Raw genomic sequence first — 56828 nt, forward strand, 5'->3', positions numbered from 1 at the left:
TCGTCGAAGGGGTTCATCGACATCTTCACGTTGGCGAGCTCGACGCCCGAACCGTCTGCCTTCACGCGGATCTTGACGTTGTAGTCAACGACCCGTTTTACCGTCACAAGTATTTTCATGGCAACCTTCCTCCTGCGATCGGTTGTAGCCGAACGCTTTCACTTCAGTGTCTCGGTCGATCAGGCAACAAAGCCCAGAAGGCGAACAGCGGTGTTTCGCCGGAACGCATGGCGTGCCGGACGCCAGGCGGATTGTAGAACGAACCTCCGATCCCGGGTGAGAACCATTCCGAGGTGCCGTGCTGAAACTCCCCCTCCGACAGGACCAAGTAGGTTTCTTCGGGGGCATGGTCGTGATCGGGATAACGCACGTTCGGCGCCATCAGCGTCACGCCAAGCCACAGGTCCCGCCGGTCCTCCAGACCGCCCGGTCCGACGATCATCGTATTGGCGTGGCTCATCAGAAAATTCTCGCTTGCCGTTTGATCGTAGACGGAGCGCCACTTCCATTCGAGCATCGGCTCAAGCCCCGCGAAGCGCTCAATCAGTGCGTCCAGGGACGGTCGCCCGGTTTTCGTTACCAGAAGGCTCTCGATATGACGGTTGCAGACCGGAAGGCGCTTTCCGATGTTCAAGCGTTGGGGTTGCGGCGCTTCGAGTTGGGCAAATATCTCCATGAGGGAGCGACGCGCTCTGAGATCCTGAACGCACTGGTCGAACGCGACGAAAGCCGTGTCCAGAAAAGCCTGCAGAGCGTCGTTCCTCGCCATCGCTAGAGATCCTTGGCAAGTCGCAGCGCGTCGTAGATGGCCGCATGCGTGTTGCGCGCCGCGACCGCGTCGCCGATCCGGAAGAGTTGGTAGGCACCCTCCGGGTTGCGTTCAACCGACTGCGGCGCTCCGGAAATCAGGTCGTCGTAGGAGACCTCGCCGAGGTTCCTCGAACCAGGTTTCAGTTCGAAATAGAGGTCATCGAGCGGAATGGTGCCGTGATTGACGACGATCTGATCGAAGGTCTGCTGCTTGGCCACGCCGCCATAGTCGCTGCCGACATGCGCGATGATCTGATTGCCGCTCTTCTCTGCCGCCTCCAGCCTGTAGGTGACAGTGAAGGTGACATCGAGTTTCTGCAGCGAGCGCATGTAGGGAACGAGGTTCATCGCCATGACTTCCGGCGCGAAGGAACGGTCCGGCGTCATGATCTCGACCTTGGCGCCTGCCTTGGCGAGGAATTCCGCGGCCTGGAGACCAGCATGGTCGCCGGCATCGTCGAAGATGAGAACGTTGGTTCCAGGCTTCACATCACCCGAGATGATGTCCCAGGAGGAAACAACGAGCTCGTTGCCCTTCGAAAGAACCTGTGTGTGCGGCAATCCGCCCGTGGCGATGATGACCACGTCGGGTGCGTCGGCAAGCACGGTGTCAGCCTCGGCCCACGTGTTGAACCGGAAGGTGACGCCGAGCTTTTCGCACTGGCTCATGCGCCAGTCGATAATACTGATCATCTCCCGCCGGCGTTCGCTCTGGGCCGTCAGCCGGATCTGTCCACCCGGATGGTTCGCGGCCTCGAATACGACGACCTCATGCCCCCGCTCCGCAGACACGCGAGCGGCTTCAAGGCCAGCAGGACCCGCCCCCACGATTACGACTTTCTTCCGAACCGCGGCCTTCGGGATCCGATGCGGCATCGTTTCTTCGCGGCCGGTCGCGGCGTTATGAATGCAGAAGGCCATGCCACCTTGATAGATGCGATCAAGACAGTAGTTGGCCCCGACACAGGGGCGGATATCATCCTCGCGCTTTTCCATGATCTTGCGCACGATATGAGGGTCAGTCATGTGAGCGCGGGTCATGCCGATCATATCGACCTTGCCGGCAGCAATCGCGTGACGAGCCGTCGCCACGTCCTGGATCTTCGCGGCATGGAAGGTCGGGAACTTGGTTGCTGCGCGTACATCGCCGGCAAAATCCAGATGCGGCGCGCTCGCCATGCCCTGGATCGGGATGACGTCCGTCAGGCCCGGATCCGTATCGATGTGACCGCGGATGACATTCAGGTAATCGATGAGACCACTTTCCTTCAGACGACGGGAGATCTCCAGGCCCTCAGCCTTTCCGGTCCCGCCGGGAAGACACTCGTCCGCCGTGTAGCGCACGCCGAGGATAAATTCGTTGCCGACCCTTTCGCGCATCGCCTTGAAGACGTCGAGACAGAAACGCAAACGGTTATCGAGCGAGCCGCCATAGGGACCGTCGAGTTCGTTGGTAAGCGGCGAGGTAAACTGGTCGATCAGATGCCCGTAGGCTTCCAGCTCGACACCATCCATGCCGCCCGCCTTCATGCGTTCGGCGGCGTCCGCAAAATCCTTGATGATGCGCTCGATGTCCCAGTCTTCGATCTTCTTGGGAAACGCGCGGTGCGCCGCCTCGCGATGGTGAGAGGGGGCAACGACCGGGAGCCAGTCGCCCTTGTCCCAGCGGGTGCGGCGGCCGAGGTGCGTGAGCTGGATCATGATCGCGGCGCCCTGCTCATGCACGGCGTCGGTCATTTCCCTGATCCACGGCACGATTTCGTCCTTGTAGGCCAGCAGATTGTTGAAGACCGGGGGGCTGTCTTTCGAGACTGCCGCAGAGCCGGCGGTCATCGTCAGCGCGACACCGCCCTTGGCCCGCTCGACCGTATAGGCGCGGTAGCGGCCCTTCGGCATACCGTCCTCCGGATAGGCAGGCTCGTGAGACGTGACGATGATGCGGTTGCGCAGGGTCAAATGCTTCAACTGAAACGGCTGAAGCAGGGGGTCGTTCGACATGCGACGGGCTCCGGTTTATGGGACTTTAATCGCAACGGTATGAGGAAATGTACACACCTGTCAATAATCAAAAACACAATAGTTTGTTTATTTGACACACGTGTACATTTTCCTTGAAGCGGCCCTTTGGATTTGTTAGGAGGCAATCATGGAACAGTCGATGAGTGACACTGGCTGGCGCGGTTCTCAGGAGGGGTGGCTCGAAGCCGCCTACGATTCCCTGCTCGAGTCAGGCGTGGACTCGGTGAAGATCCTGCCGTTGGCCAAACGGCTCAATCTTTCCCGGACCAGCTTCTATTGGTTCTTCAAGGACCGGGAGGAACTGTTGAACGCTCTCATCGCGCGCTGGAGGGAGAAGAATACGGGTAACCTCGTCAAGCAGTCCGAAGCCTATGCGGAGTCTCTCGCCGAGGCGATGCTGAACGTTTTCGACTGCTGGGTGAACAAGGATCTGTTCGACTCCCAGTTCGAGTTCGCCGTTCGCAGCTGGGCGCTGCAATCGCCCGAGATACAGGCCGAAGTACATGAGGCCGATCAGGCGAGAATGGAGGCGCTGGGCCGCATGTTCATGCGTTTCGGCTACGAGGCGGGACCGGCGGACGTTCGCGCGCGAACAACCTACCTGGTGCAGATCGGATACATCTCCATGCAGTCCAAGGAAGACCTCGCGCTGCGCATGAAGCGCATCCCGGAATACATCGCGATCTACACCGGACAAACGCCGCAGCAGAGGGAGCTCGACCGCTTCTTCGCCCGGCATGGCTACAAACCAGAATGAGAGAAGAATGGAAACGGGCGGACCTTTGAGGGTTGGCGTAATTGGTGGTGCCGGATGGATGGGCGGAGCAATCGCCGCAGCCATTCTCGATGCCGGCATCGTCGAGCCTCAAGACCTGTCGCTCTCTTTTCGAAGCGAGCGCCCCGACCGTTTCAACGGCTCCTTCTGGACATCAGACAACCAGGCACTTGCCGACCGTTCGGACGTTATCGTTCTCTCCGTCCGCCCGGCCGACTGGCCCAGCCTGACCGTCGTCGCCGAAGGCAAGCTACTTATCTCCGTCATGGCGGGCATTCGCCTCAGCGCGCTGAGTGCGCACCACCGGACGGACCGCGCGGTCCGAACCTTGCCCAATGCGGCGGCCGAAGTTCGCAAGTCCTATACGCCGTGGATCGCCGCCGCCGGGCTGCAGGACGACGATAGGAATATCATAAGGGCGATCTTCGATGCCTGCGGTTCTCAGGATGAAGTGCGTTCAGAAGCGGAAATCGACTATCTGACCGGCCTCACCGGATCGGGACCTGCCTTTCCGGCGCTGCTCGCCGAAGCGATGATGGCAGACGCCGTCTCGCATGGACTGGCACCCGAGATCGCCACGCGTGCCGTCAACACCCTTATCGTGGGTGCCGGCCGACTGCTTGAGCAGCGTGACGACTGTCCGACCGACATTGTCCAGACCTTCCTCGATTATCGCGGCACCACAGCCGCCGCGATAGAGGAGATGCGCGCGGCCGGCTTTGATGCCGCCGTTTCACGCGGGTTGACGGCTGCGTTCAGGAAATCGGTTCGCATGGGAGAAGCCTCCTAGCGTCGTAGGACGGGGTCCGCGGCGCCCCGTTCCAAAGAAAAAGCCGCCAAAAGAGGGAACGATAATGAAAAGCTTGCTTGCATCGACATGCCTGTTCCTTGGAACCGTCGCCGGTTCGTCGCTCGCCAACGCGGCGGATTGCGGCAGCCTCACCATCGCCAGCATGAACTGGCAAAGTGCCGAGGTAATTTCCAACCTCGACAAGATCATTCTCAATGAAGGTTACGGCTGCAGCGCCGAAATCACCATCGGCGACACCGTGCCGACCATCACATCGATGGCGGAAAAAGGCGAACCCGATATTGCGCCCGAGGCCTGGATCGATCTGCTTCCCGACGTGGTCAAGAAAGGGACGGAGGAAGGCCGCATCGTGAAGGTCGGCTCTCCGCTTCCCGACGGCGGCGTCCAGGGCTGGTGGATCCCGAAGTATTTTGCTGATGCCCATCCTGACATCAAGACAATTCCCGACCTCCTGAAGCATCCCGATCTCATCAAGGATCCTGAAGACCCGAGCAAGGGCGCGATCTTCAACGGCCCGCAGGGCTGGGGCGGCACGGTCGTGACCGCGCAGCTCTACAAGGCCTTCGAAGCTGAAAAAGCCGGCTGGACGCTTGTCGACACCGGATCCGCCGCAGGTCTCGATGGTTCGATCGCCAAGGCCTACGAACGGAAAGAAGGCTGGGTCGGCTACTACTGGGCGCCGACGGCCCTCCTCGGCAAATACGAGATGGTGCAACTCGAAGCCGGCGTCCCCTATGACGCAGCCGAGTGGAAGCGTTGCATTACGGTTGCCGAATGCACCGACCCGAAACCGAGCGCATGGCCGGTCGACACGATCGTGACGCTCGTCGCCAAGCCCTTCTCCGAGAAGGCCGGGCCCGAGGTCATGGACTACCTCAACAAACGCTCCTGGAGCAACGAGACGATCGCCAAGCTCATGGCCTGGATGACCGACAACCAGGCGAGCGGCGAAGAAGGTGCCAAGCACTTCCTCGAAGAAAACCCGGATATCTGGAAAAAGTGGGTTTCCCCCGAGGCCGCCACGAAGATCGAGGCTGCGCTGTAACTAGCACTGCCACACCCCGGTGCGGTGTGCTTCCCGCACATCGCACCGATCATGCCGACATAACAACAAGAACGCATCGGCTCTTTCGAGAAGGGGAACCGAATGGACTGGTTTTATCAATTTCCGCACATGGACGACAACGCGCTTCGAGATCTGAAGAAGGTCATCGACGAGACATTTCGCGGCTTTACGCGCAATTACGGCGAACTGATCGAGGGATTTTTTACGCCGCTGCAGCATTTTCTGATCGCCGCCGAACGCTTCATGACCAAGACGCCCTGGCCGATCATCACGCTCCTGATCCTCGCCATCGCCTGGGCAGCCACGAGGAGCGTGCGGATCGTCGGCAGCTGTCTCGTGACGCTGTTGTTGATCGGCTACTTCGACATGTGGGACGACACGATGCGGACGATCTCGATGATCTTCGTCTGCACCGTGCTGTCGATCGCGATCGGGCTGCCGATCGGCATTCTGATGTCGCGCTCCGACAGGGTCCAGCGGGTCGTCAATCCCGTGCTCGATGTCATGCAGACCATGCCGAGCTTCGTCTACCTGATCCCCGTGGTCATGCTGCTCGGCATCGGCAAGGTCCCCGGCCTGATCGCCGTCGTCATCTACGCCATCCCGCCGATGATCCGCCTCACCAATCTCGGCATTCGCCTTGTCGACAAGGACGTTCTGGAAGCCGCCGATGCCTTCGGCGCCGACAATAGGCAGAAGCTCTTCAAGGTGCAGCTGCCGCTGGCGCTCCCGACCATCATGGCCGGCATAAACCAAACCATCATGATGGCGCTTGCCATGGTCGTCATCGCCTCGATGATTGGCGTTCAGGGTCTTGGCCAGCCGGTGCTGAAGGCGATTGCCAACCAGTACTTCACGCTTGGCATCTTCAACGGACTTGCGATCGTCGGCATCGCCATCATGTTCGACCGTGTGAGCCAGGCCTACGGCGAACGGCTGCAGAAGCATCGGGAGGTCGTCCATGGCTGATCATGCTTTCGGCGGCATCCAGATCCGCCATCTCTATAAGATCTTCGGGCCGAATGCGCAGTCCCATGTCGAGGCAGTCAAGAACGGCCTGACCAAGACGGAACTCAACGAGCGCTACGGGCATGTGCTCGGCCTTCGCGACATCAACATCGAGATGCCGTCGGGCTCGATCCAGGTGATCATGGGGCTTTCCGGATCGGGCAAGTCGACGCTCATCCGCCATATCAACCGGCTGATCGACCCGACGGCAGGCGAAGTGCTCGTTGACGGAGTCGACGTGGTGAAGATGCCGGAAACGGAACTGCGCGAATTCCGCCGTCATCAGACAGCCATGGTGTTCCAGAAGTTCGCGCTGCTTCCGCATCGAAGCGTGCTCGACAACACGATCTTCGGCCTTGAAATCCAGGGCGTGTCGCGCGCGCAAAGCATCGACACCGCCATGCGCTGGCTGGAACGGGTCGGTCTTAAAGGCTTCGAGCAGAAGTATCCCAATCAGCTCTCCGGCGGTATGCAGCAGCGCGTCGGCCTTGCCCGCGCGCTTGCCAATGACGCACCGGTGCTTTTGATGGATGAGGCCTATTCGGCCCTCGACCCCCTCATCCGCACCGACATGCAGACGGTGCTTCTGGACCTGCAGAAGGAGATCAAGAAGACGATCGTCTTCATCACCCATGATCTCGACGAGGCACTGAGGCTGGGTGACCAGATCGCCATCCTTCGTGACGGCGAGGTCATCCAGCAGGGTTCGAGCCAGGATATCGTGCTGAGACCGGCCGACGACTATGTCGCGAACTTCGTGAAGGAGGTGAACCGGGGTCGCGTGGTGCATGTAGAGGCGATCATGACGCCATTCGGCGCGACCGCCGTCGATAGCGGGCAACGGATTGCCGCCGATCTCACAATCGAAGAGGCGGTGCGTACGCTCGCCTCTGCACCCGAAGGCGACATCATCGTCGTCGATCCCTCGGGAAAGCCGCTCGGCACGGTCACCTTCCGCCAGCTGGCGGGCGCGATGGTCAATGCGCACGATACGAACGATCGCGATATGGCGATTGCGGCCACCGCCGCGTGAGGCACCGGCGCGACCGTCCAATTGCCTCCGGGCGGTGTTTTTGCCGCCCGGAAGAGCCGACGACGCTGTTCCCCTTCCCAACCTGATCCTCTCCCCGCCCGGAGTTGCGCCATGTCCAAGAAGTTTCCCCGGTTATTCTCCCCTCTCAAACTGCGCTCGCACACGCTGAAGAACCGGATCGTGTTCGGCGCCCACACGGCGAACATGGCGGTCGAGGGCCTGCCGACCGAACGCCATGCCGCCTATTACCGGAAGCGCGCGATCGGCGGGGCCGCAATGATTGTCGTCGAACCCATGCCCGTGCATGCCGCAGCCGTTCTCACCCGCGGCAATTTCCGGCATTCGGACGATCGCGTCATCCCCCACTTCAAGAAGGTGGTTGAGGCAATCAAGGAACATGGAGCCGTCGCAATCCAGCAGCTCTATCATGTCGGGGCGCATGGGGATTCCGACAACTCCTTTCATCCGCACTGGTCGCCTTCGGGCGGGCCTAGCTATCACGACAGCGACGGCTCGCATCCGATGACCGAGGACGAAATCCTTGAGACGATCAACGGTTTCGTCGAGGCGGCACGGCGATGTCGGGACGCCGGCTTCGACGGCGTCGAAGTGTGGGCGGCCTATCTTGGCATGGTGGATCAATTCTGGACCCCCTGGTGCAATCGGCGTGATGATCAATGGGGCGGTTCGCTTGAAAATCGCACGCGGATGTCGCGCGAAATCCTGACACGGATCAGGGAAGTCTGCGGCCCCGACTTCATCGTTGGCCTTGCCGTCAGCGACGAACCGGATGTGAAGGTTGCGCTTCAACGCGACGAGCTTGCCGAGATCATCCGCCTGCACGACGAACTGGGCCTCATCGACTATGTCACATGCGGCTCGGGAGGCTACCTCGATTTCTACAAGCTGATGCCGACGTTCCTCTATCCCGAGAAACTTGGAGCCGACCTCGCATCGGCCCTGAAAGGCGTCGTCAAGAATGCCCTGGTGATCGCTGAAAGCCACATCCGCACCCCGGAAAACGCCGAAACGGTGCTCGGCGAAGGAGCTGCCGATCTCGTATCGATCGTGCGCGGTCAAATCGCAGATCCGCATCTGGCAACCAAGGCGGACGAGGATCGCCCGGAGGATATCCGCGGCTGCATCTCGTGCAACCAGATGTGCTGGGGACGACGATCGCGCGACTACTGGATCAGCTGTCTGATCAACCCATCCGTCGGCCGTGAGGCCGAATGGAACGGCGACCGTTTTCTAAGGACCAGCGATCCCCAGCGCGTGCTGGTCATCGGCGGCGGCCCTGCCGGACTGGAGGCCGCCCGGGTGGCCGCCGAACGAGGACACAAGGTCGTGCTCACCGAAGCGTCGAGCCGTCTCGGCGGTAATTTCCTGCTGGCGGGCATGCAGCCCAGAAGAGCCCAGATCCTCGATCTCATCGCTTGGTATGAGCGCCAGCTTGAGAAACTCGGTGTAGAAGTTCGCCTCAACTCCTATATCGAGGCCGAGGACATCGACCCTTCCGAGTTCGAGCGCGTCATCGTCGCCACCGGCTCCTATTCACCGGAGACGGGGTTCCAGAAAGCGCTGCCGACGGTCGAGACGATGCCTGGTCTGGAAAAGGGTAACGTCTTCACGGTCGAAGCGGTCATGGCGCGCCAGGCAAGGCTGGGCGAACGTGTGCTGCTCTTGGACGAAGGCGGCGGATGGCGCGGCTGCGGCACCGCCTGGAAGCTCGCCGAGGACGGCCACGAAGTGGCGATCCTGACGCCCGACCCCTTCGTCGGCAAGGAGTTGCAGAGAACCGCAGCCGACGTCCCGATGCGGCAGGCGCTCAGGAAACTCGGCGTGACATGGATCGTCGAAGCCAGCATCACCGAATGGCATGGCAACGGCGCGACGATCATCGACCACACCACGGGAGAGTGTCGCTTCATCGACGCGGATGCGTTGGTCACGGCCACCACGAATGCCCCGGCCGACTGGCTGATGCCGGGCCTCGAAGAACGCGGTATCGCTACGCGCCAGATCGGCGACTGCGCGGCCCCGCGGCAGGCGCCCTATGCGTTTTATGAGGGTCGGAAAGCGGGATTGGAGATCTGACATGGCGGATGACGTGGAACTCGGCGCAGCGGAAGCGGAGGATCTGGCGCTGAGAGCTTGCCTTGGTGCCGGCGCCAATCCGGCGAGCGCCCGCTCGCTCGTGGACGCGACAGTGTCGGCCGCCCGCTTCGGCTCCGCCGCTGTCGGGTTTCCGCACCTGGTCGATTACCTGAACAGTTTTCGCGAGGGACGTATCAACTGCGATCCCGCACCAGTCGTTGCGCGCCCGTTTCCCGCCTATCTGTCATCCGATGCCGACCGTGGCATCGCGCAACTCGGCTTCGATCTTGCCTTCCAAGACTTCGTTGCCGCCGCCCGCACCTTCGGGGTCGCGCTGTTCACCCAGAAGAACAGCTACACGACGGGCGAGCTCGGCTATTACGTGCGCCGGCTTGCGTTGCAAGGCTTGAGCGGCCTTGCGGCTACCAATGCGAATGCCATGGTCGTTGCAAAGGCAGGAGGACCCGCCGTTTACAGCACGAACCCAATCGCCTTCGGCTTTCCGCTCGGCGATGGCACCCCGCCGCTGATCATCGATCAATCTTCCAGCGCCACTGCCTTTGTCAACATCGTCGCCGCTGCCGCCGAGGGAAGATCTATTCCCAAAGGTTGGGCGGTCGACGCGCAAGGCGCCGATACCCAGGACGCCGAAAAGGCGCTTTTAGGCGCGCTGCTACCCTTCGGCGGTCGCAAGGGTGCGAATGTCGCGCTCCTCGTTGAAATGCTGTCGGCCGGCATCTCGGGCGGATCCTGGTCGCTGGGCACGCCAAGCTTCAGAACAGGCGATGCATCTCCCGCTGTCGGGTTGACGGTGATTGCAATGATGCCAGGTTCGGAAGGGAGCGACCACATCGCCCGTGCCCACGACCAGATCCGGCGGCTGGAGGAACTCGGCGTTCACGTCCCGGGCGTCAGCGGCAGGCCGCTTCGCTCGACGGAGCGACCGTTGCGGATGCCCCGCGCTGTCTTCGATGACATCAGTCGTTTTGCGTCCGATTGGTCTGGTGGAATACGTAACCCACCGACAAAGATCCCGTCACACACCGAGAGAAATCGCCATTCCCTCCGGGGCGGCATACATCGCCATGTTCTTGCGCGATAAATCGAGGTGTGCACGAACCAACGCCTCCGCTCGATCAGGATCGTGGTTCGCTATTGCATCGATCATTTCGTCGTGTTGGCGCGACGCCTCGTGCAACTCCTCCAACATGCGCGCGTTGCTCGGTCTGTAAAAAATCTTGCCGATACGCGCATGATCAATCAAAAGCCGGCGAAGGCTTGGAAGAATGAAGGCATTGTTCGCAATCTCGCCGACCCGAAGGTGAAATTTGTCATTGTAGAAGACGCGGGCGTCGACGTCGTTGCTGTGGACCGCGTCGCGAAAGCTGTCCTGTATCTCGCGCAGGCCCGCGATGTCGGCCTTCGACGCGTGTTCGGCGGCCAGCCGCGTGGCCGCAACATAGATCATCGGCGCGATCAAAAAGAAGAAGAAGGGCGCCATATTCAATGGCCCGCAGGGCTGGGGCGGCACGCTCGCGATCGAGAGCAATGATCCCCGTTTAAACGCGGCTCTCATCATCATGGAGCAGCACACCGAAAACACGATCTCGATTTCCGAACTGGCGGCCTCCGTCGGATTGTCGCGGCGCCAGCTTGAGCGCCTGTTCATGGAAAAGGCCAAGATGTCGCCTGCGCTCGTCTACAGAAAGCTTCGGCTGGAACGTGCCAAACATCTTCTCACACAGACGGATGCGTCGCTGATTGAGATCGCCCTCGAAGTCGGCTTCGAGAGCGCCGGGCACTTCTCGAGAATATTCGCAAAAACCTACGGACAGACGCCGAGCAGGCTCAGAGCGCAACGGTCGACGTGATCTGTCCAACAGCCGTCTCAACGATAATCGCGCCGAAGAAGATGCCGTCGAGCGGCGCGATCCGAGGGAGACCTGATCTTGGTAGGCATCGGCACTGCTCGATCGAAGGGTGACAATCACCCCAACCAACCCACTGCGGCCCCTGAAGCAATCAAACACGCCTACGAAGTCCGGAGGGGCTACCTTCCTCGAAAGCGGCTCTGGACCGGATGGCGGTCAGGGAGTGCGATTGGCAAACCGCTGAGACTGCGGTCGCTCAGACACGGCGGCCGAAACGAAGAGGTGCATTCCCGACGATACATTACGCGATCATTTTAGCCCAGAACGTGAACATCTTGCCGTGCAAGGGGCTCATGAAGTACGGATCCCTTCTGCCCTAGGAGGAGACGTCCCGATACGCGCGTCCACTCCCCTTGCTCTGTGAGTTAAGGCATCAGGTTTAAGTCGGCGATCGAGAAGTTCCCCGAGGTCGATCAGCGACATGTACAAAAGCAGCCTGGCCATGCAGGCACCGAAATGATCCGGCGCGACCGATTTAGGGTCAATCTGACAAAGGCCTCAGGGGACTGTAGGGACTTTGTTCCGCCAGCATTCGTGCGATTTCTGATCTGGTCCTGCAGGCCCCAATCCACCTGTGTCAGACTCAAACCGAGTACCTCATCTGCCGGGCCGCACCATCAACCGGGCAACGTCGATGATATCGTCCTGGGCAGTTGTTCGATCGTCCTCTGGCCGTTCTCAAGCCCACGGATGACGTCGTTAGTCGAACCATTTACATTGACGCCCCTTCCAGGTGGGCACCCTTAAAACGCTCGTTCATCGCAAGGATCGATTCTACATCCGGCATCAGGCATGCGGCTGTTGCCAGTGCGTCGGCTATGGCGGCGGATGGTGCCGAGACCGACACAGAGCGCCAGTTTGCTGGCGCGGGCATTCCGGTCACGGGGTCGAGAATATGTCCGTCTCTGGCAGCCTGATCGAAGGTTGTGCCCAGAGGGGCGGAGGTAGCCAGCGCGCGCTGGCGCAGCGGCAGGCGCTCACCCGATTCCAATCGGACCGGCCATCCGCCGCCGCCCGGCTGTCCACCGAGCGCACGGAACTCGCCGGTGTCGATCAAAATGTCCGTCAGGCCCTCAGCATCAAGCAATACTGCTACCCGATCCGCGACATATCCTTGGCCGATGCCGTTCAACGTCAGCGCCATGCCCGGATGCAGGGTGATCGATGCTGCTTCAAGCTTTATCTTAGCCCAGCCTACGTTGGTGCGCACTCGATCAACTTCTGCCGAGCCGGGTCGCGTGCCGTTTGCAGCCGATTCGGCCCAGAGCGTCCAGAGCGGCTGCACCGTCGGATCGAAGCGCCCGCCGCTCGCTCGATGGACTGCGTCGGCCAGTGACAAACACTCCAAGAGCTCAAACGGCGGGGCTTGAAGATGACCATCGCGGTTCAGCCGCGAAAGCGCGCTGTCCGGACGATAGAGACTGAGGATATTTTCCAGGCGATCGATCTCGGCCATGACGCGCGTGACGATGGCGTCAGCATTAGGGTGATCAATCCGGATAGAGGCGCGGGCGCCAAGAGCCTGGCCCGTCCATAAACGGGCTGCCGTTTTGGCGTGAGTGGCACCGGGCACAGTTGCCAAGATTGCAGATATTGCGATCAGGCGGCGTCGGGTCAGCAGCATGGGATCAACCTCCGGCTGGATGGGGCAGTGCGTGCAGACGGCCGAGATAATCGTCGTCGTCCGCTCCCTGTTCCGAACCGGTCTCCACCGGGGTCAGAACCATGGCATCGGTAATATCGGCGAGCGCGAGCACTTGGCCGCCCTCGGCAAGGACGAAGGCCGCAGCCCCATCGCGGCTTGAAAACGGCACGGCTTCGGGCGCACCCATACCACCCCGCCGGGCAGAGCCGACGACGTAGAACGCCTTGTCGGCGGCAATCCAGTTGCCGTCACCGGGCTGGTCCCATGTTGCTCCTGCAGCCCCCATGTCATTGACGTAGATGACGAGGATCGGCGCAATCTGCTCTGGCCCGCGAGCATAGGCGATAGCGTCGCGCACCTGACTGAAGAAGAGCGGCGCCGGGCTTCCTTCAAGAAAGACCTGGGCCTTCGGGCCAGGGTGCTCCAGAAGGTTCATCTGGCAATAATGACCGAGGGTCTCGGGCGTCATGTCCTGCGGCACTATGCTTTGGGGTACGTCCTCCTTGCAGGCGGAAAGCAGCGCCAAAGCGGCAGCGAGCAGCACGACGCGAAATCGGTTCCTCATGGGGTCACCTTTCGGAAGGCTGCGCCGGCAAGTGCGATGGCAACGAGTGGCCAGAGGAGAAGGGAGGCCGCTGATTGCCAGAGCGGGATCGTGCCCGCGGCGCCACCTAGTCCGCCGGCGGCAGAAACGGCTTGTGCGGCCGAGAGGTTGAAGACGCGAAAGGCGTCGGCCGGGTTGGCGAGCAGCGCGACGGGCAATGCCTGTGTGGTGAAGCGACCGCCTCCATCCGTCACGATAAGCGCCAACAGGGCGAGGTCGTAGAGCACCACCGCCACCAGCCAGAGGGCGATAGCCAACCCCGCCGCCCCAGACGGCCGTCGCGCCAATGCCGAAAGCGCATAGCCTGTGCCAAGAAAAGTCGCACCCAGCAGCACCGAGGACCAGATCAGCCGCCATAACGCGCCGAGCCCCTCGGTCGCTGCAGGATCGAACCAGACGGCTGTGAGCGCCGCCGCGCCATAGCCAAGCGTCACTGCAAGACCGAGAATTGCGAGATGCGCCAGAAGTTTGCCGAGCAGAATCTGCAGGCGCGAGACGGGATAGGTGAGAAGCAGTGGCAGCGTGCCGCGCTCCACCTCGCCCGCCACCGCGTCGAAACTCATCAGCAGTGCCAAAAGTGGCACCAGATAGACCGCAAGCGAGGTGAGCGAGGCGACCGTCACGGAGAGCCGGTCGATGCCGACATCGCCCGTCGGGGCGGAGCCGGCTGCGGCCAGCACTAGAGCGAACAGCACCATCATGCCTGTGGCGATAGAGACCCAACGATTGCGGAAAGCGATGCGGAATTCGCCCACGGCGGTAACAAGGATGCGGTTCATTGCCCGTCCCTTCGGCTGAAATGGCTGTAGATGTCCTCGAGGCTGGGCGGGATGACATCGAGATCGGCAACGGCGCTCCCAAGCACCGCGATCCGGGCAAGGAGCGGCAGCTTTTCCGGCTGCGAACAGCTAAGGCGCAAGAGACCATCCTCCCCATGCACGCCCTCGGGAAAAGTTGCTGCCAGCGCCGGCGCATGGCCCGGTGCGGCGCGGACGGAAAAGGCGACCGGAAGGGCCGCACGGGTCCGAAGATCGGCAAGCGTACCCTCGGCCACCAGTTCCCCACCGGAAAGGATGAGGATGCGGTCAGTGCGGGCCTCCACCTCGGTCAACACGTGGGAGGAGAGCAGGATGGCGGTTCCGTCTGCAGCCAACCCGTCGAGCAGGTCATAGAAATCCCGTCGCGACACCGGGTCGAGGCCTGAAGTCGGCTCGTCCAGCACCAGGAGACGGGGGCGGCCGATCAGCGTCTGGGCCAACCCCACCCGCTGGCGCATGCCCTTGGAATAGGTGCCGATCCGCCGCCGACCGGCATGGCCAAGACCGACCCGCGCAAGAAGCTCTATGGCCAGCCTCGGGCTTTCGCCGCGCAGTGCAAGATAGTGGCGAAGCTGCTCCTCTCCTGTCAAAGCTGGGTGAAAGGCGACATTCTCCGGCAGATACGCCACCTGCGTCCTCGCGGCGGGCGAACCGGGAGCCATGCCGCAGACCGAGACCTCGCCGCTGTCGAAGGGGATGAGACCAAGCACGATCTTCATCATCGTCGATTTGCCCGCACCGTTGTGGCCGAGCAGCGCCGTGCGCCGTCCCGGCTCCAACGCCAGGGAAACGGACTTCAGCGCTTCCACCGATTGGAAGCGCTTAGTGAGCCTGGAGATTGTCAGCGTCGGTGTCATCGTAATTTCCTTCAGTCCAGCGCCCGCGGGCTTCGGCCTCGTAGGCAAGGACGTCGAGGGGGACAGGGATGGTCAGGGGGCGCATCAACGGCGCGCTGTCGCGCACGCCACCAGGCAGCGTGGCGGGAAAGTCCCGCTGGCTCCAGCGAACGATCTGCACGGCGGGCGAGCCGGTGAGTAGGCTTGCCGCCGGCTGCGACCAGAGGATCTGGTCCATCAGATCGTTGGGGCGGTAGAAACTGTCGGCAATGCCGTCGCCGTTGAGGTCGAAGGCCGGATGGTCGGACCAGAAGTTGCCCCGGCCTTCATGGCTCCATTCCATGTTGTGAGTGCCGACATACTTAACCTGCTCGCGGTTGGCGATGAAGGCGTTGCCGGTCAGCACATTTTTCTCGGAGCCGGCGGTAAAATGGATGCCGATGCCGCAGCTCTCGAAGCGGTTTCCCCAGACCAGGTTCTTGTGGGCATTGTAGACGAAGAGGCATTTCTTCGTGCCCCCGCGCACCAGATTGCCTGACACGTCGGCATTGTTGGCATAGTTCAGCATCAGCCCGTGCTCACGGTCGCCGAGACTGAGATTGTTCAGGATCTTCGCGCGGTTGGAGAACATGATCGCGAAGCCGAGATGGTTCCCGATCGAGATGTTGTCGGAAACCTCGGTGTTGCGGGTGTACATGAAGTGTACGGCAAAGCGCAGGTCGCGCATGATGTTGCGGCGATAGATGCTGTCGGCGCTGGCGTTCGAAAAGATGCCGTCGCGACCATATCGGATTATGTTGTCTTCGAGCAGCGTGCCGGGGCTGTTCCAGACATAGATGCCGTTGCCGCGCTCGTTCATGCGGGGGCTGCGCGTACCGACGATCTCGTTCGCCGCGACAACAGCGCCACGGCCGCCATGGACGTCAATGCCGTGCATATTGTCTGTGACGAGTAGCTTTTCGACGCGGGCGCGATCGGCGCCTTGAACGATTTTGACCCCGGCGTCGAGATCCTGGTTGATGCGGCCCGAACCGGTGACGGTGAAACCGGTCAAGGTGACATCCGGCGCGGTAATCGTCACCACGCTGCCCTGCCCGAGCCCATCCACCACCGCTCCGCGCGGACCGGTGACTGTCAGTGGCTGGTCGATGGTGACGGGGCCGCCATAGGCCCCGTCGGTCAATATCAGCACATCGCCGGGTTGAGCCCCGGCGACGGCCTCGGCAAGACTGCCCGCACCCGGCACGACTGCGCGCTCCGCCGCGCAGAGCGGCGAGGCAAGAAGAAAGCCGATCAGGAGAACGGACAGCCGCATCGATCAGGCGCCCTTCGGTTCCACGAACATGCGGCCGCGCATTTCCATATGCAGGGCATGGCAGAACCATTGGCAATAGTACCAGTAGACGCCAGGGTTGGCCGCGACGAAGGTGACGGAGCTCGTCTGTTGCGGCCCGACCTCCATCGCCACGCCGTGATTGCCCATGGTGAAGCCATGGGTAAGGTCATCGATCTCATCGAGATTGGTGACGATCACCGTGACCTCGTCGCCCTCCTTCACCGTAAAACTCGGCTGGCTGAAGCTGGGCGCGACCGAGGTCATGTAGACGCGAACCTTGTTGCCGTCGCGGATCACGGCCTCGGTCCATTCGTCGATGTTGACCTCATCGGCCTCGGCCTGCTTGCGCGTCTCGGCCCACAGCGGGTCCTTCCGATCCCAGACCGAGCGGATGTTCGGCAGGATCGAGGGGGCGACGGCGATTGCGTCATGCGGTTCGGCGAAGGTCGGGCCGTCATGCACCAGCACCATCTTGTCACCGGAAATGTCGATCAACTGATCGTTTTCCGGCTTCAGCGGACCGACATTCAGGAACCGGTCCTTGGAGAACTTGCACAGGCACACGAGCCAGTCGTTGGCGGCATCCAGCGTCTCGCCCATCACCGTCTTCAAGTGGCCCGGCTGATACTGAACGTCGAGCTTGTCCTTGATCGGATTGATCTTTTCACCGGCGTAGGCGCGGATGGCCTCGTCGATGTTCCACTTCACCACCTGGCTGTCGAGGAAGAGCGAGGTATAGGCGTTGCCACGTCCGTCGAAGGCCGTGTGCAACGGGCCGAGGCCCAGTTCAGGCTCCGCCACAACGGCGCTGCGCGGCTCGGCATTGTCGTAGAACAGGGCATCGAACTTCGTCACGTCCAGCACGGTGACGGTGGGCGAGAGCTTGCCGGCAACGCAAAGATGCTTCCTGTCCGGTGCCATGTTGCAGCCGTGCGGATTGTTGGCGATCGGGATGTAGCGCGTGAAAAGCGACTTGGCCTCTTTGCGCCCGTCCACCACCTTGACGCCGTTGATCTCCTCGTACTGCCCGGCTGCGATTGCCTTCTCGATCTCGGCGAGATTGAAGACTACGACATGGTCCATCTCGGACTTTGTCATCTCCTCCAGAGTCATGCCCTTTTCGGAATTGTAGCTGGTGGAGAACGCCCACTTGCCCTCGTAGTCGGCATCGCAATTGTCGAGGTTGCCCGATACCTTCACCTGCCAGGCCACATCCCACTTGTCGGCATCGACAGCGGTGAAGATGTTCACGTAGGTCGCCACGTCCGTCATCGTTGAGCCATCATTGACGAGCGGCGCTTCGTCCTCGCCGTTGCAGAACACATAGTTCGAACGCGGCCATTTCTGCGGACGCATGCCGTGGATACCCTTGGCGTTGGGAATCTCAAGGATGGCATCGGTTTTCATCACGTCGCAGCGCACGCGCGCCACGCGCGTATTGGCCTTGTCGTTCATGAACAGGTAGCGGCCGTCATATTTGCCGTCGGTGAAGGACATATGGACGTGGTGCAGGTCGCCGTTGTCGTGAATCTTCTTGCCGTTGGCGGCAAGCTGCTTCTTCGTCTTCTCCGACATCGTGCGCTGATGGATCTGGATCGATTCATTGGTCTGCCCCCAACCTGTGGCCGAGCAACGGTTGAATACCGGCACGCGCATCAGTTCGCGCATCGAGGGAATGCCGAGAATGCGCATCTCGCCGGTCTGACCGGAGGACCAGAAGCCGTAATAGTCGTCCAGCTTGCCCGGTGCGACCGAGCCGTCGGCGCCTGTCGCGGCACGGGCCGGTGTCGCCAACCCTGCAGCGCCCAGGCTGAGTGCGGCCGGCCCTACAGTGCCCGCCAGGATGGCGCTGCCTGCAGTCGCGCTAAAAAGCGCTCGGCGGCTTAGTCCCTTGTGTTCCTTTGATTCCATGATCTGGTTCCTTTTTGTTTGAACCTTGGCTCGATTAAACTTTGGTTGCGGGTTGATGGATCGGCGCGCCGCCCGGGCTTGCCGCAAGCTTCGCCCGCGACTTCATCTTCTTGATCACGACGGGGCAGACGGTTTCGGACTGATAGAGCACCTGGCAGTGCAGACAGTTGATGCACTCGTTCGGATTGATCTCGCCGGTCCGGTGGATCGCCTGCACCGGACATTGGTGGGCGCAGGTTTGGCAGGGGTTCCCGCATTCATGGTAGCGCTTGAGCCAGTCGAACATGCGCATTCGGGCGGGGATCGCCAGCGCTGCACCCAGTGGGCAGAGGTAGCGGCAATAGAATCGCTCGACGAAGAGCCCGGCGACGATAAGTGCTGCGGCGTACGCCACGAACGGCCAGGCGCGAATGAATTTCAGGATGATCGCTGTCTTGAACGGCTCTATTTCCGCCAGGTGCTCGGCCTGCTCGACGCTGATCAGCGAGACCCCGAAAAGACCAAGGAAGATCATGTATTTGATCGGCCAGAGTCGCTCGTGCAGGCCCCAGGGCAACGTCCATTGCGGGATACGCAGCTTACGCGCGATCTGGTTGGTCAGTTCCTGCAGGGCGCCGAAAGGGCAGAGCCAGCCGCAATAAGCTCCCCGTCCCCAGAACAGGAGCGCTGCGGCAACGGCGAACCACAGGATGAAGGTAAGCGGGTCGAGCAGGAAAGCCTGCCAGCTGAAGCCGTTGACGAAACTCCCGAAGAGCGCCATCAGATTGACGACAGAAAGCTGCGCGTTGGCATACCAGCCAAGGAAGACCAGCGTCACCGTTAGGAAGATTATGCGAAAGATGTAGAACGCCCTGGCGTTCCTGACCGCATAGGTCTGGAAGAAGAACACCGCCGTCAGCACAACGAGCATGGCGCCCAGCACGACAATCTTCAGCTTCGAGTCGTTCCAGATGCGTTTCCACAGGTCGGCCTGTGCGCCCCCCTCGTCGCGACCAGCAACAGCGGCAACTTCCTTTGCCGGCGGGGCGACAGCGCGCAGGTACTTCTGCGGAAGCTGATATCCCAGATCGAAGGTATGGAAGACCTTTTCGATCGGTCCGACCTCACGCTGCGCCAGGAGCTGAATGCGGAAGGGCTTTGTCGGATCGAAGCCGAGGCCTGCTGGAATGCGGAACAGGTCCATCTCGTTGAATTCCGGCGCACCGGCAAGCGCGATTGCCCCCAGGCGACGATGGTCACGATCACGAAAGCGAACGGAAACGTCGTCCTGGATCAGCACGATGCGATCGAAGATGCCGCCGCGCACATAGCCTGAGCCCTTGAAGGAATAGAGCCCGCGCCCCATCAAGGCGACCGCGTGCTCGCCTTCGCCCAGCCAGCCCTGGAGGTTGGCCTCCTCGGCCGACCCGAGAACGGCCTTGCCGATGGAAGGGACCGAGACCAGCGCCGCCTGCATCTCGATGAAGGTGGTTTCCGGCGCTTGCGCGATAGCGCGGGCGCGGGCGCGCTCATCAGGATGCCCGGCGAAAGCAGCATTGACCTGCGCCACATCAAGCGCCAGCCGGCGCAGCGTGCCGTCACCCTCTGCCTCGGCCCAGTCGGCCGGTGAAGCGGCTGCGGGATCGATCATAAAACGCGGCCCGGCATCGTCCGTTTCCGGGGCCAGTCCGCCAAGGCCGAGCGCACGCGCGACCTTGAGCCCCGAGCGGACAATCGAATCGTCGATCACCATGACCGTGACGGTTGCGCCCGAGATGATATCGACCTCATGGGTCGTGCCGCCGGATTTCGCCTCTGCGACGAGATCGAGGCCGGCGTAGCCGGCAACAAGCGCCTTTACCTTGGCATCCGGAATACCGATGAGGACGATGGGTTCCGAATGTTTCACCAGCCGGACGCCAACGATCTTCGCATCCTTGTCCACCGCCACCAGGGTATGGATCGGCTTGCCGGAATAGCCGGTCGTTCCCACGAAATCCGAGGTAACAAAGACCCACGCCACCGTCTGACCGCCCTTCAGCACCGGGGCCGCCGCCACATCATCACGCACGGCGCCGAAACCGTCCGCACCCGGCACAAGCTCCGAGGCTGTGGTGGCCGGCAAAAACTCCTGCAGCACCGATGCCGCGCTGGCGGATACGCCGCCGCACAGGCTGAGGCAGAGCAGAAGGACAAGACGGAAGAGTTTCATTCCAGGGCGTTTTCCCGCAAATCGTTGCCGGAGCATTGGAACGTTGGCGCGGGACATTCGTTGATCTAGCTCAAACAAACACAGCTTCGTTGATCGCAATCTTTGGTCGGCACAACTCGTGCGCGTAGTGATTTTTCAGGTGGATCTGGGGAGGGTTGGTGTCATGCCCTCAACCGACCGGCGCGAGAGCAAAGCCTTCGAAGTCGGATGGGTCGGCTTATGGCCTGCCCTCCCCGCGATATTACTGCTCTTTCCGATAATGCGTCTTCTTTCGCGAGCGGACGAGGCCGCTTCAGACGGTCACACGATGCCTCGAGGCGAACGGTAGGAGATCGAACAAAGAACCGTCATCGATGAAAGCGGCCGGCATGCTGGCTAACATTTCGGCGATCTCGACCGTGCAATCGCATAATGTTGACCTCCTCGCTTTCATCTCGATCATCACGCTGAGCCCTCAGCTGTGCTCGATCGTCCTGCAGATGGACCTGTCTGATCCTTGTTAGGCGCGCAGCGGCAGGACCTCATTGCGCTGACGCAAGCTTTCGACGTTCGCCTCGACATCGCCCGGCACGACACCATGCCGCATGGCCACCAATTTCCAGCGTCATTCCGTGACCTAAGGACTGCCGGATCAGAAGACATTGATGGAAACATCATGGGGGCGACGCCGCTTCCAACCAGCATTTCCGAAGACCTGATCAGAGCAATTGTTCACGATTGCTACGTCCGTATACGCCGCGACCCTCTGCTCGGGCCTATCTTCAACGCCCGCATCGGCGAGCATTGGGATCGTTACCTTTCGACGCTCGTCGACTTCTGGTCGTCCATTGCCCCGAAGACAGGCCGGTACGGCGGCAAGCCGCGCGTCGCCCACCAGGGCCTCGACCTTGCTCGATCCCTTCTCTCGCGCGACGGACGTTCGCGCTAATTTTGCTGACACTCGCAGGCAGCGTGTAGATGTGGATCGCTATAGAATTATGCTGAAACTGGTTGCGGGTCGGCATCCTGGACATCGTGCGCCAATAGGCCGATGCTATCGTTGGTCTGGAGGCGCCCACAGATTGCGTGGGCACGGGTATATCGTGCGTGCGGCAACGAAACGGTTTCTTGAACTCGCCGAGGCTCCATATGGCGTTCACTATCGCATCGCCCGCCTTTAACAATGGCGGAACCATTCCCAGGCTTTACACCTGCGAAGGGCAAGGTATTTCCCCGCCTCTCGAATGGACAGACATTCCGACCGGAGCCAGAAGCCTTGTATTGATCGTCGACGACCCGGACGCACCGGATCCGGCCCATCCGAAAATGACCTGGATACACTGGATTGTTTTCAATCTGCCCCCCAATCTGCAGGGGCTTGTGGAAGGGATTTCGCAACTGCCATCAGGCGCCCAGACAGCGAGGAATGGGTGGAACAGCAATGCGTATGGCGGCCCTTGTCCTCCGATCGGTGTGCACCGCTACTTCTTCAAGCTCTATGCACTCGATGACCGGCTCAACCTATCGGGGGCGGCTAGCAAGGACCAGATCGAAGCGCAAATGCGCGATCACGTCATTGCCAGAACCGAGCTCGTCGGCACCTATGGCAAAACAGGGAAGTGACCGATATGCGTCGACCGATGTACTCGATCAAACCTTGTCGCCTATTGATCAAGATGGAGAACGCCGCCGCGCCTTCTGCCCGTCGGAGGATCCTTCCACGGCGCCCCTCGCCGCGTTTCTTGGACGCCGTTCGACTGCTTGGGACGCCCTCCATCTGTTTGCATCGACTTACGTCGCATGCCACGATTGACATGCTTTCACAGTTTTCGCGCGGGTTAGATCCGGTGCTGGACGTCGCCTCCAACGAGTTTTTGCGTCCCTATAGGCCCGCAAAGGCCTGAGCCGTGAGTAACCGAGCTACCAAGCGGTACTGCTCGACGAGGAAATTATCATTGGTGAACCACTCGGCGTAGGGTGCCATGCGAACTCCCTTCGTTTCAGAATCCTTGATTTGGCTCTCGCCGGCGAACATTAACCGTTTGCCGTCCGATGAACGAACCAGCTCAGCGCTGACGGTCATTGCAATCCCTCGCCCATCGCCAACTGGAACGCTCAATGCGTGGTTACGTTGATCTTCAGCTTGGCGGAGGCGCTTGATGCAGCGTCTGTTACGCGATATCCCTTGGTAATGAGGTCTTGCTTCGCCTGACTCTCGATGAGCTCACGGAGGTTTGTGCGCGTATCCACGACCTCTTGAAGACGAGAGGTAGCCTCTGCCACCGTGGCGGGCACTTTCCCAGAACTTGCATTTGCCTCACTTAAATTTGGCCCAAAGACAGAGGCTTTTGATAACTGCACAGGCTCCACATAGACGGAGCCTATGGAGGCCTTCCTCTGCGGATCAATGGTGGATGCCGCGCAAGCGGTAAGAGCGACCGCGACGATGGCAACAAGACTGCGGCGAAGCAATGGAATCTCTAAATTTTCAGTGTTGATTCGCAATACTACGAGCAGGTTATTCGGGGAGCACCTCAAAATCACACACGTTAAGATGAACTGGTCGAATGGTGGGGTATCGCGGACTACGATCTGACCGACGTCAGAACTGCGAACCTCAGCGATAACGTTGATGCTTTGATGCTGAGCCCTCCGCGAATGCTTACATTGCTGTCGTTCAAGATCGCAGAGCCAATGACAAAGCATTGGTTGTCTTCTGGCCTTCGCAATGAGGACCCGCGTGAGCACGATGCTCACACTCAGTCATTTCGGCCCGCTCCGCGTCGATTTCCGACACGCACGACGGATGGGCCTACGGCTTCCGCGACACGCACAACAGCGCGCGAATAGGCGTCTATGGGATGGTCAGCGGATGACCGTCAATTGGAAGTGTATCGAGTATAATAAAAGCGCCTTCACAGATGAATCACGCCGCGCCGCGCGGCGTGGGCGACCGCATCGGTGCGGCCGGTGGCATCAAGCTTGTCGATGACGTGGCCGACATGAAATTTCGCTGTATCGACAGAGATGCCGAGTTTGCGAGCAATCTCTTTATTCGAAAGGCCTTCTGCGAGAAGCGCCACGACTTCGCGTTCGCGGGAAGTCAGGCCCGCCTCCTCAGTGGCGGCCCGCGCCGTGGAGAGGACCAGCTCGGACATCTCGCCTTCCGGCGCCAGACGCACCCAATCGACTGACGTCAGCAACTCGCTCAACCGCTCCGCAAGCGCCGGATCGTCGATGCGCACCGCGATCGTAACAGGGCCCGTGTCACTCATCGGCGGGGTCGGGTCGCGATAGTGACCGCCGCCTCGACATCAGCGCCCGCACGCCTGATCCCCAAGGAGACCGATCTGCCAATCGATTGATGATCAAGGGTCCGCACGAGCGCATTGACCGAAGGAACGGCCTCACCGTTCCAGTGGACGATGATGTCGCCTTGCAGGACCCCACCAATAGCGCCGGGTCCATCGGGGTCAACACTCATGACCATCGCCCCCTGGCCGCCACCGGTAACGGCGACCTGTTGGAGCCCGAGGCCGAGATAGCCACGCGGGACTTCGCCATGCGCCAGGAGAAGAGCGGCCGCGCCTTCAACGGTCGCAGAGGGGATGACGAGGGTTCGGCCCCGGGGCCCGCGCACGGCCATTCCAAAGACATTGCCCTCCGCACTGATCGCCAAGCCCCCCTCCGCGCGACGTCGCAATCTCACGTCGAGCTCGATGCGTGCATCGATTTTCCCGCCGCGCATCGATCGCCACGCAGGACCAACCGCGATCGCGCTGCCGAATGAAACAAGTGGCGCGCTCTCGGCCGCCGCAGCGACCACGACGAGTGCGCCAGGTCGAGGCACCTCTTGGTCGAGCACAGCCGACGGCGCGTCAGCTCCCTCGACGCGAAGCAGCGCGATGTCAGTCGACGGATCGCGCCCCACCAGGCTGGCGGGGTGTTGCGTGCCATCCGAGAATTCGATGAGGATCTGACCTTCGTCGGAAAGAGCTTCATCTGCGGTGATGATGAGCCCTTCGCGCCAGACGAATCCGGTGGCGAGCGAACGGGTTGAGGCAATTTCAACAATGCTCGGCGCCACCGCAGCGGCGGCCTCGACGATCGTGGAAGATAATTGAGCGAGGAAACTAGGTTCAGTCATGGGTGATCTCCTGTAGAGCCTAATGTGTGTCTCTACGGCGGTGATAGCCACTGCCCGGTCAGGTAGGCCGATCACGCTCGGCTTGCCCGCATCCCAACGCCTCGGCGCTCATCACTTGTCGACGTACGCGGCTGGCCAATTCATAGATGTGTAAGATCAGATCGGGGTAGATGAACGGCACCCCGGCCGATCAGGTATCCGAGCTTGGTGCCTTCAAAGCCGCGCCCCGACCAATCGATTTCGGAGACGGAACACCAAGCTCGCGTAGCTGTCTTCCAGTGATCGTAGCAACTTCCGATGCCATCGACAGTGTTTCCCCAAAGGCAACGACAGGGCCGGACGGCACGAGCGGAAACGCGTGAACGCGAGGTACGCCCGGCGTTCGCCCGTAACCTTTCCCGGGCTGTGTTTACGCGTCCGGCCTGGAGGGTTCCTTCGACAGATCTCAAAGGCCGGAATGCATTGCCTTCCTCGTGAAAGCAGGCACCACTGCATTGAACCCCAACGGCTATCCCGCCACGTAGCCTTTGCTGGGTGCTACATGGGCGTTGGGACTGACCGGCGCCAATGCTTCGCCATCCAGTATGCGGCGCGCCCGTTCCTTGTCGATATCGCCGACCCAAGACGCTACGGCCACAGTCGCCACACAATTGCCGAGGTAGTTGCCGAGCGCACGGGCGATGCCCATGAACCAATCAACCGAAAGCACAAGGACCAGACCTATCGCCGGAATTGTGGGGATCGCCGCCAGCGTTGCCGCGAGGATCACGATCGCCGACCCCGGCACCCCGTGCGCGCCCTTGGACGTGATCAGCGCCACCCCGAGAATTGCCAGAAGGTCGGTGAAAGCGAGCGGCGTGTTTGTCGCCTGCGCGATAAAGACTGCCGCAAGTGTCAGATAGATCGAAAACGCGTCCAGGTTGAACGAGTATCCAGTAGGGATCACCAAGCCCACGGTCGAGTCCTTGATGCCGAGATGTTCAAGCTTGCGCATGGTCTGCGGCAGAACGGCATCGCTCGAAGCGGTGCCAGCGACGATACCGACTTCGGTCCGCAGATAGCGCAGCAGCTTGACGATGCTGAAGCCAGCTACGTGCATGATAGATCCCAGAACGACGAACACGAAGAGCGCGATGGTGACGTAGAACAAAGCCACGAGATAACCGAGCTGCGCCAGCGAACCCACACCGTATTTACCGACGGTGAAGGCGATCGCACCAAACACGCCAATGGGTGCAAGGCGGACGATGAAGGACATGATCTTGAAGGTCACGTCGCCGGCCAACTCAAGTAATTGAAGGAGCGGCTTGCCACGCTCTCCTACGCGCGACAGGGCGCAACCGAAGAGGATGGCAACCAGCAACACCTGTAGGACGTCGCCCTGGGCGAAGCCACTGATCATTGTGGTTGGGATCAGCTTCATCAGGAACTCGACCGTTCCGCCGCTGCTAACTTCGTGCGCCTTTTCCACGTAGCTGGACAACGCCGAGGCATCGAGAGTGCTGATGTCGATGTTCATACCGTGCCCTGGACCAAAAATGTAGGCGATGGCAATGCCGAGAGCGAGGGCGACGGTCGTAACTATCTCGAAGTAGACGAGGGCCCGGATACCAACGCGGCCCACCTTCTTCAGGTCCCCCGCCCCTGCGATTCCGTGCACGACGACACAGAAGACGATAACAGGGACGAGCATCTTGATAAGCTTGATGAACGCGTCCCCCAGAGGCTTCAGCTTCGAGGCTAACTCTGGCGCAAGAAGCCCAACGACGACCCCAAGTACCAGCGCCGCGCAAACTTGCGCAAATAACGATTTCGACCATGTTGGCATGTTGACGTTCCCCTTTTTTTCGGAAGGTCCGACCGCGACGGTACGATCCAACGGAAACACAGCCTCCATTTTTCCACTGCATCTATCTGATCGCGGGCTCCCTCTCTTCCATACTTGGCTAGTTCAGCATCATTGTCTAATATCGTATTGCCATCGATCTATACGGCGAGCCTATGAGAGTCCGTCAGCTTCAATGTTTTGTCGTCCTTGCGGAAGAGTTGAACTTTACCCGAGCAGCTCGTCGACTGAACATGTCTCAGCCTCCGCTCAGCACCCAAATTCAAACGCTCGAACGAGAATTGGGTGCAGAGTTACTTGACCGAAGCAGCCGAAAGGTCTCGCTGACACGTGCAGGGCAAGCGTTTTGGCGACGTGCCAAGAACATGCTCGACCAATATGAGCGAAGCATCGAAGAGATCCGCGAGATTGAGCGCGGACAAGACGGCACTGTCGAAATCGGTACGACCGGATCAATCCTTCGCGGCGGACTGTCAGAACTATTGGCCGGGTTCGCCGCCACGCATCCGAAGATCACTCTTCGAATTCATGAACAATCCCCCGCGGCACAGATCACGGAAGTGCTTAGCAGGCGCACAGATGTCAGTTTCAACAGATCGGTCCCCCGCGACCACGAACTTGCCTATGAGTATGCCTGGCAAGAGGAGTTGGTGGCGCTCTTGCGCACAGATCATCGATTTGCGGAGCGTTCTGAGATCTCGATCGACGACCTGCGTGAGGACCACCACGTTGTCCTAAGGCCGGATAGTTCAGATTTCGCCGCATATGTGATGTCGCACATCATTTCTGCTGGATTTCGCCCGCGAATTTCTCAGCAGGTGACCGATGCCCAATCGATTCCAAGCCTCGTCGCGGCAGGTTTTGGAGTCGGCATCGTTCCCGCTGGCATCGCCAAACTGACCTCAGGACCGCTTGTGTTCCTGCCAATTCGCCCTGATCCGCCAATCTCCGCAGTATACATCGTCTACCACCACCAGGATCAGGCGCCATCCCTACAACTCTTTCTGTCCGAACTCCGCAATAGGCTTGGCCGCGGGCCGGATGGAATGTCCCATATGAGTTAAGCCCCCGCTACGCCTTGTTCCGACGATCAGCGCATGAGGTAGCGGGCCTCTCCTTCGAAACCTGCCAACAGGGGAGCCGCGAAGCGCGAACCCAGCAGCAGAGGCAACGCTCGGCGTCGCATAAAGATGCTTCGACTACTTGGTCAGGCCGTTGCCTTCGCCTCGGGCAATGTCGATGAAGTCGTCCCGCGACGCGGTCGGATCCTCTTATTCCAGGCGACCCCGAGCCCGATCTCGAGATCGACGCTGCGCCCGGCTTGAGTTCGACCGAGGATCTCGAACATCTCGGAGAAATAGCGCTCGCTACAGGAGAGGCTCTGACGGGAAATGGCAGTGATCTTCTCGGAGCGAAGGCTTCGATGTCGATCTCGTTGGAGCCCGTCTTTTCGACCGCCAGGAGATCGCGCTCGTGCGCAATCGAAGAGAAGCGAGGACGCGTCATTTCTGGTTGGATGGCATGCCGCCTCCAATTGCTGCAACCCTCAAGTTCACCTACATTGACCAAGTGGTAAAAAGACGCGTTCCAAAACGCGCAATCAATCAGAGGGGAAGTTCATGCATAGCAATTCCTTCAATTTCGCCATTTCCAGAAGAAATCTGATCAAAATTGCCGGCGCCTCCGCCGCGGTGGCTGCGGCGGGTCTGCCAAGCCGCCTGCTCGCTGCCGACCCGACAAAGGTGGCGGCCATCTATACCGTCCCGGTCGAGCAGCAGTGGGTCAGTCGTATCCACAAGGCGGCCAATGCCGCCAAGGAGCGCGGCGACATCGAATATGTCTATTCGGAAAACACCGCCAACAACGATTACGAGCGCGTCATGCGCGAATATTGCGAGGCGGGCCACAGGCTGATCCTGGGCGAGGTCTTCGGCGTCGAGGATGCAGCCCGCGCCGTCGCCAAAGACTATCCGGACGTCGCCTTCCTAATGGGCTCGAGCTTCAAGCCCGATGCCGCCGTGCCGAACTTCTCGGTGTTCGACAACTATATCCAGGACGCATCCTATCTGTCCGGCCTCATCGCCGGCGCGATGACCAAGTCCAAGAACATTGGCATGGTGGGAGGCTACCCGATCCCGGAGGTCAACCGGCTGATGAACGCCTTCATGGCCGGCGTGAAGGAAGTTGCCCCGGACACCAAGTTCCAGGTCTCCTTCATCGGCTCGTGGTTCGATCCGCCCAAGGCCAAGGAGACGGCGTTCGCCCAGATCGATGGCGGTGCGGATCTGCTGTATGCCGAGCGTTTCGGCGTGTCCGATGCCGCCAAGGAAAAGAAGATCCTGGCGATCGGTAATGTCATCGATACACAGGCGGACTATCCGGACACCGTTGTCGCCTCCGCGCTGTGGCATTTCGAGCCGACGCTCGACAAGGCGATCGCCGAAGTGAAGGCCGGCACTTTCAAGGCCGACGACTACGGCGTCTATTCCTTCATGAAGAACGGCGGCTGTTCGCTAGCACCTCTCGGCACCTTCGACAGCAAGGTTCCGAACGACATCAAGGCCAAGGTTGCTGAGAAAGAAAAGATGATCAAGGACGGGTCGTTCACAGTCGAGATCAACGACACCGAGCCGAAGTCGAGCTAGCCTCTTCTTCCGTCCGGGGAGAGGCGCTGGAGCGCCGGACGAGGGATCGCTCTTCGCCGGCAGCGCCCTCTCTCTTCCCGGACGGGAAAGGAACCTTTCCCGCAACGCCACTTCCGGTCACCGCCGTGTCAAGCAATCCTGCCCTTCGTCTTTCCGGCATCAGCAAGCGCTTCGGTCCGCTCAGGGCCAACGATGCCATTTCCTTCGAGCTGAAGCGGGGTGAAGTCATAGCACTTCTCGGAGAGAACGGTGCCGGCAAGACGACGCTGATGAACATTCTTTTCGGCCACTACGTCGCCGACGAAGGAACCGTCGAGGCCTTTGGCAAGCTGCTACCGCCGGGCGATCCCCGCGCGGCCCTTGATGCCGGCATCGGCATGGTGCACCAGCATTTCACCCTTGCTGACAACATGACGGTGCAGGAAAACATCACGCTTGGCACGCAGAGCCTCTGGCGCATGCGGCTCGACAGGGCCGCAGCGCGGCGGCGCATCGAGCAACTATCGGCCGATTTCGGCCTCGCCGTCGATCCCGCTGCCACCGTCTCCATGCTCTCGGTCGGTGAACGCCAGCGCGTCGAGATCCTGAAGGCTCTTTATCGCGAAGCCCGTATCCTGATCCTGGACGAGCCGACGGCCGTTCTGACCCCCGCCGAGACCGATGCGCTGTTCCGGACGCTGAAGCTGCTCGTCGCCCATGGCCTGTCGATCATCTTCATCTCTCACAAATTACACGAAGTGATGGCTGTCAGCGATCGTGTGCTGGTTCTGCGCTCCGGCCAGCTCGTCGGCGAGCGTGAAACGGGTTCAACCGATCGCAAAGAGCTGGCCGCCCTCATGGTTGGCCAGGAGGTCCCGCCGGCGGAGGTCAACCCGGTGAAGCTGGGTGTACCGCTGCTGGCGCTCGAAAGTGTCTCCACGACGCCGTATAACGGGGCCGGCCTCGATCAAGTGTCGCTCACGCTCACGGCGGGTGAGATCACCGGCCTTGCCGGCGTTGCCGGCAATGGCCAGGCTGTCCTTGCGGCCCTCATCGCCGGCATCCAGCGTCCAACCTGCGGGAACATCTCCATCGCCGGGCGGGAAGTCGCCGACTGGTCGCCGCGCGCAGCACTCGCCCACGGCGTGGCCCGGATCCCGGAAGACCGCCACGCTATCGGCAGCATCGGCGACATGAGCGTGATGGAGAATGCCATCGCCGAGCGCTACCGGAGCCCGCGGTTCAGCCGCATGGGCTTCCTGGACTGGAAGGCGTCCCGCCAGTTCGCCGAGAAACTCATCGCCGACTACGAGGTCAAATGCCCCTCACCCGAGGCACGGATACGCCTGCTTTCGGGCGGCAACATGCAGAAACTCATCCTAGGTCGGGCCCTCGATCCCGACCCGACAGTCATCCTGGCTAGCCAGCCGACCCGCGGCCTTGATGTCGGCGCCGTCGGCTATGTCCACCGCATGCTGCTTGAAGCACGAGACAGGGGCGCGGCGATCTTGCTGATTTCGGAGGACCTCGAGGAGGTCCTGGCATTGTCCGACCGCATCATCGTCATGTCCAAGGGACGCCTTTCGACGCCGTCTTCGCGCGGCGAGCGCAGCATCCGGGAACTGGGGGAGTTGATGGCGGGCCACGGGGAGCACAGCGACCATGCGGCTTGAGCCGAAGCCCGCACCGTCCTTGGCGGTCACCTTGCTGTTGCCGCTGGCAGCCATCGCAACAACGCTGGCGCTGACATCGATGCTCGTTCTCGCCGCTGGCGCTTCGCCACTGTCCGTCTTCTATCTCGTGGCCAAGGGAGCGGCCGGCTCACAGTTCGCGCTACTGGAAACCCTGACCCGCGCGACGCCGCTGATCTTCACGGGCCTGGCGATCGCCGTCGCCTTTCGGGCCAAGCTGTGGAACATCGGCGCGGAAGCCCAACTCTACATCGGTGGCGTCGTCACCGTGGTGCTAGGAACCGGCGCACTGCCGCTACCTTCGGTCGTTCTGATCCCGGTGATCATGGTCGCCGTCATGGCCGCAGGCGCGCTGCTTCTACTCGGCCCGGCCGTGCTGAAGACCCGCTTCGGCGTCGATGAGGTGGTCACCACGCTGTTGCTCAACTTTATCGTCCTGCTGTTCGTGTCGATGCTGCTTGAAGGTGTACTCAAGGACCCGATGGGGCTCGGCTGGCCGCAATCGCAGAAGGTCATCGCCGAAGCGCAACTGCCGCGCCTCATCCAGGGCAAGCGCCTGCACTACGGCTTCGTCATAGCCGTGGTTTCGGCCGTTCTCATCTGGGTCGTCATGAAAAAGACGGTTCTCGGCTACGAAATGCGCGCCGTCGGCCACAATCCCGAGGGCGCACGGTTTGTCGGCATTCTGGTCAACCGCACACTGATGAAGACGGCGTTGCTTTCGGGCGGTTTGGCCGCACTTGCCGGCTTTTCCGAAGTATCGGGGCTCAAGGGAAACCTGACGCTCGACCTGTCGCCGGGCTACGGCTACACCGGTATCGTCGTCGCGATGCTCGCCATGCTCAATCCGCTCGGCGTTATCGCATCGGCCATCTTCGTCGCCGGCATCTTCGTCGGCGCCGACGCCATGAGCCGTGCGGCCAAGGTGCCGAGTTACATTGCCGACGTCATGGTCGCCACCTCGTTGCTGACGATGGTTGTCGCGATCCTTCTGACGCGATTCCGGATTAGGTGGAGGTGACATGGACGTGCTCGAAATCCTCTTCACCGCCTCCTTCTGGGTTGCCGCCATCCGCATAGCATCCCCGCTGATCTTCGCGACCATGGGCGAGTTGATCTGCGAGCGCGCGGGCGTTCTCAACCTCGGCATCGAAGGGATCATGACAGCGGGCGCTTTCGCCGGCTGGTTCACCGTCTATTCTGGCGGCGATCTTTGGGCCGGCGTGCTGGTCGCCGCCCTTGTGGGCGCCATGTTCGGCTTGCTGCACGCCACGCTCACCGTACCGCTCGGCCTGTCGCAACACGTCGTCGGCATCGGCGTTACGCTGCTTGCCACGAGTCTTACCTATTTCACCTATCGTCTTGCACTGCCCGAGGTGACGTCGCCGCCCAAGATCGAGCCGTTCCAGCCGTTGCCGATCCCGGGCCTGTCCAGCATTCCCGTCATTGGAGAGGCGCTGTTTACCCAGACGCCGCTGACCTATCTCGCATTCGTATCGGTCGTAGCCGTCGCCTGGATCCTCTATCGCACGCCCGTCGGCCTCGCCGTTCGCGCTGCCGGCGAAAATCCGTCGGCGGTCGAGGCCCAGGGCATTTCGGTCACCGGCATCCGCATGGGCGCCGTTGCCGTAGGCAGCGCGCTGATGGCGGTCGGCGGCGCCTTTCTCACCACCTCGGCCTTCAATTCGTTCTTCTTCCAGATGATAAATGGGCGCGGCTGGATTTGCATCGCGTTGGTCGTCTTCGGTTCCTGGCGGCCTGGAAAGGCGCTGATCGGCGCCATACTGTTCGCCGCCTTCGATGCCTATCAGGTTCGCTTGCAGCAGATATCGGGCGGCATCGTGCCTTATCAGGTTTTCCTGATGATGCCCTATGCGCTGTCAATCCTGGCGCTGATCCTGGTCGCGCGCCGCGCCACCTATCCCAAAGCTTTGATGATCCCCTACCAGAAAGGCGAAAGATGAGTTTCGACCTTATCGTAGAGGGCGGCACGCTGCCCGACGGCAATGCAGTAACCTCGTCACCACCGATCAGATAGAGTATTCTATACATCTTCGCAGCCATACCGGCCGTGGCGTACCCCGTGGTGGGGACGGTAGCACTCGACGCAAGCTGATTGCATGGGGGACACTGCAGTGGAGGGGCGCGAGGCGGATGACTCAAGCGTCAGTCTCAGACACCAGGTCGAACTACTGAAGCGGGAGCTTGACGAGGCCGTTCAGCAACAGACGGCGACGAGCGAAATACTGCGAGTCATCCCGATCTCGACCAGTTCAGCGCAGCCCGTCTTCGATGCGATAGCGAAAAGCGTGGCAAGGCTATGCGAGGCGGAATTTTGTTTCGTATTTCAGTTCGACGGAGAGTTCCTACACCCAGTTGCCTATCACGGCATATCGCGCGAAGGCATTGAAGCGGTACGGGCCCGGTTTCCGCAGCGACCAAGTAAAGGCAACGTCACGGGCAGAGCTTTTATCAGCGGTGTCATCGAGCAGATCCCCGACGTCTTTTCCGACCCAGATTATCAGATGCTGCAGCTGGCGAAGATCGTGTCGTACCGTAGCGCCATGGGCGTACCGCTATTAAGAAAGGGACGTCCGATTGGATCGATCGCCGTCACTCGGCGCGCGATCGGCGTCTTTCCAGAGCGACAGGTTGAGCTGCTGCGAACGTTCGCTGATCAGGCGGTGATCGCCATCGAGAACGTTCGTCTTTTCGAGGAGGCGCAAGCGCACAACCGAGAGATTGGCGAGGCGCTCCAACAGCAGACGGCGACCAGTGAAATACTTCGCGTCATCTCGACCTCACCGACCGACGCGCAGCCCGTGTTCGACACGATCGCGCAGCGCGCAGCCAGGCTTTGTGGCGCGCAGTTCTGCCACGTGTTTCGCTATGATGGCGAGCTGTTGCATTTCGTGGCACATCATCAGCTGCAACCCGAAGGCGCGGTGCTTCCAGCCCCACCCGGTCGAGGCAGTGCGGCCGGTCGCTCGATCCTCAGCCGCTCGGTGGAACAGATAGCGGACCGGCTCGTCGATTTGGAATATCAGGCCCACCCCACCCTCATTGCTCAATCCTCGAAATACCGAAGCCTGGTGGCCGTGCCCATCATGCGCGGCGACGTTCCGATCGGAACCATCGTCGTGGCACGGGGCGACCCGGGATTGTTCCCCGATCGCCAGGTCGAAGTCCTCAAGACTTTCGCCGACCAGGCCGGGATAGCAATCGAGAATGTCCGACTGTTTTCCAATTTGGAGGAACGGAATCTCGACCTCAAGGAGGCACTGCAGCAGCAAACTGCGACAGCCGATGTTCTCAAGGTCATCAGTCGGTCGGCCTTCGATCTCCAGACGGTGCTGGATACGCTTGTCGAATCGGCCGTGCGGCTTTGCGAGGCCTATGATGCGGCCATTTTCCTAAAGGATGGAGACACTCTCTACTTGAGGGCGCATCACGGGCCAATACCGATCGATTTCGTCGGCTGGCCAGTGTCACGGGGCTGGGTGACCGGACGGGCCGTCGTTGACAGAAAACCGGTTCATGTGCCTGACCTGACGGCTGACGCCGACGAATACCCGGACGGCCAGAGCATGGCGGTGCGGATGGGGCATCGCACGATTTTAGCCGCGCCCTTACTGCGACAGCAGGAAGCTATTGGTGGACTCGTCATACGCCGAACTGAAGTCAAGCCATTTGCCGAAAAGCAGATCGACCTTCTCCAGACCTTTGCCGACCAAGCCGTCATTGCGATTGAGAACGTGCGGCTTTTCGACGAGGTGAAGGCGCGGACGGCCGAGCTGGCCGAAGCGCTAGAACAGCAAACCGCGACGGCTGACGTACTGAAGGTCATCAGCCGCTCCGCGTTCGACCTGCAATCGGTTTTGGATACTCTGGTGGCGTCCGCTGCCCGTCTTTGCGAGGCGGACATGGCGACGATGACCCGGCCGATCGGTGACGCGCATTATCCAGTCTCCAGCTACGGCTTCTCGCAGGAATTCGACCAATATTTCCGAGCGCTCCCGCTGGAGCCGGGGCGCGGGAGCATAGTCGGGCGAACCCTGCTTGAGATCCGGCCGGTTCAGGTGGCCGACGTGCTCGACGATACCGAGTACGCCATGCCGGAAGCGCAAAGACTTGGCGGGTTTCGTACCGTACTTGGCGTGCCGCTCCTGCGCGAGGGAAGCCCGATCGGCGTGCTCGCATTGACCCGTTCCACCGTGCGGCCATTCACGGACAAGCAAATCGAGTTGGCATCTACCTTTGCCGACCAGGCCGTGATTGCCATCGAGAATGTGCGTCTTTTTCAGGAAGTGCGGGCAAGAACCGAGGAACTGTCGCACTCCCTCGAAGAACTCAAGACTACGCAGGACCGATTGATCCAGACGGAAAAGCTTGCCTCGCTCGGACAACTGACTGCCGGAATTGCGCACGAGATCAAGAACCCGTTGAACTTCGTGAATAATTTCTCGGCGCTGTCAGTCGAGTTGCTCGAAGAGCTACAGGAGGCGCTCGACGGCGCGGTAGCCGACAGTACACTGCGCTGCGAAATCGACACGCTCGCTGAGACGATAAAGGGTAATCTTGAAAAGATCATTCAGCATGGCAAACGCGCAGATTCAATCGTCAAGAATATGCTTATGCATTCGCGTCAGGGGGCGGGCGAGCGCAGGCCGACCAATATCAACGTCATCGTCGAGGAGAGCCTGAATCTCGCCTATCATGGCGCTCGAGCCGAGAAGCAAGGGTTCACGATCACCCTGGAGAAATCGTTCGACCCGCTGGCTGGAGAGGTCGACCTGTACCCTCAGGAGATCACACGCGCGCTTCTCAACCTTATCTCGAACGGCTTCTATGCGACGAGTAAACGCACGGCATCAGAGCCCGGCGACAGTTATGAGCCAACGCTCGCGGCGGTGACCAGGAACCTAGGAGACAGCGTTGAGATCACTATCCGCGATAACGGCGTCGGAATCCCGCCAGAGGTGAGGGAGAAGATGTTCAATCCTTTCTTCACAACCAAGCCTGCTGGCGAGGGGACTGGCCTCGGCCTGTCGCTCAGCCATGACATCATCGTCAAGCAGCATGCAGGTTCCATCGAGGTGGATACAGAACCTGGTCGTTACACCGAGTTTCGCATCCGACTGCCGCGGAACACCCCAGCGATGTCAGCGCCGGAGGGCAGATCATGAGCCTCCTCATTCTGGTGGTCGATGACGAGCCCGACGTCGAGTTGCTTTTCAAACAACAGTTCCGCCATGACCTGCGCGCTGGCCGCTTCGGCATGGAGTTCGCGCGATCAGCATCAGCTGCACTCAAGCGGATCGCCGATTCAGGCGACGTTACGCTCATTCTCATCCTGTCCGACGTCAACATGCCGGGGATGAGCGGGCTTGAACTGGTGCCAAAGGCGAGGAGTATAAGGCCCGACGTGCCGGTGATAGTGATCACTGCCTATGGCGATCCGGACACGAGACGAAGAGCCATGGAATGTGGCGCAGAAGCGTTGCTGACCAAGCCGATCGACTTCATCGCGTTGCGAGAAGAAATCAACAGTCGAGTTGGGCGCGCCACATGAATACAAGCATACTCGTTGTGGACGACGAGCCGGACCTGGAGATGCTTCTTCTCCAGAAATTCCGGAAGCAGATCCGTGACGGGTCACTGCGTTTCCTGTTCGCCCACGACGGAGTTGAAGCCTTGGCCGTACTTGCTGCCAACCACGACGTGGATATTGTGCTGAGCGACATCAACATGCCGCGTATGGATGGCCTGTCGCTGCTGGCGAAGCTTCAGCAGAGGGACGAGGATCTATCCACGATAATCGTTTCCGCCTACAGCGACATGGCCAATATCCGCACCGCGATGAACCGCGGCGCCTACGACTTTGTAACGAAACCGATCGATTTTGCCGATCTGGAGGCGACGATTGGCAAGACCATCCACCATGTGGAAACGCTGCGCGAAGCACAGCGTCGGCAGAGCGCGGCCGAACGGGCGCATGCGTCGCTTTCCCGCTACTTCTCGCCCAACCTCGCCGAGCGACTCGCAAACTGCTCTGAGACACTTGACCTCGGCGGCGCACGTCGAGAGGTCGCTTCGCTCTTTACCGACCTAACCGGGTTCACAACGCTGGTGGAAACAATCGAACCGGACGTGCTAGGACAACTGCTCAACGACTACATCGTCGGTATGACCGACATCGTGTTCGCCCATGACGGCACGGTAGCCAAGATCATCGGCGATGCGTTGCACGTGCTTTTCGGAGCGCCGGCCGATCAGCCGGACCACGCCGGCCGCGCCGTCGCCTGTTGTCTCGAACTCGATGTGTTCGCGTCGTCCTTCCGCGAGCAATGGCGCAGAAAGGGAATAGCGCTTGGTTATACTCGGATCGGTGCACACGCGGGCACCGCTGTCGTCGGCAACTTCGGCGGAGGGCGGTTTTTCGACTACAGTGCTTATGGCGACACCATCAATGTCGCCGCGCGATTGGAGGCGGCCAACAAAACGATCGGCACACGTATTTGCGTCAGCAGCAGCCTGGCTGCACGGGTGCAGGCGTTCTGTGGTCGCCCGGTTGGCAACTTGTTGCTTCGAGGCAGGGTCGAGCCGATCCACGCTTTCGAGCCGCTTGAGCCGGCGCGATACGCCAGTCCAGACACACAGGCGTATTTGCAAGCTTTCGAAGAGTTGGAGGCGGGTAATCCCCATGCGGTCGCGTCATTTGCAGCCCTCGTTGGTCGAAACTCCGATGATCGGCTTGCTAGCTTCCACCTGAGGCGACTGCTAAACGGCGAGACCAGCGCGACAATAGCCATTTAGCCTCGCTTCGTTGAAAAGTCTGTCCGGTCCGGGGAAAATCGCGCAGTTGCCAATCTGGAAGGTTGGGAAATCACCGATGCCAGGCTGTGAGTTTCCAACGATACAACGGCGCGCCCGTTAGTCCCTCCGCCGTTGCGGGGCCAACGCCATCGTCTGCGCATAGGCGAGCGGCGATCGGCTGCCTTGGCAGGTTTTCGTCCAGAACCAGCGTCTTGAGATCGTCAGAACGGACGTCGAGTGCTACGACGCGTTCAATCTTATCGAACTGCCACACTGCATAGCCGAGGTCCGGAACAACCCCACAATCGCACCCGCAATCTCCGCCTTGAATGAGACGCGGCTCTTCTGGCCGGGGGACGGCTTTCGTCGGTCTTGAAGGTGAGTTATATTACGTATCGCTTATATACGAGGGAGTGCGGTGAGATGTGCCAACCTTTCAGCGCTCTATTGCCAGCATACTTACCTGGAGGGGATAGAGATGGAAGACGATCGGACCACAATAACCGCGGAGTTTCAGGGTTTCGAAATCAGTATCGTCTCACGGGAGCCACTTCTTGGGACACTTGAACTGACCTCATTCACGGGCACGAACATCGAAGTCCCTTTGGACTACTACAGCGCAGAAGCCCTTGTTGCGGCGCTCGTACAATTTCTGGCGCAAGGCAGCAATGACTGACAGACCTTTCGCCGACCGCATCAGGCGCTCTTTCTCTCTGACGAGTACCGGCGAATGGGTAAGCTCATCAAGCCCAAAGGTTCGCATCTAACTATTTGGTCCCAAGCCGAAGTTGGGTGCCCTGCCCGAGTACCGGATCGACAATATCTAGACCTCGGTGGTGTGCGCGCGCTGTTGAAGCCGTAAAGCAGCGGCGCGGGCCGCCTCTCGAACGTTCCGCTTTTTTAAACCAGAACGGAAGCATCCTGCGGGATGGAGGACTGCGCCCCAGGCGTCCGGCGCACCTTCTGGATCCCGGTCGCCCTGCTTCTAGCCGGCGTCTGCGCCACCGCCGCAAGCTCGCTCTTAGCGATCATCGCCGCCATCGGGGTCGTCACTATCGGCTTCTTCGGCGCGCACGCCATTGCCTCCAGATCAGCGCCGACGAGTTTGTCGCTAAACTTCGGAATTCTGCGAACGCATGGCCATCCACTCGACCATCATAGGGCTGCTATCGGCGGCATACCGCTCTTCGAGCACTTCTGATTGCACGATACGGTCTGCCCGGAAATGGCGATAGTCCCCGCGAAGCTCGCACCAGGCGGCGATCAATGTGACATCGACATAGTAAACCGTGGCGATAGGCCAGATCGTGCGCCGTGATCGGCGCTGTTGCTCGTCGATGTAGGTGATGGCGATTTTGCGACATGTCCGGATGGCATTGCGCACGTCGAGCAGTTCGATCCCTTCAGGTCGCACCGTATCCCCTTCCGATACATAGAACCGGGGAGATACAAGATAAGAGCGCAGGTCCTTCGGGACGGCATGCTGAAGCTTGTTCAGAACGCTTTCGGCCGCTTCCTGCAATTTCGGATCGCGAATGCGATGAACGAGGTTTGCTCCGACCGTGATGGCTTCGATTTCCTCCATCGTGAACATCAGGGGTGGGAGATCAAACCCCTTTCGTAGCAGATAGCCAAGCCCAGGCTCACCCTCGATCGGAATCCTCCGAGCCTGCAAGGTCGCAATGTCGCGATAGATGGTGCGGGTAGTCACTTCCAGTTTTTGCGCCAGCGCAGCGGCTGTCGTGGGCTGCGTCTTTCCGCGTAGCGCCTGAATGATATCGAAAAGACGATCGGCACGGCGCACGCCCAGCCTCCAAACACCACTGACAAAACGGTGTCAGTAGCATCGGAGTACAAAGCTCCGGATGCAAGGGGGCTGCAATGGAAGATGATCAAAACAAATGGCTCGGCACACTGCTGATTATAGGCTCTGCGATCGCCTATAGCCTTTCCGGGTATTTCACCCGGCTCATCACGCTCGATGTCTGGACGGTCCTGTTCTGGCGCGGGATCTTCGGCGGGCTGTTCATCGGCGCTTATGTGGTCTGGCGTTACCGGAAAGACCTGTGGGTGGCGATCCGGGCCATGGGGATGGCTGGCTTCTGGGTCATGATTCTATCCACTGTGGCGACCATCTGCTTTATCAATGCCCTTCGCCTGGCCCCGGTGGCAGACGTGATGACAATCCACGCCGCAATTCCGTTCATGACCGCCACGCTCGCCCTTGTCTTCGCGGGCGAGCGGGAAGAATGGGCGACATGGGCGGCAAGTTTCACAGCCCTGGTTGGGGTGATGATCATCGTCAATCCGCAAGCTTCGAGCGACTATCTGGCAGGCTACGCCTTCGCGACAACGATGGCACTATCTTATGCCGCAATGATAGTCATCATCCGCAAGAACCGGCATGCTTCCATGCTCCCGGCCGCCTCCTTGTCGGCCTTTCTCTGCGCGTTTGTGGCTCTGCCATTCGCTCAGCCCATGCAGCTGGCAGCCCCGGTCATGTTAGACCTTGTGCTATTCGGAACCGTCCAGTTCGGTCTCGGCCTGCTGTTGATGACGATCGGAACGCGGCTGATCTCGGCCACGCGTTCGGCCCTGATAGGCAGCATGGAAAACCCGCTCGCGCCGCTTTGGGTGTGGCTGGCCTTCGGGGAGTTTCCCGCCTGGGCCACCTGGGCTGGTGGCGGCCTGGTCATGGGAGCGGTGATCTTTGATGTTCTGACGAAATCGAAGCGGCGACAAAAGAGCGTTGAGGCCTTGGCTCAAGGCTAGACAATGTCGCGAAACTCCCGAGTTTTGTTTCGCTTTTGCGCCTAACTTTGCGACGTCGCAGAACAGGGAGTTTTGCGGCAGCCGCAGTGTCCGCTTTCGATGGCGCGACCCGGTCGAGGTGATCCCGTCTCGGCACTGTCGTGGTCATCCGTGGGCGTCCGCAAAGAAGCGTCCGACAAGGCGAAGCGATACTGATCATGCTGCCATCTCCTTGCTCTGGGGCTGCTGCGCATGCATCCAGTCGGCTGCCCGCGGAACGAGGTGAACGGCGGCATGAACACGGTATCGGTCGATGGGCGATAATAGGCTTCGGACCCGGCGAACACGGTCTTAACGCCCAGGTTCGCGATGAATGCTTCCGGGGCCGCAGCACTTTCTTACCTTGCCGGGTTCCGGGCGCCGTGGTGGAGATTCTACAGAAGGCTGTAGCGTCCAAGGATTTCAGCGATCTGATCGTCCTGTTTCTTATTCGGCAGCAGGGCCGGTTGGCGACTCGCGCCGACGGAAGCGTCCTGCAAGTAGAGCGCTCGCTTGACCATGGCAGGGGCGAAGCCCAGCGCGTAGAGGTCGGTGCGAAAAGCGGTAAAGATCGCCTGCTGCTTTTCGGCTTCGCCGATCTCCCCCGCATTGAACGCCTTCAGGATGCCTGCAAGTACATGCGGCATGGCGTTGCCGAGGCCCGAAATGCAGCCGGCCGCGCCGTTCTGCAGCGCCCAGAGCACGAGGTGGTCGGGGCCGGAATAGACCTCGAAACCGTCGACCTCCTTGGCAACCTGCAGATAGGCCTCCAGCGTCTCCTTTGCACCGCCGGAATCCTTGATACCGGCAATGTTGCCGTGGCCGGCGAGCGTGCGCGCGGTGTCGGGCTCGATGTGGTTCTGTGTGCGGGCCGGAATGTCATAGAGGTAGACGGGCGTCTTGACGGCGTCGGCGACGGTCGAGAAATGGCGGACAAGGCCATCCTGTGTGCAGGCAATGAAGAAGGGGGTGATGACTGCGATCCCATCGACGCCGATACGGTCGAATTCGCGGGCGAGCTTCACCGTCTCGAAGGTTGCCGGCATGCCGGCATTGACAATCACCTTGACGCGGCCGCCGACCTCGTCGGCCACCTCCTCCGTCAGGCGCACTTTTTCCTCTGATGTCAGCGCGGTAAAGTCACCATTGGTTCCGGCGCACATGATGTTGTTGCCGGCCGCGACTTGGCGGCGGACCTGGGCGCGTGTCGCCTGATAGTTGATGGTCTCGTCCTCGTTGAAGCAGGTCACGAGGGCAACGAAAGCTTGCTTGGTCATGCGGGTGTTCCTTTGAATGTGCGCGCCTCAAGACGCGCGCTGAAGACGGGCGGCGCGATGGGCGGCCTGGACATCGGGATCGGGGTCGAGGCCGGCGGCGAGCAGCGCGCGCGTATAGTCTTGCTGCGGCGTCTCGAACACCTCGCGCACCGTGCCGAGCTCGACGATGTTGCCTTTCTGCATGACCATGACGTGGTCGGCAAAGTCGCGTACCACCGGCAAATCATGGGCAATGAAGATGAAGGCGATGCCCATTTCCTTGCGCAGCCTGTCGAGCAGTGCGATCACCTGCGCCTGCACCGAGACGTCAAGCGCCGAAACAGCCTCGTCGCAAATGATGAGCTGCGGCTCGAGCGCAAGTGCGCGGGCGATTGCGATGCGCTGGCGCTGGCCACCGGAGAATTGATGCGGGTAGCGGCCCATGTGCTCCGGACCGAGGCCGACCTGCACCAGAAGCTCAGCCACGCGCTCGCGCCATTTCGCCTTGGGCAGGATATCCGGATGGATGACCCAGGCCTCGGAAATCAGCTGATAGACCGTCATGCGCGGATTGAGCGATTGCGTCGGATCCTGGAACACCATCTGCAGGTCGCGGCGCAGCTTGTAGAGCTCGGCTGGCGACATGGTGAAGAGGTCGCGGCCCTTCCACAGCGCGCTGCCGCTGTCGGGTTCGTCGAGGCGCAGCAGGATACGCGCCAGCGTCGACTTGCCCGAGCCGCTCTCGCCGACTACGGCCATGGTCTCGCCGGGCATGAGATCGAAGGACAAGCCTTTCAGGGCCTCGAAGGAGCCATAACACTTGCGCACGTCACGGACCGAGAGAACAGGCTCGGCGCGAACGGCGGGTGCATGCATCTCGCCCTTGCCGGGGGCGGCGGCAATGAGCTTTTTGGTATAGGGATGCTGCGGGTTCTTGTAGACCTCGCTCACCGTGCCGGCCTCGACCAGAACGCCTTTCTCCATCACGACGACGTGGTCGGCGATCTCGGCGACGACACCGAGATCATGGGTGATGATGAGGACCGCCATTCCGGTCTCCTGCTGCAATTCCTCGAGCAGGGCGAGCACCTCGGCCTGCACGGTGACGTCGAGTGCCGTCGTCGGCTCATCGGCGATCAGAAGGTCCGGACGGAGCGCCAGCGCCATGGCGATCATGACGCGCTGACGCTGACCGCCGGAGAATTCGTGCGGATATTTGTCCAGGGAGCGCTCGGGGTCGGGGATGCCGACCCGCGTCAAAAGTCGCAATGCCTCCGACGCAGCCTTGGCGGCATGGGTCCCGTGAGTGGTGAGCGCCTCCCGGATCTGCCAGCCGACGGTATAGACCGGGTTGAGGTGGCTCAACGGGTCCTGGAAGATCATGGCGATGCGGCGCCCGTTGACCTTGCGCCTTTCCTGCGTCGGCATCGTCAGCAGGTCGACGCCGTCGAGCAATATCTCTCCGGAGCTGATGCGCCCCGGCGGCATGTCGATCAGGTTCATGATCGCCGAGGAAGAGACCGACTTGCCGGACCCGCTTTCACCGAGGATCGCCAGGGTCTCGCCGCGGTCGAGGTGGTAGGAGATGTTGCGGACCGCCTTCACGACGCCGACTGCGGTGTGGAATTCGACCGAAAGGTCGCGGACTTCCAGGAGATGGTCAGCCATTCTTACGACCTTTCAGTTCGAGGCGCCAGCGCTGCACCGGATCGAGCGCGATGCGCAGCCAGTTCGACAGGAGGTTCAGCGACATGGTGGTGAGGATGATCGCAAGCCCGGGCCAGAAGGAAAGCCACCATGCGTTGGTGAGGTATTGGCGGCCCTGAGAGATCATCAGGCCCCAGGTGATTTCCGGCGGCTGGATGCCGATACCGAGGAATGAGAGCGCACTTTCCGCCAGCATCACATAGGCGAAATCCAGCGTGGCAAGTGTCGTCAGTGTCGGCAGCACGACCGGCAGGATGTGGCGGAAGAGGATACGCTTGCTGGACGCGCCCATCACGCGCGCGGCCTGCACGAACATGCGCTCGCGGATTTCCAGCACTTCGGCGCGCGTCGTCCTCAAGTAGACCGGGATGCGTGTGATCGCCAGCACCAGCATCAGGTTGAGGATCGACGAGCCGAGAATGTAGAGCACGATGACGGCGATCAGCAGCGACGGGAAGGACATGATGACGTCCGCGAGCCGCATGATGACCTGATTGACACGCGGCGAGGAAAAGCCGGCGACAAGGCCGAGGAAGGTGCCGATGGTCGCCGAAAGCGCGACGGCACCTGCGGCCACCATCAGCGTGTTCTGGGTGGCCACGATGATGCGGGCAAGCAGCGGCCGACCGAGCGCGTCGGCCCCCATCCACCAGACCCATCCGCGCTCCCAATCGAATGGCACGGCGTTGCGCCCTCTAAGGTTCTGTTTGGTCGCGAGATCGCCGAGCCAGCTCGGCCCCACGATCGCGACGATCAGCACGAAAATCAGGAAGATCGCAGCGCAAAGCGCGAACTTGTCGGCAAGCAGCATGCGGAACATGCGCGTCGCGAAGCGCGGCTCTTCGGCGATGACGGTATCGGCGGTCTGCAGGGTCATGGTCGCCTCCTCAGTGTCGAATTCGCGGATCGAGCAGCGCATAGGCGAGGTCGATCAGCAGGTTCATAAGGAAGATCGCCAGAGCCGTGACGAGGATGGCGGCAAGCACGACATTAAAATCCCGCTGCAAAATGGAATCGATCATCAACTTGCCGACCCCCGGAAATCCGAAGATGGTTTCGACGATCACCGCGCCGTTCAGAAGACTCGCCGCCTGGTCGCCAATGACGGTGATGACCGGCAGCATGGCATTGCGTAGCGCATGCACGAAGATGATCGGCCCTGATTTGACGCCCTTGGCGCGCGCCGTCTTCACATAGGCCGAGGAGAGTGCCCCAATCATAGAGCCGCGCACCACCTGCACGATGATGCCGAAGGGTCGGATGAACAGAACCGAGATCGGCAGGATCCAATGAAGCAGAGAGCCCGTGCCCGACGTCGGTAGCCAGGCGAGGTTTACCGAAAACACGACGATCGCGACGATGGCGATCCAGAAATCGGGAACGGAAGCGCCGACCAGCGAGATCAGCGAGGATAGCCGATCGAAGAAGCCGCCGGCGCGGAAGGCGGCAAGCGAGCCGACGACAATCGCAGCACCTGCGACAAGCGTCATGGTGATGACGGCAAGCCAGAGCGTCCAAGTGAACGCCTCGAGCACGACATCCAGAGCAGGGCGGGCCTTGCGCAGGGATTCGCCAAAGTCGCCGGTCACGACATCGCCAACATAACGCGCGAACTGCACCAGCATGGGGTCGTTCAGGCCATGCAGTTCGCGGAATTGCGCCTTCATCTCCGCGGAGGCTTCGACCGGCAGGAACAAGGCGGCCGGATCACCCGTCAACCGCGACAGGAAGAAGACCATGACGAGCAGTCCGACGAGCGAGATCAGACTGGCCACGGCGCGTTTTCGAACGAATTTCAGCATGGCGTCCTCGAAGAGATCCGGCGGCAGGATCATCCCACCGCCTTGATTGCTGTTGTGTCTGGCGAACGTCGTTCGCCAGGACAGTTTACTTGATCTTGATCTCCGAGAGCTGCAGCGTCCCGTTGGTCGCCATCGTCGGCTTGAAATCAAGCCGCTCGGAAACGCGCGAGAAACCGACCATATGGAAGAGCAGGACGTCGGCGACGACATCGTCATGCACATAGGCGATCAGTTCGGACCAGAGCTTGGCACGTTCCTCGCCCACGGCAGCCGACGCGCGCTTGATCAGGTCGTCAACCTTCGGATCGGAAAAGCCGGACTGCGTACCGTCGGTCGCATACTTGAAGAACATCGAGAATGACGGATCGCCCTTGGAATTGTCGTGCATGGCAGCGACGATCTGCGGACCGCGGCCTTCCTTGAAGGGCTTCGAATAGTACTGTTCGTGCTCGGCAACCTCGACGAATTTCAGCTCGACCTTGAAGCCCGCTTCCTGAAGCTGTGCCTGAATGGCTTCCATGATCTCGGTCACGTTCGGGAAGTTTGCCGAACGGGCGATGATGGTGATGGGCGTATCGACCTTCACGCCATCGGCCTTGGCTTCCTCGAGCAGCTTCTTCGCGCCTTCCGGGTCATAGGGGAAGACCTTCACGTCGGGGTTCCAGCCAAGTGTCGGCGGCGGCACGATCGCGGTCGCGAGCAGTGCGCTTTCGGGAACCAGGGTACCGAGGAAGGCTTGGCGGTCGATGGCGATGTTGAGCGCGCGGCGAACGCGAACGTCGTTCAATGGCTCGATGTTGTGATCGATGCGCAGGTAGACGGTTTCACTGTCGAGGTAGGAGAAGTCCGTGGCCGGATTGGTGGCGTCGAGCTGCGAGATCGACGGCGAGAGATCGGCCTCGCCGGTCTGCACCATGGCGGCGCGCACCGACGGGTCGGCGCGGAACAGATATGTGGCTTCCGTGACCTCGGGCTTCGTGCCCCAATAGTCGTCGCGGCTCGTCAGCACGATCTGCTGCCCCGGCGTCCAGTTGGTGAGCTTGTAGGGACCGGTACCGACCGGCTCGCGGATGAACTCGAGCGGTGTTTCCTCGGGCACAATCGTGACAAGAGACATCAAGAGCGGCAGGATCGGCTGGACCGGATCGGCGCTGAAGTCGATCGTGTAATCGTCGACCACAGTGGGGGTCACAGTAATGCCGCCGAAATAGCGACGCGACTCGCAGGTGTTCTTGTCGCTCATGATACGGTCAAAGCTGTGCTTGACATCCTTGGCGTCGAAGGTCGTGCCGTCGGAGAACTTGACGCCCTGACGCAGGTGAAAGCGCCAGCTGCCGTCTTCATTCTGTTCCCATTTCTCGGCAAGCCGCGGCATGACGCCCTTGTCGCCGCGAACATCGAGTTCGGTCAGTGTTTCGCTGACGTTCTGCATGATTACGCGACCGATGTTCGAGCGGGTCGCCATGCAGGGTTCGAGCAGGTCGGCTTCTTCCGCCAGCACGATCTTGATCGGACCCGACCCGGCAAAGGCGGGCGAAAGAGCGGAGCTCAGCATGAGCGCACTCAAGACAAATAGTTTCTTCACGGCATTTCCTCCCTATTGAAATTCGTTCAGCCAGATGTTGCTTTTCCGCACCTCGCAGCGACCAGCGCTGCAAAGCCGATGAGCCCACCGCCGCAGAGTGTGGTGAGGGCAATGTGTTCGCCAAAGAGCGCAAAGCCGCCGAGTGCCACGAGCGGCAACCGCAGGAAATCGACGGGCGCAATTATCGTGGCCGGGGCGAGCGAAAAGGCATGCGTCATCATGCCCATGCATGCCGTGCCCACGAGACCCTGGAGCGCCAGGAGCGACAATTCCTTCGCCCCCGGCGTGGCCCAGAACGGAAGGGCGAAGAGAAGCGCGATCGGCACGGTCAAAAGAAGGTTCCAGACGACAAGCGTCGAGGTTGAATCGCCCTTCGACATCGACTTGAGGATCAGCTGAATCGCGGACTGGAGCACCGCGCCGACAAGGGCGAGCAAGATGGCCAGGCTGAATCCGGCCCCAGACGGCCCAACGATCAGCATCGCACCGACAAAACCAAGCACCACGGCGCCGATCATCACTGGTCCCGGTCGCTCGCCCAGCGTCAGGGCCGCACCCAGCAGAACAAATATCGGAGATGTAAAGGCTATCGCCGTTACGTCGGCCAGCGCCCCCCAGCTGAAAGCAGCAAAAAATGCGACCATGGCGAGAAGCTTAAAGCCGGCACGCACCGCATGCTGGTGCAACAAGTAGCTCGAACGCAGGACGGACGGGCGCAGAACGACCCAGGGCAACAAGATGACGGCGCCGAAGAAGGCGCGAAAGAAGCCGATGACGAAGGGGTGCACGGCGCCATTCAGTGCACGCACGATCACCGCATCGGTTGCCGCAAGGATCGCAGCGCCTACAGCAAAGATCACGGCCATCTTAGCCCCCTTGGGGCTGCCGGCTTCCGGCATAACAAACTCCTCCCCGGCATCCTCTTGCCGGCTTGACACGACAATCCCCCTTTCGAACAAATTTGTCAAACGATTTCACTATGTAAAAATATTTGTGAATCGTGCGTCATTTTTAATGATGTATTTTCAATCATTTAACAGGCATAGTGTCTTCTTATACGCAAATCTATTACATAATAGAACTTGACAACTTTGCATTTTCAACGATTTTCAAGAGCAAGCAGGAGGAGCCAATGACCCCAGAGGAAATAGCCCGCAGCATGAATGGCGCGCTTCGATCCACGTCGCCCGCGCGTCAGGAAGCCTTGCTGCCCTCGCCCATGATCCAGAATCACGCCGCATTCCTGCATCTACTTTCAGATGGTGCGCTCGCCTGCGCCTGGTTCGGAGGCACGCTTGAAGGCAAGTCCGATATTTCGATATTTGCCTCTGTGCTGCCTAAGGACGCTACGGCATGGGGGCCGCCGCAACGCCTGAGCTTCGACCCGGCGCATTCGGAACAGAACCCGGTCCTCTTCGCCGCTCCCGACGGCAGGCTTTGGCTCTTTCATACCTCCCAGCCCTCCGGCAATCAGGATGAGTGCCGGATCCGGATGGCCGAGCTCCGCCGGGACCCGTCCGACCCCTTGGCACTTATCGCTGCCGAAGGTCGCTATCTCGACCTCCCCCGTGGCTGTTTCGTTCGCGCGCCTCTGGTGGTGCGCGATGACGGAGCCTGGCTGTTGCCAATCTTCCGGTGCGTTCAACGCCCTGGTCAGAAATGGAACGGCAGCCATGACACCGCTGCCGTTGGCATTTCGTTCGATCAGGGGGAAACGTGGCAACTGGAGGATCTCGACCGGTCGATCGGCTGCGTGCACATGTCACCCGTTTCCCTCGGAGAAGGACGCCTCGCCGCGCTCTTCCGCCGCCGGCAGGCCGACTGGATCTACAGGACGGAGAGCCTTGATGGCGGACGCTCGTGGTCGATACCCGACGCGAGCGACGTACCGAACAACAACTCCTCCATCGCCGCCATACGACTTGGCGATGGCCGGATCGCGACGATCTGCAATCCCGTCAGTGCCGCAGAATTCACCGAGCGGCGCGCCTCTCTTTACGACGAACTGGGAGAGGAGGACGGGCGCCCCGATGCGAGCCCGGAAGGTGGCTGCTTGCCGATCTGGGGCGTGCCGCGTGCGCCCGTCGCTCTCTGCCTTTCGGAGGACGGTGGCAGGACCTTTCCCGTCCGCCTGGTGATCGAAGATGGTCCGGGAACCTGCCTTTCCAACGACTCGACCGACGGCCGCAATAAGGAAATGTCCTATCCCTGGCTGCTTGAGGGCCCGGACGGAACCATGCACCTCGCCTACACCTATCACCGGCGCGCCATCAAATATGTCCGCCTGGCCCCTGGCTGGGACCACGCCGACGCACGGAGACTTTCATGAGCAATATCATCGGCATAACTATGGGCGACCCGTGCGGCGTCGGCCCAGAGATTTCGGTTCGTGCACTCGCCGAAATGACGCAGCAAGGGCGCGAGACGATCCGCATCTACGGCAACCTTGCAACGCTCGAAGCGGCCCGAGCGGCCTTGGGCCTCGACATCGATCTCGCGCCTCACGTCGTGGACCTGCCGGTCGAAGGCGCGCCACTTGCCTGGGGCCAGTTGAGCCCTGTTGCCGGTGACGCCGCGTTTCGTTTCATCGAAAGGGCGGTGCGGGACGCCGAAGCCGGCATCATCGGCTGCATCGTCACCGCACCGATCAACAAGGAAGCGCTGAACCTTGCTGGCCATCACTATGACGGCCACACCGGAATGCTGCGTAGCCTGACGGGCTCCAAGGCAGCCTACATGCTGCTCGCCTCGGAGCGCCTCAAGGTCATCCACGTCTCGACGCATGTCTCGCTTCAGGAAGCGATCCGGCGTTCGACAACCGAGCGGGTGCTGGCCACCATCCGGGCCGGCGATGCGCATCTGAAGCGCATTGGATATGCGGCACCCAAGATCGCGGTCGCCGGCATCAATCCTCATTGCGGTGAGAACGGTCTCTTCGGCACAGAGGATGACGACCAGATCGCACCGGCCGTCAAAGCCGCGCGGGCGGAAGGTATCGACGCGTACGGCCCGATCTCCGCCGACACCGTGTTCCACCGTGCCTATTCGGGCGGCTTCGACCTCGTCGTTGCCCAATATCACGACCAAGGACACATCCCGGTCAAGCTCGTCGCCTTCGACACGGCCGTGAACGTGTCTGTGGACTTGCCGATCGATCGCACCTCGGTCGATCACGGCACAGCCTTCGACATCGCCGGCAAAGGCATTGCCAACCACGGCAACATGAACTCCGCGATCGCCTACGCCCGCAGGCTGGTGTCGGGTGCTGCCAAGCGAGGATGACGTCATGACCACTGCTCCCATCACCCTTCACCAGCCCCGCCGCCTCATCGTCGGCGCCGGCACGATATCGGAGGTCGGCAGTTGGGCGGCCGACGCCACCTCGATCCTCGTCGTTGCAACACCGATCACCGCCGGTTTCGTCGATCGACTGAAGCTTAAGGGTCACATCGTGGTGTTTGACGCCATTCCCGGCGAACCCGATATTGCGACGTTGAACGCCGCCCTGGAGGTTGCGCGCCAGCAGAAGCCGGATCTGATCGTCGGCCTGGGTGGCGGCTCGGTTCTCGATGTCGCCAAGCTGGTTGCCGTGCTTTGGAACTCAGAGCAGACGCTTGCCGATGTCGCCGGGCCGAACAGGGTAGCCGGCCGCAGCACGCGCCTCGTGCAGGTCGCCACCACGGCCGGCACGGGCTCGGAAGCTGGGATCCGCTCGCTGATCACCGATCCCGAAAAAGGCAACAAGGTCGCGGTCGAAAGCCCGCACATGATCGCCGATGTTGCCGTTCTCGATCCGGAACTCACCTATTCCGTACCGCCGGCGGTCACCGCCGCTACCGGTGTCGACGCCATGGCCCATTGCGTCGAGGCCTTCACCAATCGCCGCGCCCATCCGATGATCGATGGCTTTGCGCGAATGGGCTTCAGGCTCGTCGGCAAGTATCTGGCGCGCGCAGTCCAGGATGGCACCGATACCGAAGCGCGCGAAGGAATGATGCTTGCTTCCTATTATGGCGGCATCTGCCTTGGCCCGGTCAACACGGCCGCCGGCCATGCCATCGCCTACCCGCTCGGCACAAGGCTTCGCCTGCCGCACGGGCTGGCCAACGCCATCATCTTTCCCTACGTGCTCGCCTTCAACCAGCCGGTTGCAGTGAACAAGACCGCGGAAGTCGCGCAGGCCTTAGGCCTTGGCGAAAGCCTTGCAGCCCGCGAGCTTCTCGACGCCGCCTGCGGCTTCTGCCGCAATCTCGGCATCGAAATGTCTCTTGCCGCTCACGGTGCAAAACCGGACGACCTACCGCTCTATGCGAGCGAGGCTCATGCCAACCGCCGTCTCATGGACAACAATCCGATCGACATGAGCGTTGAAGATGTGCTGGCAGTCTATAGAGCCGCCTTCTGACCAACCGCGCGTTTCAAAGAAACCCCGGCACTCGCCGGGGTTTCTTTGAAGGCTATTTGGTCGCTTGAAACAGGCGCTCTCGCGAACCCACAAGATGATCATGCATGAGCTGCCTTGCCTTATCGGCTTCACGTGCGGTGATGGCCTCGGCGATCGCCTCGTGTTCTGCAAAGACCCGCGTTAGACCCGCTGTCTCGCGCTTGACCGAAGCACCATGAAACCGCATGCCGACGGCGATGTGGTCCTTGAGCGCTTCCATGGCCGTGAAAAAATAGCTGTTATGAGCCGCGCGCGCGATGGCAAGATGGAACTGGAAGTCCGCATCTTCTCGGTGAGATTGACGGTTGGTTGCGTCCCGCATCAGCTCCAGCGCTTGACGAATGGCGGCCAGGGAGCCGGCGTCATGGCGCTCCGCTGCAGCGGCCGCCGCCGCCGGCTCGACGGTCAAGCGGAACTCGTAGCAGTTGAGAAGATCAGCAACGTTCTCCAACTGCCCAAAGCCAAGCGGCTCGCGCATGCCGACGGCGCGCACGAAGCTGCCTGCGCCGCGGCGCGAGTAGATGAACCCCTGTTCGCGCAGCCGGCGCAGAGCTTCGCGAATGATCGGACGGGACACCTCGAACTCGCTGGCCAGATCGTGCTCGGTCGGCAAACGCTCGTCCGGTTTGTAGGCGCCGGATTTGATCGCACGATGCATGCGCTCAAAGACGAGATCACCAAGGCTCTTGCGTGCTGTACCGGTCTCCAGTCCCATTTATGATCCCATCTTGCGGAGGATCGCCTCCGCGATCTGCTTCAGTGTGTCCGGCGAACCGAATCCACCGGATTTGGCGATGATGCAACGTCCATCGACCTCCGCCAAGCCCAGGCCCGGGAGGCATTCGCCGAGCAGGCGGAAACGCTGGACTTCCATCTTTCTCAAAACCGCCTCCGCCGTGGCGCCGCCAGAAAGAAGCATTGTGCCAGCCGACAGCGCGAGGTTCGGACAGACGCTATCGGCAAGCGCCTCGGAAACCTCTTCAGATGAGACCTCCCCTTCACCAGGGACGGCCTGGACGAGAGTGATCGCGCAGCCCTCGTCTTTGGGGTCCGTAAGCCGCCCATTGGGTGCTGCCAGATAGCGCGTCACTATCGAGCGGCGCAGAACGTCGATCTGGGCAAGGGTGATGGGGTCACGGGATCCGATGACGAACAAGGTCGGACCGGCAGAGATCTCGGCGGCCTGCGCGGCCGCTTCGCCAGTCATGCGTTCGGCAAGCGCTTCAGCCAGGCCACGCGCCCCTATCAACAGGTCGACGCCATTCCGCTCAGCATCCTCAAGCGAGGCGCGCATCTCGGCCGCGGTGGACATATCCGGGATCGTGGACAGATCCGCATGCCGACCGAGCCGTTCATGAACGGAAATCGGCGCGTCCACCCCAAAACCACGAACGCACCCACCTGCCACATATCGACCAAATGCCGGAATGGCCGGGGCGACCAAAGCAGAACGAAAAGGCATGCCGTCGAGTTCGACGGCGATATGGCCCTTCAGGCGCGAGTCGACCTTCTTGAAGAGGCGCGTTCCGGAAGGCAATGCGGCGAGCGCTTCGGATGCCGACCGCTTTGCCACTTCCGCAGCCAGCTCGCGCGAGCCGAGATTGATCGAAATAACGTCAGGCTTTTGCCGGAGGGCATCGTCAATTGCCCCACTCACCAAAGCGACCTCGACATGCATGCCCCGCGCCGCAAACGGCGCGGCGGCATCGAGCGCTCCCGTCAAATCATCAGCGACAATGGCCAACATGGTCGAAATCCTGAAATTTGTTGTTATCTTTATAACTACATCGAACCTTGAAATGTCAAGCTTTTTTGGTTTTAAATTACAAATTGGTGGCGAACAAGCGGAGCGCCGGGGTGCCTTTCAACGAAATCCAGATTCCCGAGGATTCACCTCTACCGTTCAGGCTTGAGTTCGCAAGGAAAGCTTTGAGACGGCATTTTCTAATGCCTTGTGAGGTGCTGCGTCGCCGTACGCTTTCACCCGAGTTGGCTGGATTCTAAACCTTGACCCAACTGCGCCTCAGAGTGAGGAGGCACAATGCTTTCGAGGCCGCCAAGCACCCTTGAAAAGGGACGCTGTGGCCTACCATTTCAAGAAGCGCGCTTGTCCTGAGGCGACATCGTTCGCGGCCCCAATGCGATCCTAAACGCACAGAACGAGAACGTTCGGACAACGTCGGAGAAAACGCACCTGAGCCCTCACCGTGCTCCGAGCCAGGCGCACCGTGGCGTCGTCAATCGCCTGACAATACTTTTCTCACAATTTTGTCGCCGGCAGGATTATGTCAACCTTTCCCGTCCACGTGGAGTAAAGCGGCGCTGCGGAGCCGTGACGGGGACATAGGCAACGACGTTGTTTCTGACGGCCCCGAATTTCGCACTGTTCAGCACGAGTCGGCCATAGTTCAACGCCATCGCGGCCTGTGCTTCGGCAGCAGCCACATCGAGATCGAAGCCGTCGGTAGATGAAGGTTTGTCGTTCGCACTTTTGATATGCGCATCGCCAGCGGCTCAGCCGAAGCTTCACCGTGATACCCGTCCGCAATCGGGACAAACGCCATAAGCTGGTCCTGCAGCGGAGACAACTCAGCACTCATTATCGGTGAGCGCGACACCCAGAACTTTGACCCTGGGCCGGGTGCCCATTTCGTTTTGGTTCGCATGCCCGCCCCATAGCGGCATTATCGTTAACGGCGAATGAACCACACAAATTGAGGAAGACCCAGGTGTGATTGAATTCATCAATGATGCGAGATACTCTGCCTAGCTCGAAGTTTGGCCCACGCGCCGGGTAAGAACTGTCATTCTTGTGGTTCGCATCTTCGTAATGGCAGCCTAGAGGTTGCCCAGTGTCAGCGCAGCGTAATCGTGATAGTCGAATCGGCAACGATGGTGTTGAGATTCCGTCAAATGATGTGCGCCATCTCTTTTTGCGCATGGGCCGGGCCTGGGAAGGCGGCACTTGCCCCAAGCAAGTGATCGAACGCGCCTCGACGCGGTAGGTTTTACGGATTTAACCATCGCCCCTTGATATGGAGCGGCCCGCGATGGGGAACCCGGTCCGTTTTGTGTGTTTCGCAGGCACGGGGGCAACCGTCGATGTCGTGCGAGGCCGGCTGTCCGAGCTCGGCTTTCAGGACGCGCTTGCGGAACGCGACGGCGACGCCGAGTACTGCATCGCCTTCATCTCGGACGTCGATGCCGCGCTCATCGCGTATATCGAAGAGCTCTCACAACGCTTCCAGCTCATCGTTGTCCTGATCCCGGGTTCAAACGGGCCGCGTGCTTGGAACTAATGACGGGCGAGACTGTTTCAGCTGGGACTTTGGCATGACGCTGACGTGCCCTCCTGGCTGGGTAAGCCTCGATTTTGAGGAGACTCGCATCATGAAGATTTCGTCCAGATTTCGTTCAGTCGCGGCTGCGGTTATCGCTGCAGCAGGAATCAGCTTTGCCGGCACCGCGCATGCCGACAGCGGTACGATCAGCTTCTCAGTCTACAAGGCTGCCTTCTTTGTGGGTGGTTCTGGAGGCGAGGGCACGCTGACCTTCCATGGTCGCCGCTATCCCATCTCTGTCGGCGGCATCTCGGGCGGCCTCGCCTTCGGGGCTTCTAAAACCTATTTCCATGGTACCGTTCGCCACATTCGCCGCGCCCGAGATGTGACGGGGGTCTACGGTGCGGCAGGCGGTGGCGGCGCGCTCGGCAAAGGGGCCCAGGTGATCGTCATGACCAATGACAAGGGCGCCCAACTCGAGCTCTCAGGCAAGCAGGTAGGCCTGCAAGTCAACGCCGATCTCAGCGGTCTTGCCATCACGGTGAAGTAAGGGCCGTCGCTCCATTCGTCGTCCCTGCGGTCGGCCCACGACGCTGAATACAAAGGCCGGCTTTTCAGCGCTACCATCTAGGAAGCGGCCGTTCCACTGTCGTGAAGAGTTTCGGGCGCCGGCAGGCGTACGAAAGTCCCCGAGGAAGGAATCCGCGGGCCACAGTCGAAGGCTATGGAGATTTCGCTCTACGGCTGATTGGTGCGGTGGCGCGAGCGCAGCCAGAGAGTGGAGCAATCGATGCGGGCAGGTCGCTTCGTTGCGCATCCGCGCGGCTTCGGCGGCACGGCACCCGGCTCGTCGCAACCCTGTCGGCAGCAATGATCACCACGGATCCATCGGCTTCTATCTGGCGTGATGCCGCCGCCCGGAACGATCATGTGGACATGCGGATGATGCGTCATCGCCGATCCCCAGGTGTGGAGCACGGCGGTGATGCCGATGCGCGCGCCGAGATGCTTGCGATCGGCCGCGACAGTCAGCATCGTCTCCGACGCCGCCTTGAACAGCAGGTCATAGATGAGCGCCTTGTTCTGGAACGCTATGTCGGAGACCTCGGCCGGCAGTGTAAACACGACGTGGAAGTAACCGACGGAAAGCAGATCGGCCTCTCTTTCGGCAAGCCATGTCCGTGCCGCTGCACCCTGGCACGGTTCGTTCTTCGGCCCAATTGAGACGCTCGGGTCGCTCTGACCAAGTATCCGCTCCTGACGCTTCCTGGGCGTTCAGATCAAGGGGCAGTAACGCGAACTCCGCCCGACTGAGACGGCCGCCTAGCGGATGCCTCCCTCGCCTTGAACCCATTTGAACCCGAGACCCGCCGCATGGCGAGTCTATAGGTGGTTCCAAGGATTGACGACGGCGACTCCTGTCGCCTCAAAGGGGCTTGTATCGCGTGTCGCGATTGTAAATCCCCTGGAGGCTGCAATAGCCGCAATATATCCATCAGGTGTCGGGAATCCCTTCCCCCCTGCTCGCGCGGTTGCCGCAAGGTCCGCATAGTGCCGAGCGGCTGCAGTGTCGAATGACAACACGCGATCGTCGAACAATTCGAGCAGGCCATCAAGCGTGTCGGACAACGCCTTTTTGCGCCGGCCCTCCGGTAGCGCAGCGATGCCAAACAGCAGCTCCGCCAGCGTTACACTGGACAGATACAAGGTTTCGGCTACCTGGTCATTCAACCAATTGCGCACAGCCAAATCCGGGGCCGGCTTCATCGCCTCCGAGACGACATTCGTGTCCAGGACGATCATTCAAACCTCATTGGCTCCGCCGGCGCTTTGTCTCGCACCTGGTCGAACACTTCAAAATCATCATTGGTCAGGCCAAGCCGCCCGCTCAGCTCAGCCAAGGCATCGCCGATGCGAACACGCTGTTCGGGCTTTACTGCCCGTTCCAAAATCTCGCGGACTTCCGCCT

General features: G+C 60.8%; 53 protein-coding genes and 5 pseudogenes (1 of these 58 running past the window's edge). 26 read left to right on the forward strand and 32 right to left on the reverse strand.

Annotated features, from left to right (window positions below; genetic code table 11):
* The 3 genes and pseudogenes from BLU35_RS36890 to BLU35_RS27270 form a co-directional block, all read right to left on the reverse strand.
* Nucleotides 1-119: pseudogene (locus BLU35_RS36890) on the reverse strand (electron transfer flavoprotein subunit beta/FixA family protein); the annotation flags it as partial.
* 44 nt (nucleotides 120-163) lie between these two features.
* On the reverse strand, nucleotides 164-769 hold the full coding sequence (locus BLU35_RS27265) for a dimethylsulfonioproprionate lyase family protein (RefSeq protein ID WP_093235293.1): 606 nt from the start codon (nucleotides 767-769) through the stop codon (nucleotides 164-166).
* Nucleotides 770-771: 2 nt separating this feature from the next.
* Complete coding sequence (locus BLU35_RS27270; protein WP_093235294.1) at nucleotides 772-2808, reverse strand: NADH:flavin oxidoreductase; 2037 nt, start codon at nucleotides 2806-2808, stop codon at nucleotides 772-774.
* 148 nt (nucleotides 2809-2956) lie between these two features.
* Between BLU35_RS27270 and BLU35_RS27275 the strand changes: the two genes are divergently transcribed.
* From BLU35_RS27275 to BLU35_RS27305, 7 genes are all read left to right on the forward strand, one after another.
* Nucleotides 2957-3586, forward strand: coding sequence for a TetR/AcrR family transcriptional regulator (locus BLU35_RS27275; RefSeq protein ID WP_058323045.1), 630 nt, complete (start codon nucleotides 2957-2959; stop codon nucleotides 3584-3586).
* Between the two features lie 7 nt (nucleotides 3587-3593).
* Nucleotides 3594-4394: a pyrroline-5-carboxylate reductase family protein gene (locus BLU35_RS27280; protein ID WP_093235295.1), complete on the forward strand. Its 801-nt coding sequence runs from the start codon at nucleotides 3594-3596 to the stop codon at nucleotides 4392-4394.
* A 64-nt stretch (nucleotides 4395-4458) separates the two neighbouring features.
* Complete coding sequence (locus BLU35_RS27285) at nucleotides 4459-5460, forward strand: ABC transporter substrate-binding protein (RefSeq protein WP_093235296.1); 1002 nt, start codon at nucleotides 4459-4461, stop codon at nucleotides 5458-5460.
* A gap of 102 nt (nucleotides 5461-5562) precedes the next feature.
* Nucleotides 5563-6450 carry an ABC transporter permease gene (locus BLU35_RS27290; protein ID WP_093235297.1) on the forward strand — a complete coding sequence of 296 codons (888 nt, stop codon included), beginning with the start codon at nucleotides 5563-5565 and terminating at the stop codon, nucleotides 6448-6450.
* Complete coding sequence (locus BLU35_RS27295) at nucleotides 6443-7522, forward strand: quaternary amine ABC transporter ATP-binding protein (RefSeq protein ID WP_093235298.1); 1080 nt, start codon at nucleotides 6443-6445, stop codon at nucleotides 7520-7522. Before BLU35_RS27290 ends, BLU35_RS27295 begins: the two co-directional genes overlap by 8 nt.
* 111 nt (nucleotides 7523-7633) lie before the next feature.
* On the forward strand, nucleotides 7634-9619 hold the full coding sequence (locus BLU35_RS27300; protein WP_093235299.1) for an oxidoreductase: 1986 nt from the start codon (nucleotides 7634-7636) through the stop codon (nucleotides 9617-9619).
* Nucleotide 9620: 1 nt separating this feature from the next.
* Nucleotides 9621-10721 (forward strand): Ldh family oxidoreductase, encoded by a 1101-nt coding sequence (locus BLU35_RS27305; protein ID WP_093235300.1) that lies wholly within the window; start codon nucleotides 9621-9623, stop codon nucleotides 10719-10721.
* Here the strand turns inward: BLU35_RS27305 and BLU35_RS27310 are convergent.
* Complete coding sequence (locus BLU35_RS27310; protein WP_093235301.1) at nucleotides 10656-11201, reverse strand: GntR family transcriptional regulator; 546 nt, start codon at nucleotides 11199-11201, stop codon at nucleotides 10656-10658. The genes BLU35_RS27305 and BLU35_RS27310 overlap by 66 nt on opposite strands.
* On the opposite strand from BLU35_RS27310, the gene BLU35_RS27315 reads away from it, so the two are divergent.
* Nucleotides 11200-11490, forward strand: coding sequence for a helix-turn-helix domain-containing protein (locus tag BLU35_RS27315; protein WP_093235302.1), 291 nt, complete (start codon nucleotides 11200-11202; stop codon nucleotides 11488-11490). The genes BLU35_RS27310 and BLU35_RS27315 overlap by 2 nt on opposite strands.
* Nucleotides 11491-11952: 462 nt before the next feature.
* A pseudogene (locus tag BLU35_RS36360) lies at nucleotides 11953-12057 on the forward strand (integrase); the annotation flags it as partial.
* 205 nt (nucleotides 12058-12262) lie between these two features.
* Here the strand turns inward: BLU35_RS36360 and BLU35_RS27325 are convergent.
* From BLU35_RS27325 to BLU35_RS27355, 7 genes are read right to left on the reverse strand one after another with little or no spacing between them, the layout of a single operon-like run.
* Nucleotides 12263-13174: an FAD:protein FMN transferase gene (locus tag BLU35_RS27325; protein WP_093235303.1), complete on the reverse strand. Its 912-nt coding sequence runs from the start codon at nucleotides 13172-13174 to the stop codon at nucleotides 12263-12265.
* Nucleotides 13175-13178: 4 nt separating this feature from the next.
* Complete coding sequence (locus BLU35_RS27330) at nucleotides 13179-13760, reverse strand: nitrous oxide reductase accessory protein NosL (RefSeq protein WP_093235304.1); 582 nt, start codon at nucleotides 13758-13760, stop codon at nucleotides 13179-13181.
* Nucleotides 13757-14578, reverse strand: coding sequence for an ABC transporter permease (locus tag BLU35_RS27335; protein WP_093235305.1), 822 nt, complete (start codon nucleotides 14576-14578; stop codon nucleotides 13757-13759). The genes BLU35_RS27330 and BLU35_RS27335 overlap by 4 nt, the downstream gene beginning before the upstream one ends.
* Nucleotides 14575-15474, reverse strand: a complete 900-nt coding sequence (locus BLU35_RS27340; protein WP_058323026.1) for an ABC transporter ATP-binding protein — start codon at nucleotides 15472-15474, stop codon at nucleotides 14575-14577. The genes BLU35_RS27335 and BLU35_RS27340 overlap by 4 nt, the downstream gene beginning before the upstream one ends.
* On the reverse strand, nucleotides 15440-16768 hold the full coding sequence (locus BLU35_RS27345) for a nitrous oxide reductase family maturation protein NosD (protein WP_093235306.1): 1329 nt from the start codon (nucleotides 16766-16768) through the stop codon (nucleotides 15440-15442). Before BLU35_RS27345 ends, BLU35_RS27340 begins: the two co-directional genes overlap by 35 nt.
* 3 nt (nucleotides 16769-16771) lie before the next feature.
* The gene (nosZ, locus tag BLU35_RS27350; RefSeq protein ID WP_093235307.1) at nucleotides 16772-18700 is read right to left on the reverse strand and encodes a TAT-dependent nitrous-oxide reductase; all 1929 of its coding nucleotides are present in this window, start codon (nucleotides 18698-18700) and stop codon (nucleotides 16772-16774) included.
* A gap of 34 nt (nucleotides 18701-18734) precedes the next feature.
* On the reverse strand, nucleotides 18735-20891 hold the full coding sequence (locus BLU35_RS27355; RefSeq protein ID WP_093235308.1) for a NosR/NirI family protein: 2157 nt from the start codon (nucleotides 20889-20891) through the stop codon (nucleotides 18735-18737).
* Between the two features lie 655 nt (nucleotides 20892-21546).
* On the opposite strand from BLU35_RS27355, the gene BLU35_RS27360 reads away from it, so the two are divergent.
* Together BLU35_RS27360 and BLU35_RS27365 are read left to right on the forward strand one after the other, a co-directional pair.
* Nucleotides 21547-21819 carry a group III truncated hemoglobin gene (locus tag BLU35_RS27360; RefSeq protein WP_093235309.1) on the forward strand — a complete coding sequence of 91 codons (273 nt, stop codon included), beginning with the start codon at nucleotides 21547-21549 and terminating at the stop codon, nucleotides 21817-21819.
* A 200-nt stretch (nucleotides 21820-22019) separates the two neighbouring features.
* Entirely contained in the window at nucleotides 22020-22493 is a 474-nt protein-coding gene (locus BLU35_RS27365) for a YbhB/YbcL family Raf kinase inhibitor-like protein (protein ID WP_093235310.1), read from the forward strand.
* Nucleotides 22494-22752: 259 nt separating this feature from the next.
* On the opposite strand, the gene BLU35_RS27370 is transcribed toward BLU35_RS27365, so the two are convergent.
* The 6 genes and pseudogenes from BLU35_RS27370 to dctA form a co-directional block, all read right to left on the reverse strand.
* Nucleotides 22753-22953 carry a hypothetical protein gene (locus tag BLU35_RS27370; protein WP_093235311.1) on the reverse strand — a complete coding sequence of 67 codons (201 nt, stop codon included), beginning with the start codon at nucleotides 22951-22953 and terminating at the stop codon, nucleotides 22753-22755.
* Nucleotides 22954-22985: 32 nt separating this feature from the next.
* Nucleotides 22986-23627 carry a YajG family lipoprotein gene (locus tag BLU35_RS27375; RefSeq protein ID WP_093235312.1) on the reverse strand — a complete coding sequence of 214 codons (642 nt, stop codon included), beginning with the start codon at nucleotides 23625-23627 and terminating at the stop codon, nucleotides 22986-22988.
* Between the two features lie 158 nt (nucleotides 23628-23785).
* A complete protein-coding gene (locus tag BLU35_RS27380; protein ID WP_093235313.1) occupies nucleotides 23786-24145 on the reverse strand; it encodes a LuxR family transcriptional regulator in 360 nt (119 codons plus the stop codon).
* Nucleotides 24142-25017, reverse strand: a complete 876-nt coding sequence (locus tag BLU35_RS27385) for a S1C family serine protease (protein ID WP_093235314.1) — start codon at nucleotides 25015-25017, stop codon at nucleotides 24142-24144. The genes BLU35_RS27380 and BLU35_RS27385 overlap by 4 nt, the downstream gene beginning before the upstream one ends.
* A gap of 182 nt (nucleotides 25018-25199) precedes the next feature.
* A pseudogene (locus BLU35_RS35270) lies at nucleotides 25200-25280 on the reverse strand (3'-5' exonuclease); the annotation flags it as partial.
* Nucleotides 25281-25525: 245 nt separating this feature from the next.
* On the reverse strand, nucleotides 25526-26845 hold the full coding sequence (gene dctA / locus BLU35_RS27395) for a C4-dicarboxylate transporter DctA (protein WP_093235351.1): 1320 nt from the start codon (nucleotides 26843-26845) through the stop codon (nucleotides 25526-25528).
* 173 nt (nucleotides 26846-27018) lie between these two features.
* Between dctA and BLU35_RS27400 the strand changes: the two genes are divergently transcribed.
* From BLU35_RS27400 to BLU35_RS27435, 8 genes are all read left to right on the forward strand, one after another.
* Nucleotides 27019-27927, forward strand: a complete 909-nt coding sequence (locus tag BLU35_RS27400) for a LysR family transcriptional regulator (protein WP_093235316.1) — start codon at nucleotides 27019-27021, stop codon at nucleotides 27925-27927.
* Nucleotides 27928-28482: 555 nt separating this feature from the next.
* On the forward strand, nucleotides 28483-29508 hold the full coding sequence (locus BLU35_RS27405) for a BMP family protein (protein ID WP_093235317.1): 1026 nt from the start codon (nucleotides 28483-28485) through the stop codon (nucleotides 29506-29508).
* Between the two features lie 125 nt (nucleotides 29509-29633).
* Nucleotides 29634-31160 (forward strand): ABC transporter ATP-binding protein, encoded by a 1527-nt coding sequence (locus BLU35_RS27410; protein ID WP_093235318.1) that lies wholly within the window; start codon nucleotides 29634-29636, stop codon nucleotides 31158-31160.
* On the forward strand, nucleotides 31150-32199 hold the full coding sequence (locus tag BLU35_RS27415; RefSeq protein ID WP_093235319.1) for an ABC transporter permease: 1050 nt from the start codon (nucleotides 31150-31152) through the stop codon (nucleotides 32197-32199). Before BLU35_RS27410 ends, BLU35_RS27415 begins: the two co-directional genes overlap by 11 nt.
* A gap of 1 nt (nucleotide 32200) precedes the next feature.
* Nucleotides 32201-33142 carry an ABC transporter permease gene (locus BLU35_RS27420; protein WP_093235320.1) on the forward strand — a complete coding sequence of 314 codons (942 nt, stop codon included), beginning with the start codon at nucleotides 32201-32203 and terminating at the stop codon, nucleotides 33140-33142.
* A 156-nt stretch (nucleotides 33143-33298) separates the two neighbouring features.
* Nucleotides 33299-36364 carry a GAF domain-containing protein gene (locus BLU35_RS27425; protein WP_093235321.1) on the forward strand — a complete coding sequence of 1022 codons (3066 nt, stop codon included), beginning with the start codon at nucleotides 33299-33301 and terminating at the stop codon, nucleotides 36362-36364.
* Nucleotides 36361-36750: a response regulator gene (locus tag BLU35_RS27430; RefSeq protein ID WP_058323013.1), complete on the forward strand. Its 390-nt coding sequence runs from the start codon at nucleotides 36361-36363 to the stop codon at nucleotides 36748-36750. The genes BLU35_RS27425 and BLU35_RS27430 overlap by 4 nt, the downstream gene beginning before the upstream one ends.
* Nucleotides 36747-37994, forward strand: a complete 1248-nt coding sequence (locus tag BLU35_RS27435; RefSeq protein ID WP_093235322.1) for an adenylate/guanylate cyclase domain-containing protein — start codon at nucleotides 36747-36749, stop codon at nucleotides 37992-37994. Before BLU35_RS27430 ends, BLU35_RS27435 begins: the two co-directional genes overlap by 4 nt.
* A 117-nt stretch (nucleotides 37995-38111) precedes the next feature.
* Here the strand turns inward: BLU35_RS27435 and BLU35_RS27440 are convergent.
* Nucleotides 38112-38343: pseudogene (locus BLU35_RS27440) on the reverse strand (hypothetical protein); the annotation flags it as partial.
* Nucleotides 38344-38472: 129 nt separating this feature from the next.
* On the opposite strand from BLU35_RS27440, the gene BLU35_RS27445 reads away from it, so the two are divergent.
* A complete protein-coding gene (locus BLU35_RS27445) occupies nucleotides 38473-38670 on the forward strand; it encodes a Rossmann-fold NAD(P)-binding domain-containing protein (RefSeq protein WP_093235323.1) in 198 nt (65 codons plus the stop codon).
* A gap of 224 nt (nucleotides 38671-38894) precedes the next feature.
* On the opposite strand, the gene BLU35_RS35780 is transcribed toward BLU35_RS27445, so the two are convergent.
* Nucleotides 38895-39047, reverse strand: coding sequence for a hypothetical protein (locus tag BLU35_RS35780; protein ID WP_158539445.1), 153 nt, complete (start codon nucleotides 39045-39047; stop codon nucleotides 38895-38897).
* A 58-nt stretch (nucleotides 39048-39105) separates the two neighbouring features.
* Nucleotides 39106-39798 carry a helix-turn-helix transcriptional regulator gene (locus BLU35_RS27455; protein WP_093235325.1) on the reverse strand — a complete coding sequence of 231 codons (693 nt, stop codon included), beginning with the start codon at nucleotides 39796-39798 and terminating at the stop codon, nucleotides 39106-39108.
* A 77-nt stretch (nucleotides 39799-39875) separates the two neighbouring features.
* On the opposite strand from BLU35_RS27455, the gene BLU35_RS27460 reads away from it, so the two are divergent.
* Entirely contained in the window at nucleotides 39876-40766 is an 891-nt protein-coding gene (locus BLU35_RS27460) for a DMT family transporter (protein WP_093235326.1), read from the forward strand.
* 41 nt (nucleotides 40767-40807) lie between these two features.
* On the opposite strand, the gene BLU35_RS36895 is transcribed toward BLU35_RS27460, so the two are convergent.
* From BLU35_RS36895 to BLU35_RS27495, 7 genes are all read right to left on the reverse strand, one after another.
* Nucleotides 40808-41116 (reverse strand): hypothetical protein, encoded by a 309-nt coding sequence (locus BLU35_RS36895; protein WP_502688181.1) that lies wholly within the window; start codon nucleotides 41114-41116, stop codon nucleotides 40808-40810.
* A gap of 63 nt (nucleotides 41117-41179) precedes the next feature.
* Entirely contained in the window at nucleotides 41180-42061 is an 882-nt protein-coding gene (locus BLU35_RS27470) for a dihydrodipicolinate synthase family protein (RefSeq protein ID WP_093235328.1), read from the reverse strand.
* 27 nt (nucleotides 42062-42088) lie between these two features.
* Nucleotides 42089-43708, reverse strand: coding sequence for an ABC transporter ATP-binding protein (locus tag BLU35_RS27475; RefSeq protein WP_093235329.1), 1620 nt, complete (start codon nucleotides 43706-43708; stop codon nucleotides 42089-42091).
* On the reverse strand, nucleotides 43701-44624 hold the full coding sequence (locus BLU35_RS27480) for an ABC transporter permease (RefSeq protein ID WP_093235352.1): 924 nt from the start codon (nucleotides 44622-44624) through the stop codon (nucleotides 43701-43703). The genes BLU35_RS27475 and BLU35_RS27480 overlap by 8 nt, the downstream gene beginning before the upstream one ends.
* Nucleotides 44625-44634: 10 nt before the next feature.
* Nucleotides 44635-45549, reverse strand: a complete 915-nt coding sequence (locus tag BLU35_RS27485; RefSeq protein WP_058323048.1) for an ABC transporter permease — start codon at nucleotides 45547-45549, stop codon at nucleotides 44635-44637.
* Nucleotides 45550-45634: 85 nt separating this feature from the next.
* The gene (locus BLU35_RS27490) at nucleotides 45635-47104 is read right to left on the reverse strand and encodes an ABC transporter substrate-binding protein (protein WP_210334619.1); all 1470 of its coding nucleotides are present in this window, start codon (nucleotides 47102-47104) and stop codon (nucleotides 45635-45637) included.
* A gap of 56 nt (nucleotides 47105-47160) precedes the next feature.
* On the reverse strand, nucleotides 47161-48033 hold the full coding sequence (locus BLU35_RS27495; RefSeq protein ID WP_093235330.1) for a DMT family transporter: 873 nt from the start codon (nucleotides 48031-48033) through the stop codon (nucleotides 47161-47163).
* Nucleotides 48034-48266: 233 nt separating this feature from the next.
* Here BLU35_RS27495 and BLU35_RS27500 point away from each other — a divergent pair, with 233 nt between their 5' ends.
* Genes BLU35_RS27500 through BLU35_RS27510 form a run of 3 tightly spaced genes read left to right on the forward strand, consistent with a single transcriptional unit; the run spans nucleotide 48267 to nucleotide 51539 of the window.
* On the forward strand, nucleotides 48267-49463 hold the full coding sequence (locus BLU35_RS27500) for a sialidase family protein (protein WP_093235331.1): 1197 nt from the start codon (nucleotides 48267-48269) through the stop codon (nucleotides 49461-49463).
* The gene (pdxA, locus tag BLU35_RS27505) at nucleotides 49460-50416 is read left to right on the forward strand and encodes a 4-hydroxythreonine-4-phosphate dehydrogenase PdxA (protein ID WP_058323002.1); all 957 of its coding nucleotides are present in this window, start codon (nucleotides 49460-49462) and stop codon (nucleotides 50414-50416) included. The genes BLU35_RS27500 and pdxA overlap by 4 nt, the downstream gene beginning before the upstream one ends.
* Nucleotides 50417-50420: 4 nt before the next feature.
* Entirely contained in the window at nucleotides 50421-51539 is a 1119-nt protein-coding gene (locus tag BLU35_RS27510) for an iron-containing alcohol dehydrogenase (protein ID WP_093235332.1), read from the forward strand.
* 52 nt (nucleotides 51540-51591) lie between these two features.
* On the opposite strand, the gene BLU35_RS27515 is transcribed toward BLU35_RS27510, so the two are convergent.
* Together BLU35_RS27515 and BLU35_RS27520 are read right to left on the reverse strand one after the other, a co-directional pair.
* Entirely contained in the window at nucleotides 51592-52293 is a 702-nt protein-coding gene (locus BLU35_RS27515) for a FadR/GntR family transcriptional regulator (protein WP_058323000.1), read from the reverse strand.
* Nucleotides 52294-53325, reverse strand: coding sequence for a four-carbon acid sugar kinase family protein (locus BLU35_RS27520; RefSeq protein WP_093235333.1), 1032 nt, complete (start codon nucleotides 53323-53325; stop codon nucleotides 52294-52296). It abuts the gene before it with no gap.
* Between the two features lie 1303 nt (nucleotides 53326-54628).
* Here BLU35_RS27520 and BLU35_RS27530 point away from each other — a divergent pair.
* Together BLU35_RS27530 and BLU35_RS27535 are read left to right on the forward strand one after the other, a co-directional pair.
* The gene (locus tag BLU35_RS27530; protein WP_093235334.1) at nucleotides 54629-54877 is read left to right on the forward strand and encodes a hypothetical protein; all 249 of its coding nucleotides are present in this window, start codon (nucleotides 54629-54631) and stop codon (nucleotides 54875-54877) included.
* A 91-nt stretch (nucleotides 54878-54968) separates the two neighbouring features.
* Nucleotides 54969-55409, forward strand: coding sequence for a lipid-binding SYLF domain-containing protein (locus BLU35_RS27535; RefSeq protein WP_093235335.1), 441 nt, complete (start codon nucleotides 54969-54971; stop codon nucleotides 55407-55409).
* A gap of 305 nt (nucleotides 55410-55714) precedes the next feature.
* Here the strand turns inward: BLU35_RS27535 and BLU35_RS27540 are convergent.
* The 3 genes and pseudogenes from BLU35_RS27540 to BLU35_RS27550 form a co-directional block, all read right to left on the reverse strand.
* A pseudogene (locus tag BLU35_RS27540) lies at nucleotides 55715-56059 on the reverse strand (IS91 family transposase); the annotation flags it as partial.
* Between the two features lie 183 nt (nucleotides 56060-56242).
* Nucleotides 56243-56662, reverse strand: coding sequence for a type II toxin-antitoxin system VapC family toxin (locus tag BLU35_RS27545; protein WP_093235336.1), 420 nt, complete (start codon nucleotides 56660-56662; stop codon nucleotides 56243-56245).
* On the reverse strand, nucleotides 56659-56828 hold the 3' portion of the coding sequence (locus BLU35_RS27550; RefSeq protein WP_065375095.1) for a FitA-like ribbon-helix-helix domain-containing protein. It continues 85 nt past the right edge of the window; only the last 170 of its 255 coding nucleotides appear in the window; its start codon lies beyond the right edge, outside the window; it ends in the stop codon at nucleotides 56659-56661. Before BLU35_RS27550 ends, BLU35_RS27545 begins: the two co-directional genes overlap by 4 nt.

Origin of the sequence: Sinorhizobium sp. NFACC03 (assembly GCF_900103435.1) — a bacterium.
GTDB lineage: Bacteria > Pseudomonadota > Alphaproteobacteria > Rhizobiales > Rhizobiaceae > Ensifer.

Coding starts and splice junctions, on each gene's coding strand:
- BLU35_RS27545 (WP_093235336.1), bottom strand. CDS start 56,662: ATGATCGTCCTGGACACGAATGTCGTCTCGGAGGCGATGAAGCCGGCC.
- BLU35_RS27460 (WP_093235326.1), top strand. CDS start 39,876: ATGGAAGATGATCAAAACAAATGGCTCGGCACACTGCTGATTATAGGC.
- BLU35_RS27310 (WP_093235301.1), bottom strand. CDS start 11,201: ATGATGATGAGAGCCGCGTTTAAACGGGGATCATTGCTCTCGATCGCG.
- BLU35_RS27445 (WP_093235323.1), top strand. CDS start 38,473: ATGGAAGACGATCGGACCACAATAACCGCGGAGTTTCAGGGTTTCGAA.
- BLU35_RS27435 (WP_093235322.1), top strand. CDS start 36,747: ATGAATACAAGCATACTCGTTGTGGACGACGAGCCGGACCTGGAGATG.
- BLU35_RS27370 (WP_093235311.1), bottom strand. CDS start 22,953: ATGACCGTCAGCGCTGAGCTGGTTCGTTCATCGGACGGCAAACGGTTA.
- BLU35_RS27300 (WP_093235299.1), top strand. CDS start 7,634: ATGTCCAAGAAGTTTCCCCGGTTATTCTCCCCTCTCAAACTGCGCTCG.
- BLU35_RS27470 (WP_093235328.1), bottom strand. CDS start 42,061: ATGACCAAGCAAGCTTTCGTTGCCCTCGTGACCTGCTTCAACGAGGAC.
- BLU35_RS27485 (WP_058323048.1), bottom strand. CDS start 45,549: ATGCTGAAATTCGTTCGAAAACGCGCCGTGGCCAGTCTGATCTCGCTC.
- BLU35_RS27385 (WP_093235314.1), bottom strand. CDS start 25,017: ATGACTGAACCTAGTTTCCTCGCTCAATTATCTTCCACGATCGTCGAG.
- BLU35_RS27490 (WP_210334619.1), bottom strand. CDS start 47,104: ATGCTGAGCTCCGCTCTTTCGCCCGCCTTTGCCGGGTCGGGTCCGATC.
- BLU35_RS27475 (WP_093235329.1), bottom strand. CDS start 43,708: ATGGCTGACCATCTCCTGGAAGTCCGCGACCTTTCGGTCGAATTCCAC.
- BLU35_RS27500 (WP_093235331.1), top strand. CDS start 48,267: ATGACCCCAGAGGAAATAGCCCGCAGCATGAATGGCGCGCTTCGATCC.
- BLU35_RS27495 (WP_093235330.1), bottom strand. CDS start 48,033: ATGCCGGAAGCCGGCAGCCCCAAGGGGGCTAAGATGGCCGTGATCTTT.
- BLU35_RS27345 (WP_093235306.1), bottom strand. CDS start 16,768: ATGCGGCTGTCCGTTCTCCTGATCGGCTTTCTTCTTGCCTCGCCGCTC.
- BLU35_RS27535 (WP_093235335.1), top strand. CDS start 54,969: ATGAAGATTTCGTCCAGATTTCGTTCAGTCGCGGCTGCGGTTATCGCT.
- BLU35_RS27290 (WP_093235297.1), top strand. CDS start 5,563: ATGGACTGGTTTTATCAATTTCCGCACATGGACGACAACGCGCTTCGA.
- BLU35_RS27275 (WP_058323045.1), top strand. CDS start 2,957: ATGGAACAGTCGATGAGTGACACTGGCTGGCGCGGTTCTCAGGAGGGG.
- BLU35_RS27425 (WP_093235321.1), top strand. CDS start 33,299: ATGGGGGACACTGCAGTGGAGGGGCGCGAGGCGGATGACTCAAGCGTC.
- BLU35_RS27265 (WP_093235293.1), bottom strand. CDS start 769: ATGGCGAGGAACGACGCTCTGCAGGCTTTTCTGGACACGGCTTTCGTC.
- BLU35_RS27520 (WP_093235333.1), bottom strand. CDS start 53,325: ATGTTGGCCATTGTCGCTGATGATTTGACGGGAGCGCTCGATGCCGCC.
- pdxA (WP_058323002.1), top strand. CDS start 49,460: ATGAGCAATATCATCGGCATAACTATGGGCGACCCGTGCGGCGTCGGC.
- nosZ (WP_093235307.1), bottom strand. CDS start 18,700: ATGGAATCAAAGGAACACAAGGGACTAAGCCGCCGAGCGCTTTTTAGC.
- BLU35_RS27335 (WP_093235305.1), bottom strand. CDS start 14,578: ATGAACCGCATCCTTGTTACCGCCGTGGGCGAATTCCGCATCGCTTTC.
- BLU35_RS27305 (WP_093235300.1), top strand. CDS start 9,621: ATGGCGGATGACGTGGAACTCGGCGCAGCGGAAGCGGAGGATCTGGCG.
- BLU35_RS27480 (WP_093235352.1), bottom strand. CDS start 44,624: ATGACCCTGCAGACCGCCGATACCGTCATCGCCGAAGAGCCGCGCTTC.
- BLU35_RS27515 (WP_058323000.1), bottom strand. CDS start 52,293: ATGGGACTGGAGACCGGTACAGCACGCAAGAGCCTTGGTGATCTCGTC.
- BLU35_RS27315 (WP_093235302.1), top strand. CDS start 11,200: ATGGAGCAGCACACCGAAAACACGATCTCGATTTCCGAACTGGCGGCC.
- dctA (WP_093235351.1), bottom strand. CDS start 26,845: ATGCCAACATGGTCGAAATCGTTATTTGCGCAAGTTTGCGCGGCGCTG.
- BLU35_RS27430 (WP_058323013.1), top strand. CDS start 36,361: ATGAGCCTCCTCATTCTGGTGGTCGATGACGAGCCCGACGTCGAGTTG.
- BLU35_RS27295 (WP_093235298.1), top strand. CDS start 6,443: ATGGCTGATCATGCTTTCGGCGGCATCCAGATCCGCCATCTCTATAAG.
- BLU35_RS27325 (WP_093235303.1), bottom strand. CDS start 13,174: ATGCTGCTGACCCGACGCCGCCTGATCGCAATATCTGCAATCTTGGCA.
- BLU35_RS27420 (WP_093235320.1), top strand. CDS start 32,201: ATGGACGTGCTCGAAATCCTCTTCACCGCCTCCTTCTGGGTTGCCGCC.
- BLU35_RS27380 (WP_093235313.1), bottom strand. CDS start 24,145: ATGAGTGACACGGGCCCTGTTACGATCGCGGTGCGCATCGACGATCCG.
- BLU35_RS27280 (WP_093235295.1), top strand. CDS start 3,594: ATGGAAACGGGCGGACCTTTGAGGGTTGGCGTAATTGGTGGTGCCGGA.
- BLU35_RS27400 (WP_093235316.1), top strand. CDS start 27,019: ATGAGAGTCCGTCAGCTTCAATGTTTTGTCGTCCTTGCGGAAGAGTTG.
- BLU35_RS27330 (WP_093235304.1), bottom strand. CDS start 13,760: ATGAGGAACCGATTTCGCGTCGTGCTGCTCGCTGCCGCTTTGGCGCTG.
- BLU35_RS27510 (WP_093235332.1), top strand. CDS start 50,421: ATGACCACTGCTCCCATCACCCTTCACCAGCCCCGCCGCCTCATCGTC.
- BLU35_RS27340 (WP_058323026.1), bottom strand. CDS start 15,474: ATGACACCGACGCTGACAATCTCCAGGCTCACTAAGCGCTTCCAATCG.
- BLU35_RS27360 (WP_093235309.1), top strand. CDS start 21,547: ATGGGGGCGACGCCGCTTCCAACCAGCATTTCCGAAGACCTGATCAGA.
- BLU35_RS27355 (WP_093235308.1), bottom strand. CDS start 20,891: ATGAAACTCTTCCGTCTTGTCCTTCTGCTCTGCCTCAGCCTGTGCGGC.
- BLU35_RS27285 (WP_093235296.1), top strand. CDS start 4,459: ATGAAAAGCTTGCTTGCATCGACATGCCTGTTCCTTGGAACCGTCGCC.
- BLU35_RS27405 (WP_093235317.1), top strand. CDS start 28,483: ATGCATAGCAATTCCTTCAATTTCGCCATTTCCAGAAGAAATCTGATC.
- BLU35_RS27365 (WP_093235310.1), top strand. CDS start 22,020: ATGGCGTTCACTATCGCATCGCCCGCCTTTAACAATGGCGGAACCATT.
- BLU35_RS27530 (WP_093235334.1), top strand. CDS start 54,629: ATGGGGAACCCGGTCCGTTTTGTGTGTTTCGCAGGCACGGGGGCAACC.
- BLU35_RS27270 (WP_093235294.1), bottom strand. CDS start 2,808: ATGTCGAACGACCCCCTGCTTCAGCCGTTTCAGTTGAAGCATTTGACC.
- BLU35_RS27415 (WP_093235319.1), top strand. CDS start 31,150: ATGCGGCTTGAGCCGAAGCCCGCACCGTCCTTGGCGGTCACCTTGCTG.